Origin of the sequence: Candidatus Centipeda massiliensis (assembly GCF_900290285.1) — a bacterium.
Lineage (GTDB): Bacteria > Bacillota > Negativicutes > Selenomonadales > Selenomonadaceae > Centipeda > Centipeda massiliensis.
The window spans coordinates 1-56,909 of record NZ_LT985758.1 but is presented as its reverse complement, the minus strand read 5'-3'; the positions used below and the strand labels follow the sequence as shown (position 1 = coordinate 56,909).

The following is a 56,909-nucleotide window of genomic DNA, read 5'->3' as shown; positions in this document are numbered from 1 at the left end:
TGGACTGCGCAATCTGAACAAGGCGAAAGTTATCCACACGTCCCGCGCCAAGCGGCAGCGGAACAGAGCGTGCACCGAGAAGGTGCATCGTGATATAACCGACCTCCGCCTCGGGTACCGTGAGGGAAAACGTCCCTTCCAAACGATCTGCAATCGTCTGTGCCGCGTGGAACTCCTCCGTGCGACGCAGCTGCCCGAGTGCCTCTGCATTCATTGCAATCGCATCGCCCTGCTGCATGCGCTGCACGGCAAGTGCGAGATGAACGACAAGACCGACACGCGCGGCATCGGGGATATCCCGCCCCTGCGTCTCCCCGGCAACGATATCGTCAATCGTCCGTACCTGTGCCCCGTCAACGAGACCGAGCAGAGCCCGATCCGCCGCGGATGCCGCCCCCTCCGCACCGTCATCGGCAACGAGTGCGAGCAGCTCCACTTCATCCATGCAGTCATGGATGATGCGGACAAGTGCACTGCGGATGTCCCGCTCCGCCCCCTCGACATAAACCCCGAGACCGGGTCGGCGTACGAGCGTGATCCCCTGCGCCGCAAGCTGCGACTGCAGCCGGTCGAGATCATGACTGACGGTACTGTCCGTCACGTTTAGAAACCGCGCAAGCGTGAAGAGTTTGAGCGGCTCGTCCGCCATAAGGAGCCGGCTTGCAAGAACGGAGCGACGCTGTTCAGGGGAAAGTTCCCTCTGTGTGTCCGCATCCTCTGTCATTCGTTTGCGCAGGTCGGCAAGATCCTTCGCCGTACCCGCAAGCATAAAGCCCGCGCCCGTGCGTCTGAGAAGTGCAATGCCGTACGGCATCAGTTCCATCTCTAGCCCGTGCATCTCACGTGTGATGGTACGCGCGCTGACGCCGACTTCGGAGGCAATGCGCTCAGCGGGCACATAGCTGTCTGCCGCGAGAAGTGCAGACAGAATCGCCCGCATACGTGCCGTCAGTTCCATGCGTCCGCCCCCCTCGACCATTGACAATTTTATTATAGCGAACGACGTTCATACTTGCAACGAAAAGACCTTGCTCTTTGTCATGAGGACTTATGGACAAATAAAAAGAGCCGATGCGTCACACATCAGCCCAACATCATTTCACTGAAAGTCCAACCCCGGTACGGCGTTCAGGTAGAGATCGCAGCACTTCCCTGCCGCCGCCTGATATGCGCCGCGGCAGGCGATCATGGCGGCGTTGTCCGTACACAGGCGCGGCGGCGGGTAGAGATAACGCACGCCCTTCGCTGCTGCCGTCTCGCGCAGACGCTGCTCAAGTGCCTTGTTCGCCGCAACACCGCCCGCAAGGACGAGTGTATCACGCCCCGCTTCGCAAATCGCCTCGAACGCCTTGTGCACGAGTATCTCGACGACGGCGGACTGAAACGAGGCGGCGATATCCGCCTTGTTCAGTTCGCGCCCCTTCATCTTCTCGCTGTTGATATAATTCAGTACAGCGGATTTCAGTCCGCTGAAGCTGAACTCATAGTTCCCCTCCTGCGCGAGTGCACGCGGGAAGTCGATTGCAGCGGGATCGCCCTCGCGTGCGAGCTTATCGATCTCGGGGCCTCCCGGGTACGGAAGCCCCATCACGCGCGCGACCTTATCGAACGCCTCGCCCGCCGCATCATCGCGCGTCCTGCCCATCTGGCGGAACGTCTCGTAGTCCGCGACATCGACGAGTGCCGTATGCCCGCCCGAGACAACGAGTGCCATAAAGGGCGGCGTGAGCTCCTCCGTCGCGAGGAAGTTCGCAAAAATATGCCCCTCGAGGTGATTCACACCGATGAGCGGCACGCCGAGGGAAAACGCGAGTGCCTTCGCCGCCGACACACCGACGAGGAGCGCCCCAACAAGCCCGGGACCATACGTGACGGCGACCTGATCGATGTCCGCAAGCCGGACGTTCGCTTCCTCAAGCGCCTGCTCGACGACGGGCAGGATGCTCAGGATGTGGTTGCGCGAAGCGATCTCGGGCACAACGCCGCCATACTTCTGATGAATCGGAATCTGCGTCGCGATCACGCACGAGCGCAGGTCACGCGTTCCGCGCAGCACCGCCGCCGAGGTCTCGTCACAGCTCGTCTCAATCCCGAGCGTCAGTTTCTCCTGCACGTCTTTCATTTACAAAATCCTTTAGCTTCGTATGCCACATCAGGATCGCGTCTTCATCGTTGTCCTGATAGTATTTCTTGCGCACGCCGATCGCAGCAAAGCCCAGCCCTTCGTAAAGGCGGAGTGCAGGTGTGTTCGACGGGCGCACCTCGAGCGTCATGCGCTCCGCACCACGCTCTGCGGCCACACGCATGAGCTTTTCCATGAGGACTTTCCCCAGTCCCCTGCCCCGCTGCGACGCTGTCAGTGCGATATTCGTCACCTGTGCCTCCTCGAACGAGATCCAGCAGCCACCAAAGCCGATGATCTCCGCATCATCGAGCGCGACGATATAGCAGGCAAAATCGTTCGATGCCTCACGCCAGAAGTCCTCACGCGACCACGGTGTCGGGAAGCTCTCGCACTCGACGCGTGCCACGCCCTCCGCATCCTCGGGCAGGAGTGTGCGAAAGTGAATCACTGCGCCCCCTCCGTGCCGTGACGCTTCTCCCAGAGCACCTCCGCCTCGCTGCGGCGCAGGTAAAGCGGGACAGCTGTCACGGGATCGTCCGTCTCCCCGCGTGCAAGGCGGGTAAGCGCCGCAAGCCCCACACACGCCGCACGCGGCATACGCGCATGAATCGGTGCAAGACGTACGTTTACGGGCAGTTCGACATCCACTTTCCTCTGCATGGCATCCCCGAGCAGGAGCACAGGCTGCTCCGTTTTTGAGAGTCCCGCAATAACCTCTGCGAGCGGCAGAATCGCAAGGGAGCTCTCCTCATGAAGGGTCAGTGCATCTCCGTCTGCACGCCATGTGAATTCCTGCACATAGACATTCCCCTTCTGCGCGTCCATCACAGGAACGAGGCGCACACCCTCACATACACAGTGATGGGCAAGCGCCTCAAGTGTCGGTACTGCAATGAGAGGAATGTGCAGGGCGTATGCCATCATCTTTGCTGATGCCAGCCCGATGCGCAGCCCCGTAAAGGAACCGGGGCCAATGCTGACGGCAATTCCATCGAGTTCGTCCTTTTTCACGCGCGCCATAGCAAGCGCCGTTTCAATGTGCGGCATCAATGTCTCGGAATGCGTCAGCGCCCCCTGCATACTGATCTCCGCCGCAACACACTCTGCCGAGAGGACAGAGACGCTCGAAACCTGTGAGGAGGTATCAATGCTCAGGATCGACAATCTCGCTCAACTCCTCCAACAGTGCCGTGCTCAATTCCCCTTCGGCGGCAAAGGTAAACTGCCTCTGCTCTGCCCCGAGCGCCGTGATGTTCACCTGCAGACGGTCGGTGGGCATCGCATCGGGGAATTTCTCCGCCCACTCGATCAGTACGATCCCCTCCGTTGCCTCCACATACTCATAGAAGCCGATGTCCTCGAGTTCCTCCTCGGATTCAATTCGATAGAGATCGAAATGCACGATGGGACACGCCGCCTCGTAGATGTTCATGAGGTTGAACGTCGGACTCGTCACATCGCTCTCCACGCCGAGCGTCCGCGCCAGCGCACGCACGAAGAGGGTCTTGCCCACCCCAAGTTCTCCATCGAGGCAGATCACCGTCCCCTCGTGGATGATTTTACCAATCGTTCCCGCTAAATGCGCAGTCTCCTCAGGCGAATGCGTGATACAGGTGAGCATATTCCGTCCCCTTTTGAATGCAGGAAGCATGAACATACTCGGTCAACGCTTCCCCAAAAAACCGAAACAATTTGATTTATTATAACATGAGAAAAGATTTTCCGCAAAGAAAAAGCGGAACGGAGAAGCATCTTAATCTTCTCCGCATCCGCCTACTCCGGCAGACGTACCGTCATACGTCCGCTCGGCACGTCAATCGACTGCACAACCGCGCGCAGTGCAGGTATGAGAAGCTCGCGCCCATCCTCACTGCGCACAGCATAGACATCGTTGCTGCCTGTGCGGAGAACATTCTCGACCGAGCCGAGCTCATTGTCCTCCTCATCGTACACCGTCAGCCCCACAATATCAAAGACGTAGTACTCGCCTTCATCGAGAGGTGCTGCCTCCGCGCGTGCAACGGTAAGCAGCCGTCCCGTCAAGCGCTGCGCGTCCTCGCGGACGGTGTACTCACGAAAGCGCATGAGAAAGTTCTTCCCCTGCGGCTTTACATGCGCGACGTGTAGGAGTTCATCCCCCACCATGACTTCGCGCAGCGCAGAAAACCGCTCGGGAAAGTCTGTCAGTGGAATGATGCGCAGGTCGCCGTGAATCCCGTGTGCCGCACCAACGCGCCCGATAACGATACGTCCGTCAGGAACGGATGGCGATAATCTTGTCATCTTCCACCAAAATCTCGACGTTCATCAGCTCGCGCATATCGTCGCCGACCTTTGCCTCGACCTGTCGCTCAAGGGTGCCCTGCACGATCTCCGCGCCCTCGACAAACTTCTGCAGTTCCTCGCGATGTGCCGTCGTCTCCTCGATGTAGTCGATCCGCCGCTGACGCTCCTGCCGAATCGCATTGATGTGCTGGATCGCCTGCGGCGTCAGCTCGCCCTGCTCCGCTTCCTGCATGACGCGCTTCTCTTGAATGCCGAGCTGCTGCACCTCAAGCTCCGCGCGACTGAGACCTTCCTCCATCTCCTTGAGCATCTTTGCGCGCAGCTTCTCCGTCAGCTTTGCTTTAACGGTGACAGGCACCTTGATTGAAATAGAATCCACCCTGTATCTCTCCTTATGCAAAAACGGCGACCGTCTGAGACGCACGCCGTTGCCATGCTTCCTATAGGCTCAGCCGATCTCGACCATCGCCCTCTTATTCTCCTTCGTCGCGGCAGCCTTGACGACACTGCGCAGCGCTTTTGCGATACGCCCCTGCTTGCCAATGACCTTGCCCATGTCATCCTCTGCCACACGAAGTCTCAATATGATCTCCTGATCATCCTGCGTTTCGTCAACGACGACAGCTTCCGGATGATCGACCAAGGATTTTGCGATAACCTCGACTATCTCTTTCACGCTGGTCGTCTCTCCTCATCGCAATACGCACGCCGCGAGAGATCACCGAGATGGATCCCCCGCTCACGCGCTGTATTTGTCAGTCCTTCTGACGCTTTGCCTCGACGAATTTCGCCATCGTGCCGTTCTTGCTCAGGAGGTTCCTGACCGTATCGGTCGGCTGTGCGCCCTTCTTCATCCAATCGATTGCCTTCTCCTCGTCAATGCTGACGACGGCGGGCTGCTTCGACGGATCGTAGTTTCCAAGGATCTCGATGAATCGACCGTCACGCGGTGCACGCGAGTCGGCGACCACAATGCGATAAAAGGGATTCTTCTTCGCACCCATGCGGTTCAAACGAATCTTGACTGCCATAATCTCACCACCTTTCGTTGTGTGATATTTACTGTGTTATTTGAAGAATGGCATCTTCGGAAATCCCATCTCGCCGAGTGACGGCATGGAGGGCATTCCACCCTTGCCCTTCATCTTCTTCATTTTCTTCATCATCTTGCGCATCTCACCAAACTGCTTGAGCAGCTTGTTCACATCCTGCACGCGTGTTCCGCTGCCCGCAGCGATGCGCTTGCGGCGGCTGCCGTTAATGATCGTAATGTCCGCGCGCTCCTTCGGCGTCATCGCACGGATGATTGCCTCCAGCTGACGCATCTCCTTGCCGTCGAGATCAAACTCCTGATCGCCGAGCTTTTTCTTGAGATTGCCCATCCCCGGAATCATGCCGAGGATGCTGTTCAGCGAGCCGAGCTTCTTCACCTGCTGTAGCTGATCGAGGAAGTCGTCGAGCGTGAAGTCGTTCTTGCGAAGCTTCGCCTCCATTTTCTTCGCGTTCTCAAGATCGAAGTTCTCCTGTGCCTTCTCCACGAGAGAGAGCACGTCGCCCATGCCGAGGATGCGCGATGCCATGCGGTCGGGGTGGAACACCTCAAGCGGTTCGAGCTTCTCACCCATACCGACGAACTTTACGGGGCACCCCGTGACCGCCTTGATTGAGAGCGCAGCGCCGCCGCGTGCGTCGCCGTCCAGCTTCGTCATGATAACGCCGTCAAGTCCGAGTGATTCATCAAAGGACTGTGCGACGTTGACGGCTTCCTGACCGGTCATCGCATCGACAACGAGCAGGATCTCGTGTGGCTTTACCGCCGCCTTGATGTCGCGCAGCTCCTGCATGAGCGTTTCGTCGATCTGCAAACGTCCAGCCGTGTCGATGATGACAACATCATTTGCGTGCGATGCCGAATGACCGATTGCGGCGCGCGCAATGGCGACGGCATCCTCCTGTCCCTGCGAGAACACGGGCACTTCGACCTTTTCGCCGATCACTTCGAGCTGCTTGATAGCGGCGGGGCGATAGATGTCGTCCGCGACGAGCAGCGGACGCTTGCCCTGCTTCTTGAGCATGAGCGCGAGCTTGCCCGCCGATGTGGTCTTACCCGAGCCCTGAAGGCCGACGAGCATGATGACGGTCGGCGGGTTCGGACTGATGTTGAGCCGGCTTTCCGTCCCGCCCATCAGTGCGGTCAGTTCCTCGTCAACGATCTTGATGACCGCCTGTGCCGCCGTGAGCGTGTCGAGCACTTCCTGCCCGACGGCACGCTCCTTGACGCGCTTGACGAAGTCCTTGACGACCTTGAAGTTCACGTCCGCTTCGAGGAGTGCCATCCGCACTTCGCGCATGGCATCATTGACATCGTCCTCGGTCAGCTTTCCATGTCCGCGCAGCTTCTTGAAGATCCCCTGCAAACGATCGGACAGATTTTCAAAGATCATTCTCCCACCTCCTTCGTATCATCCTGTGATGTGTATTGTTCCAGTTCGTCCGCGATGCGCCGCACATCAGCACACGCAATCGGTTCTCTGAGTGCACGAAGCTCCGCACAGATGGCGGTAAGTACCTGCTCCTGTGCCTGTTGACGCGCTAGGAGTCCGAGTGTCTCCTCCATCTCCGTGAGCGCACGCTCTGCGCGGCGAATATTGTCATGCGCCGCCTGCCGCGTGATGCCCAGCTCCTCGCCAATCTCCGCGAGGGAAAAGTCCTCCGCGATGTGCAGACGCAGACACTCCCGCTGCTTTCCCGTGAGAAGCCCGCCGTAGAGATCATACAGCCGTGCGAGCTCGTAAAGTCGCTCCATGCACATCACCTGTTCTAAACACTGTTGGAATTATAACGGCAAACGAAAAGCCTGTCAAGTATTTTTCTTGACAGACTTCGATCAATGTTCTTCCGTGAGCCTTTTTGAATGCACTACACCAAACGCAGATGTGTTCTCTTGGTGGACGGATGATTTATTTGTTTGATAAAATCCCGGTGCTGCTGTCACGGCTTCAGATGTATCATTGGTGCATATTGTTCCAACATCCTGAAAGACATCTGCAAATGCGCGAAAATTTTTCTTTTCACCTCTATCAATAATTGCAAATGCTATTGTCTGAAAGTATTTGTGATACCCTTCATCCATAAGAATATCATAAAAATACTTTGCAACGCTATACGGGTCGTGCCCAAATGCACCGCATCCCCATGCGCCAAGAACGAGTGACGAATACCCATGCGCTGCGGCAACGGCAAACATTTTCCTTAGCCTTGATTGCATTACACGGGACAGCACAGCGGGAGAAACCTCCCGCGCCGCACCGTTGCGGTTCGGTGCAGGAATCGTAATGACAGAGGTCAGAAACGGCTCATCCAAAAAATCATCATGAAGATCCCGAAAGACGCATACATGGGGAGATAGTATCATGTAGTCGGAATCACAGGCATTTTTCCGACGATTGTTATAGTCATACATCTCGTATGCCGCATCGCCGCCTATTGAATGATAGAGCGTGCTCTCTCTGCACAAACATTCTTCCTGTGCATTTGCGCCATTTCGAAATCCGCCACCGGGTACATGTGCATTGGCGAAATTCATTACGAGGACGTTCTCCATTCCCTCGGCACAGGCAAAAGAATCTACATCCAAAACATAGATATCAGGAGTATCTGATATGGAGCAGCCACTTTTTACGGCTTCTCCACAGCGTTTTGCCTCTTTGTCATCTATGAGAATTGCTGCGCTATAGTCCTCTTTGGGAAGAAGTATTGTTTTGCCATGCTTTTGGTACCTGCCTTGATGCGTAATCTGTATGGTTTCTTCCGCGATTCGCCTGCGTTCCTGCCGAGACATCGCAGCCCCTCCTTTTTCATCTCATTGCATGGAGGTCTCCCCGACCCACTTCCAATCTTCAATTTGCTGCTCCAATGGTCGATTCCTTATCCCAAGACCGCCGCAATGTGCCAGCGGATATATCACCCCGCCCCCATACGCAGGATCCGCGTTGATCTGTGGATGTTCTTCGATATATTTCATATAGCCCTTATATGGTATTCTGGATCCTTTTACGAGTGCCTTATAAACACATTCAAAGCTCATACGTCCCAAGCACAAAATATTCTTTGGCTGCAATATGGCACATAACTCCCGAAAACGCTCCCTGTCCTTATTCATGAGTTCCTTCTTCATGCCCCTGCTGCTTTCTTTACGCCTATAGCCCAAGCAAAAATTCGTAAAGAAAAGCTCATCGTACCGCTGTTGTGCAATTTCATAACCCAAATGACGAAAGAGCTCAATCAAGTTTTTATCCGTTTGAAACCCACTGTCCATGCTCTTTTCGTCGCTGATATACGGTAAATCTTTTCCGCTGATAATCTCTCTGATCCTATCTTGAAAAGTCTTCGGCGCAGAATATGGGTTGCCCCAGTCCTGTCCAACCAACAAGTATTTGATTTCCGGCGTCGTTTCGGCATATCCTCTGCCCTGCCAATAGGTATAAAGGTTGATTTCTTCACAAACACCAAACGTCTCATCAAGCGGCATCAGAAAAGAAGATCCATCCTGTTCTTGATAGAACTTCCGCGCATCTTTTACAAGCTTTTCATAGGCTTCACGTTTGTTCATTTCTGCCCCTCCTTATACAATTACTAGTATCATAGTATGCACTTCAATAAATAATGTCAAGACTAAAGGAATCCAATCAAAAAAGGCATGAAGCGGCTTCGTGCCAGTTCATGCCTAAGAACTCATTGTATTGTCATATCCTTATGTCACGTCTCAGCGACGGAATTTTTCCAACGGCTCTGCGTGGTCGGTCACGAACTCGACCGTGCCAATGTACTCGCCCGACTTATCATACATCGCCTGATACTGCACGCGGATCGGACGCTCGCGGATGTAGCGGTGCACAATCATCTGCGTGCGCTTCTTCGCTTTGAAGTCGGCAATCAGATTCCGCACCACGGGGATGATTTCGGGCGGATGACAGTTGATCACATCGCGTCCGAGTGCGGACAGCGGACGCGTGAATACCTGCCCCTCGTTCGTGAAGAAGCGAACCACATCGTCCTTGTCGATAAAGGTGATGTCCACGGGCAGGAGCTGAAGGATTGTCGTCAGCTGCTCCATCGACAGTTCGCCCGTTGGGAACTGGAGCTTCCCTCCCACCTGGGACTGTGCGAGACGCGCTGCCTCCTGATCGAGCCACGGCTGCGCCGCCTCCCATGCGAGAATCGGAACGCCGAACGAGATGCCCATATCCGGCAGGTCATGATAGCAGCGATACCATTCCATCTGCGTGAAATAGCGTAGGCTGAGCGGGAAGAGAATCTTCTCCTCCTTGAAGATCATCTCACGGATGCGCTGCGTGAGTGCACGGATCCGTGCCTCATACATGGGCAGCGTCTCTTCATCCGCCTTAAGTGCCTTGATAACCATGGCGAGCTCGCGCTTCATCTCATCGTCGATGCCCCACATGACCTGCGAGGGTCCCGTGACACCGTAGTCGTAGAGAATCGGCATCAGCAGCTCTTCCTTCTTGATGTAGTGGGAGCGCACATCACCGAGTGCAAGCATGTGCTGGAGCATGACCTCCGTACGCTTTGCACCGTCCAGCTCGCCCTCAATCGTGTCAAGCAGGGTCTCAAGTGCTGCATTCTCCGCACGCAGGATCGTGAGCGGATGCCCCTCGGGCAGCGCGTCGATATCGTCGGGATTCACCGATGCCGCCTGTGCGTGAATCTCGTCATGTGAAAGCGCACCCGCCGGCGGCTCGCTTGCCACGCCGTGAAAGAGCGCCGAATGCACATCGCAGAGACGCTGCACCTCTGTGATCGGCATCCCCTCCTTGATGAGGGTCTGCTCCGCCGTCATGATCTCCTGTGCGTCAACGTGGCTGAACTCCTGCACGAAGTCCTTTCGGACAGACTCAAGATCCTCACCGTCGGAAAGACGCTCGATAAAGTTCCGTATGCGTCCCTGACGCGACTGTGCATCATCGCTGATCACCTGATATCCGCGCTCCTCGAACGCCGCGATGACCTTCGAGAGTTCAATCCCCTTCACCGCCGCACCGCGTGGGATTGTCATAATGCGCCCCATCACATTCAGTGCGACGGGATTTGTAATCTCCTTAAAGCCGATCCCCGCCATGATCTCCTTTACTTCGGGATTCTCCTCCACCAGCTCGGCGACCGTCTTTTTCAAATCGAGTACCTTTTCCATGGGTTCTCTCCTTTATCTATATTATCGTACATCATCATCTCTGTGTGATGATTATAACGCACAGCGATGAAAAAGTACTGTAACCTTTGATACGAAAAGAGGGCTGCTCCGAAAAAAGAGCAGCCCCCTATTCTTACAATCTCTTAAACGTAAACTCCGTCCCGTCAAAGCCAAGCTCCACGGTATCGCCGCCGCGCACATCACCCGCGATGATCTTCTTCGAGAGTGCCGTCTCCACGGTATGCGTGAGCAGGCGACGCAGCGGACGCGCACCGAAGTCGGGGTCGAACCCCTCGTCTGCAAGTGCCGTAATCGCCGCATCGTCCCACGTCAGCTGAATATCCGCCTGACGCTCAAGACGCTTGCTGAGTGCCGCGAGCATGATCGCCGCGATGCGCTTCACGTTGTCCTTTGTGAGTGCCTTAAACACAATCGTATCATCCACGCGGTTCAGGAACTCGGGGCGGAAATACTCCTTGAGCAGTGCGCGCACCGCCTGCTCCGCCTCGGCGTAGTCCTTGCTCAGAATCTCATGCGAGCCAAGGTTGCTTGTCATGATGATGACCGTGTTCTTGAAGTTCACGACACGCCCCTTGCCGTCCGTCAGACGCCCGTCGTCGAGAATCTGCAGCAGCACGTTGAACACGTCGCGATGCGCCTTCTCGATCTCGTCGAGCAAAATGACGCTGTACGGGCGGCGGCGCACCGCCTCCGTCAGCTGTCCGCCCTCATCGTAGCCGACGTAGCCCGGAGGCGCACCGATGAGACGCGAGACACTGTGCTTCTCCATGTACTCGCTCATATCGATGCGGATCATGCTCCGCTCATCGTCAAAGAGCGATTCGGCGAGGGTCTTTGCAAGCTCCGTCTTACCGACGCCCGTGGGGCCGAGGAAGATAAACGAACCGATCGGACGGTTCGGATCCTTGATGCCCGCACGCGCACGCAGGATTGCCTCACTGACTGCCGTCACCGCCTCGTCCTGTCCGACGACGCGCTCGTGCAGCACCTCCTCAAGGCGGAGCAGCTTCTCGCGCTCGCCCGTCATCATCTTCGTCACGGGAATACCCGTCCAACGGCTGACGACACGCGCGATGTCCTCCTCGCCGACCTCTTCCTTGAGCATCTGCTCACCGTCCGCCTTGGCGGCAATCGCCGCTTCCTCTTCCGCAAGCTTCTTCTCGAGTTCCGGCATCTTTCCGTATTTCAGCTCCGACGCACGCGCAAGGTTCTGGGCGCGCTCCGCCGCCTCCATCTCGCCGCGCAGTTCGTCCATCTCCTTCTTGATGGCACGCACGCGCAGAATGGACTGTGTTTCCTCCTCCCACTTCGCTTGGAGTTTCGCCTCTTCAGCGTGCAGCTCCTCCTTCTCTGCAACAAGAGAGGCAAGCTTTTCCTTCGACGCCTCGTCCGTCTCTTTTTTCAATGCCTCCTCCTCGATGTCGAGTTGGAGAATCTTGCGCCGAATCTCGTCAAGCGGTGCGGGCATGGATTCAATCTCCGTGCGCAGCTTCGCCGCCGCCTCATCGACGAGATCGATTGCCTTGTCCGGCAGGAAGCGGTCAGAGATATAGCGGTCGGAGAGCGTCGCCGCCGCAACGAGTGCCGCGTCACGAATGCGCACGCCGTGATGCACTTCGTAGCGCTCCTTGAGCCCGCGCAGAATCGAGATCGTGTCCTCCACGCTCGGCTCACCGACCATGACGGGCTGGAAGCGGCGTTCGAGCGCCGTATCCTTCTCGATGTACTTGCGGTACTCGTTCAGCGTCGTCGCACCAATGCAGCGCAACTCACCGCGCGCAAGAAGCGGCTTCAATAGGTTGCCCGCATCCATCGCACCCTCTGCTGCACCCGCACCGACAACCGTATGCACCTCGTCGATGAAGAGCAAAATCTGCCCCTCGGACTTTGCGATTTCGTTCAGCACACCCTTGAGGCGTTCCTCAAACTCGCCGCGAAATTTTGCACCTGCAACGAGTGCGCCCATATCAAGCGAGTAGAGCGTCTTGTTCTTCAGCGACTCGGGCACATCCCCTGCCACAATGCGGCGAGCAAGCCCCTCGACGATCGCCGTCTTGCCAACGCCCGGCTCACCGATCAGCACGGGGTTGTTTTTTGTCCGGCGCGAGAGAATTTCAATCGAGCGACGGATCTCCTCGTCGCGTCCGATCACGGGGTCGAGCTTGTTTGCACGCGCAGCCGCTGTCAGATCGCGTCCGTATTTTTCGAGCGACTGATAGCCCTCCTCTGGGTTGTCGCTCGTGACATTCTGCTTGCGATGCTTCTGAATCGCCTCCTGCACCGCGCTCTTCGTCAGACGGAACTCACGCGCGATGCTCTGTACCTCGTCGCTCCCGTCCGTGATGAGTGCGAGCAGGAGGTGCTCCGTCGAGACGTATTCGTCCTTCATCGACTTCGCCAGTTCCTCGGCTCGCCCGAGCACGCGCACCATATCCATCCCCATGCCGAGACGATTCGTCCCGCGCACGCTCGGGATGGCGGCAAGTTCCTTTTCGAGCCGCGCCTTGAGCATCGGCAGATCAACGCCGCAGACATCAAAGATGGTTGCAAGCAAGCCCTCCGGCTCCTTCGCGAGTGCGAGCAGTACGTGCACCGACGTGATTTCCTGATGGTAGCGCATCGCCGCGATCTGCTGTGCCGATTGCAGCGCGGCAAGTGTCCGCGCCGTGTATTTATCCTGTTCCATAATCTGTCCCTCCACAGTTCATTTCATCATTCTTGCCCCCATTATAACAGATAAAGTCAAAAAGTCAAATGTTTTTCTTTGATTTTTTGACTTTTATTTTTTAAAAGAGGCTCTGCCTTCGTGGAACAGAGCCTCATACATTCAGATCATATTCTTTTTATATGCGTCGTAGAGCTCCTTGAGCTCCTCCATCTTCGCATACATCTCAAGCTGCAGCGCGGATGCAGTCGGATAGTCCCCCTCATTGAGCGCCTTGATGAGCAGTGTAAAGAGAGCCTTGTCGTCAATCGTGTCCTTTGCGAGGTAGATGCGCAGATCGTGGATCTTGTTCCACATATAGGCATCCTGATCCGTCACGAAATCACTCTTGATCTCCTTCATGCGGCGGACGATGTTGCGGTTCTCGGGAATAATGCGGCTGATGAGCTCGATCTTCCAGCGCAGGAGTGCTCCCGTACGGAACGAGTCGATGATCTGCGGACGGAGTGTATTCGCCTGTGTGAGCACCGCCACCTTTTCGGAGTAGAGATCAAAGCCGAGCATATTCTCCCAAACCGTCGCGGGCGGCTTGCCGAAGCGTGCGTCACGCTCGTCCGCCGTATAGTGCTCGAATACGTCCTCCTCGCTCCGATAGGCACGGTCTTTCTCAAGATAGCCTGCCGACTCTCCCGGCTGTTTCGAGAGTTCCGCAAGCAGCTGTTCCGCCGTACGCCCCGCCGAATACCGAATGCCGTCCAGAATTGCAAGATAGGAAGCAGCGATGACAAGGTAGGTGTTTGAGTACGGATTTGTCGCACGCAGCTCAAAGCGCGTCGCAAGCGGATTCTTGAGGTCGCGTATCAGACTTACAAGCACCGTGCGGTTGCGCGACGGGATCGCAGGCGATGCGCCAAACGACGTGACGACGCAGACAGGAGCCTCAAAGCCGGGCTTCAGACGGTTGAACGCGTCGTTCGTCGCGGAGACGAACGGGTTGATCACCTCATAGTTTTTGAGCAGCCCCATGAGTGCGCCGTAGCCGACCGCATTCATATAGTGCGCGTTCTGATCGTCCGCAGCGAAGAGGCTGTGACGCTTGCCATCCTTTGTGATTGCCGCGAGACTGAGATGCGTGTGCTCACCATTGCCCGCAAGCCCGATCAGCGGCTTCGCCTTGAAGTTGACCTCAAGCCCGTAGAGGCGGAAGATCTCGCGGACGAACGTGCGAACGAAAAGCTCGTTGTCCGCCGCCTGCACGGCACTATCGTACTGCCAGTCGATCTCGATCTGCTCGCAGACGTGCGTCATGCGCCCGTTCTCATTGATCTGCGCCTTGAGCCCTCCGACCTCCTTGTGCCCCATCTCCATGTGGAAACCGTATTTGTCAAGCTGGATAATGCAGTCCTCAAGCGCCGTGCGTACCGCTCCGTGCGTACGCTCCCAATACTGCTCGTTCATCACCTGCGAGGCGGACATCTCCTCGATGGATGCGTTGTCGTCGAGCGGAGTCTTGACCCAGAACTCAAGCTCTGTTGCCGACGTGAACGCAATGTCCACAATATCTGCACCGTTCAGGCTCGGACTGCCCGAGATCTTTGGATTGGCATGGAAAAAGTCCAGCAGCTCCTTCTTCACGTATGCGAGCGTATCCACAAGTACCGCACGCGAGTCGACACGCTTCTCCTCGTGAATGATAAAGGACGGAATACGCAGTGTCCCAATCGGAAGCCCCGTCTCCTCATCCGTGCCCTCGGGATCGTAGTCCACGAACCAGTTGACCGCAGGATCAATCGGAAGATCCACCTTCGCATTGTTGATCGTTGCAATCTTCGGAAGAACCACAGAGGATCCATCCGTCTGCACGGCGGTTCCGTTGTAGAATTTCTCAATGTCCTCCATGAAGATCCGCACGGGAATCTTCTCGTCCGTATCATTGCCCGCCATGTCGATGCCGACAAGCGAGACGAAGCGCACCTCCGGATGCGCCTGAAGCTGACGAATGATCTCTTCGCGCGGCGTATTGGCAGGAATTTTATAGAGAAGTTCATTCATCTTTGCGTACCACCCTTTTCCAAAAGAATGCCCATGCGGCATAAACTCACGCGCCCATCTTACCATTTTTCAGTATGGATTGTAAAGCTACTGATAAGAAGTATTCACGCAGAACACCGCCCTGCTTTTCATACGGTATGGTTCCATGCGCACATCCTCCGCTCTGCCCAGTCGAGCAGGATGAAGAGAAGCAGCCCCATCGTGCTGAGGACGACGATGCCGGCGTACATATCGAGGTAGTTTACGCGCAGCCACGCATCCATGATATAGTAGCCAATGCCATACTGCGTGCCAAACGTCTCTGTGAAGAACAGCACGGAGATCGCCGTCGCCATCGCCACGCGCACCGCCGTGATAAACTTCGGCAGGGAGGCGGGCACGATGATATGTCGTACGATCTGAGGGAATGACGCGCCGAGGACGCGCAGCGGCGCATACGTCTCGGGCGGGATTGCGGCGACGGCATCGCGCACGGCGACGACAACCTGAAAGACAATGATGAGGAATACGAGCAGCAGCTTGCTCGCCTCCCCTACGCCGAAAAGCAGCATGGCGACAGGCAGGAGCGCGATCTTCGGCACAGGATAGGTCAGATAGAGGATGGGTGCAAGGAGGCGGTTCGCGCGCGGGAAATAGCCCATCACAACACCGAGAGGATACCCCACAGCAACGGCAGCAAGCAGCCCAAGCATGATGCGCATGAGACTGTATCCCGCATGAATGGCAATCGTATCGGGGAATTTCGCCGCGAGGCGCAGGAGCACCTGCACGGGCGACGGGATCACGGGCATTTGAAGAAGCTGTGCCATGCTCCACCAAAGGGCAAGGCAGAGCAGGATACCGAGCGCAAACATCCGCAGTGAAATCTTGCCCATCAGACACCTCCCCCTGCAATTTTTGCACGCAAGCGCTGTCCCATCGCAAAGAACTTCGGTGAGGAACGGTGCGAAAGATCGCCTCCAAAGGGATTGTCAATGAGTTCGGTCACGCGCCCCGGTGTCCCACGCATAACGGCAATCCTACCTGCAAGCGTCAGTGCCTCCTCCACATAGTGCGTCACGAGCAAGGTCGTAACGGCATACTTTTGCCAAAGCGAGAGAAAGACCTCCTGCATCGACTCGCGCGTGATCGCATCGAGCGCGGAGAACGGCTCATCCATCAAGAGGAGATCGGGCGCGAGCAAAAAGACACGCGCGAGTCCCACACGCTGCTGCTGGCCTCCCGAGAGTTCACGCGGATAGCGCGTGAGCAGTTCGGTCAGCCCGAGATCCGAGACAATCTCATCGAATGTTTGCATCCGCTGTGCGTTCCATTCTCCCTTGATCCGCACGCCGAGCAGGATGTTCTCACGCACGGTTTTCCACGCAAGCAATCCATAGTTCTGCGGCAGGAAGCCGATGCGCAGCCGACGCGGGTCGAGGGGCGCACCGCCCTCCGTCACCGTGCCCGCAGTGGGGCGCAGAAGTCCTGCCGCAACGCGCAGCAGCGTCGACTTGCCACAGCCCGACGCACCGATGAGCGCAAGTACCGTTCCGCGCTCCACACAGAGCGACGTATTGGCAAGCGCGTGTACGGCATCCTCCCCCGTTCCATAGTCCACGGACACCCCCGAAAAGCACAGCAAACAATCACCTCTCTCCAAAAACTGCTATGACATAGTCTAACACAAATTTCTCATTTCGACAAAAATACCCTTGCCGCATATCATCCGTTTCTATCCCAATCTCATATTTTATGGTATACTTTTTATATTCTATTCGAGAAACGCAGGAGGGACTCATCGTGCGGATTGTAATTGCGGGTGCGGGACGGTTGGGCTACAGCATTGCGGCGCTGCTCTCGGAGGAGGGCATGGATGTCGTCGTCGTGGACGGCGAGGAGAGTCAGCTTGAGGCGGCGAAGACGACGCTCGATGTGCTGACAATCGAGGCAAATATCGCCAGTCCGCTCACGATGAATGATCCCGACATCAAGAGCGCGGACATCCTCATCGCCGTGACGGAGAGCGACGAGGTGAACATCGTCGCCTGCGTGCTTGCGAAAAAACACGGCATCACGCACACAATCGCGCGCATCCGCGACATGAGTGTTACGGTACAGGCAGGACAGTATCTCAAAGAGAATTTTGACATTGATCTCGTGCTCAATCCAGAGCTCATCACGGCAAATGAAATCTCCCGCATCCTCATGACCCCCGCCGCACTCAACGTAGAGGACTTTGCACAGGGCAAGGTGCGCCTTTTCGAGACGCGCATCCGCCGCCGCTCCGCCATCGCCCGTAAGGAACTCAAATCACTGACACTGCCACACGGCGTGCTCGCAGGGCTGATCTTCCGCGATCATCGCATGATTATTCCACATGGCGACGATATGTTCCTCCCGGGGGATAATGCCTACTTCATCGGGCTGCCCGAACGCATTGAGGAGTTCAGCCAAAGCCTCGTACCGAGCGACACGCATAAGCTAAAACGCGCCGCCATCATCGGGGCTGGGCGGACAGGGCGCGCGCTCGCACTTCTGCTGGAACGACAGGACGTGCAGGTGAAGGTGATCGACCGAAATCGTGAACGCTGCGAACTGCTCGCGGAGAAGCTGACCACGGGTCTTGCAATCTGCGGTGACGGTACAGATATCGACCTTCTCACAGAGGAGGGCGTCGCTGAGGCGGATGTCATTGTCTGCCTGACAGAGGACGATAAGCTGAACCTGATGCTGGCTCTCCTTGCACGCCATCTCTCGGATAACAAGATCAAGACGGTCGTGCGCGTCGACCGCAATGAATACATCGACCTCATGGAGAAGGTCGGCGTCAATATCGCCCTCTCCGCACGACTTCTCTCCGCAAGCGAGGTGCTTGCCTACGCGCGCGGCGGCGATGTGACGCGTGTGACCCTTCTTGAGGGCGCACGCGCGGAGGCACTGGAGGTGATCGTCAGTCCCGGTGCTCCCATCGTCGGAAAGAAGTTGATGAACGCAAATCTCCCGCGCGAATGCCTCGTATGCGCTTATGTACGCAATGAGGAGGCGGCAATTCCGAACGGCATGACGGAGCTGCAGCCGGGCGACCGCGTGATCCTCTTCGTCCTCAAAAGCTTCGCAAAAAAGGCACTTGCCTATTTTGGAGACGACTGATGCGCTTTGATTTATTCTGGGTACTGATGGGGCGTACCGCTTATGTCTTTGCGCCGCTCTACCTCATCCCATTTGGCTACGGTTTTTTACACGGCGATCCGCTCGCAGGTTCTTTTCTCGCGCTTGGCGTTTTGACCGCCATTCTCGGCATGGTATTCGGCAATATGGGACGCAGTCACATGCGCCAGCTGTCCATCGAGGAGGGCACACTTTTCCTCCTCTCTGTCTGGTTCCTACTCGCCGTACTCAGTATGCTGCCGTTTCATCTGGCGGGGCTGCATCTCTCGCCTGCAGATACGTTCTTCGAGTGCATCTCCGCACTCACGACAACGGGAATGACAACACTCGGGAATACGCTCCCCCCCACCCTCATCCTCTGGCGTGGGATCATGAGTTGGTTCGGCGGACTGCTCTTCATCGTCATTCTCGTGTCGGTGCTGCCCGTCGTCGGCGGCTGCTTCGGTGTGGATTTCAACGTGCGGCAGGAGCGCCTTTTCAGTCCGCTCTGGAATCGCATGACGCATCCCATGCGCGAGATGACTCTACTCTACATTGCCATCACAGGAGTCGCCGTTATCATCTATCTCGCGGTGGGTGATGAAATCTTTCCCGCACTCATTCTCGCCCTCTTTACGATCTCCTCAGGCGCAGGGCCGATGACGGGAGGGCTGCCCCCTTCACCGCCTCTTATGCTCAGTGCCGGACTTGTTAGTCTGCTCTCGGCGCTGCCCCTTCTCACCGTTTGGCAAATGCTGCGGCGCCGATCTGGAACACTGCTCACACAGCATACGGAACTGCGCGCATTCTTTATCCTCTTTGGCACTGCGGGAACACTCCTTGTGATCCCGCCGCTGCTCCACGGCACGCAGCCAATCACAGAAGCATTCTCCTACAGCTATTTTTATGCAATCTCTTTTCTTTCGACCAACGGATTGCTGCTGCAGGAGGAGGTTCCCTTTCATAACGGCTCCACGCTTCTGCTCATCCTGCTTTCCATGATTGGCGGCTGCATGGGTTCGGCGGCGGGTGGTTTTCGTATCTCGCGCGTGCTCGTACTCATCTCTCTCGCATGGACAGAGCTGCTCCGTACGCTGCATCCACGCATGGTACTTTCCGTACGGCAGGGCGGTGGAATCGTCCCTCTGCATTCTGCGGGACGGATTCTCGTGCTTGCATTCTTCTTCGCCGCCGTCTTTTCGATCAGCAGCCTTCTCGTCGCACTCGCGGGACTCACGCCCATCGAGACGATCACACTGACCGTCTCCTGCCTCACGACGACGGGCGGCGTCGCCTCGCTCACGGATCTGAATACGGTCGCCGGACTGCCCGTATGGACAAAGATCGTATGCGCCCTCCTCATGATCCTTGGGCGCATTGAAATCTTCGCCGCCTTTCTCTTTGTCGGCATCCTCTTTGAGGATACGGGGCATAAATGGTAGTATGCTATGAATATTTACACCGTCAACTACATTCTCTCACGCCTCTCGTTCGCAATGGCGGCATCCCTCGTGATCCCACTCGTACTCGCAATCGCCGCCAATGAACCGAGTCGCCAGGCATTTATGTTGTCCGTTCTCGTCAGTGCATTCCTCGGCGTCGGCTTCCGCCGCTACGGGAAGCCCGCCGAGGCGCTGACGGCGCGTGAGGGCATTGCCATCACGGCGTTTGGCTGGTTTACGGGGACGTTTCTCGGCATGCTCCCCTACCTCCTCGGCAACTACCTTGGCTTTCTCGATGCACTCTTTGAAAGCATCTCTGGATTCACGGGCACGGGCGCGACGGTCTTCTCGTCGCTTGGCACGCTCCCCTACAGCATTCTCTTTTGGCGCATGATGACGGCTTGGATCGGGGGACTTGGCATCATTGTCATCTTCATCGCACTCCTCCCCCAGTCCGGCGCGAGTACCATCTATATGTATAACGCCGAGGGCGGGGGACCAACGATGGATCGCGTCATGCCGCGGCTGCGCGACATGACCATAGCGCTCTTCAAGATCTACCTGATATTTACGGCGTTTACAACGGGCATATTCATGCTCTGTGGGGTAGATTTCAGCATTGCTGTTACACATGCAATGTCCACCATCGGGACGTGCGGCTTCTCGACATACGACGATAGCACAATGCACTTCCACCATCTCCCGTTCGAGCTGTGGACTGCGCTCTTCATGTTCCTTGCGGGCGGCAGCTTCTCCCTCTACTACCGCGCGTGGGTCAAGGGACCATCCGTCATTCTTCGCAACACAGAATTTCGCACCTATCTCTGCATAATCCTCGTTTCCATACTGCTCATCTTCCTGAACCTCATCGTCGAAATGGGCTTGGATTTCGCGTCAGCCGTGCGCTTCGCCGTGTTTCAGGTGACATCGCTGTCAACGACGGGCTTTGTTTCGGCGGATTTTGAAACATGGCCGACGTTTTCAAAGTTACTGCTGCTCATCCTCATGATGATCGGCGGCTGTGCAGGATCAACCGCAAGCGGCATCAAAGTCGCACGCCTCATCCTTCTCGTGCGCAATGCGCGCGCCGTCATTCTCCAAAAGCTGAATCCACACCGTGTCGTCGACATCTCGCTGGGTGGTGCCCATGTGGACAGTGCGATGCTGCTGCGCGTTGGGACGTTCTTCTTCCTCTACCTTGCGATCATCTTTGTAACGGCATTCCTCCTCACGATGGACGGACTGCTCCCATTCGATGCGATCGCCGTCGCCGTCACAACCATCGGCAACATCGGTCCTGCCTTCGGCATCGTAAGCGCCACCTCCACCTACGCGCCGCTCTCGGACTTTGTAAAGGCTGTTCTCTGCCTCTCCATGCTCCTCGGCCGCCTTGAAATATTTACACTGCTCATCCTTCTGCGCCCCTCATTCTGGCGCAAGACAAAGCGATGGTAATGGGCTACGAAAAAACTCTTTGAGCCGTTCTTGGTTCAAAGAGTTTTTCATTTGATAACTTCCCTTATGGATACCGCTTTCGCAAAAAATATGGCACAGCCAGTCCGTAAAACCGGCTATGCCTGTTCGTTTTCCGCATCCAAAGTCCGAGTGTTGAACTCTCCGATGCAGTTCCACACGATGACGATTTTCTGGGTGCGTTTGCCGTCCGCCACTTCCGGATGGAAGATGTACACCTTCTCAATGAACTCGCGGACAATTTCTGAGGTAAGCTCCGGGATGTCCGTATACTCTTCGTCCAAGACGTATGCGTTGGACGGCATTGTAGGCAGTCATGTCCTTGACCTCGAAGATATTTTTCTTCTCAAGCCCCTCCTCTCGATGCTTTCTTCGCCGATTCTCCCGTTGTCGTTTCCTGTCCTTCACGGCGCATCTCCTCTCGAAACAGAAAGACTCCTCACTTGATGCGGGAAACCGCCGTTTCCGGCTGACATCCGCTGACGATTGGGACAGCTTGTCTACCACAGCTTCCGCTTTGCCGATTATGAGATTGATTATTTGAAGGACGGCACTTAGGCTGCCATCCTCGTATGCGACGCTCATCATCCCCCGGATGTAACGCAAAAGGATTACATTTCGGAAGGATACATACTTTCCAGCTTGTGCAATCTGGCAAAAAAATAAATGACCTCCCAAAAGAGAAGCCATTCACGGATTTGATGATTGACGGGCGTTATGATGACCTGCCGCCACTGCGGGGACTTCTTCATTCGCAGGAACAATCGGCAGGAATACTGCGACAAGGATAAATGCCAGAAAGCACAGAATGCCAAGAATCAGCGAGGGTTTAGAAAACGCAAGCAAATAGCGAAGGTCGGTAAAACCTAATGCGTATGATTGGCAACCGCGCTATCCTCGTATTTATCATATTGTTTTAGAAGCCTTTCTTAGATTAAAGTTGACGAATAAACAGGAAGAGTTATTTTTCGAACCTATTTAATAAGTATCGCTTGTACATTTCCGTATCTCTTGTCGGAACATTTCCATTATGCAATTCTCCCCACTTTTTTTCATCGGATGAATACTGATAGCGCCTGAGATACCAAACCTTAAGGCGATGGTGTCCATTCGGACTCTTTGCGCATTTAGACTTTTCCAGATCTGATATCGACTCACCTGAAATTAAAATATGTTGTCCTTTACCTTCTTTGTTGATTTCTCTGTAAGTTTCGGATTCTGCGCCACAATACTCGCAAATTTGTCCATAAACACCAAACTTACTGACTTTACGCGCGTCTATTTTCATGTTCTCAGGGGTAGTCTCATCCAGCTTCTTCACCATCGCGGCAATATCCTTATCAACACTCTGCTCTCTGTTTTCACCGGGAAGCGCCGAAACCAATAAAAGAGAAACGATACAAACAGCACCCACAATTCGTTTTATTTTACTGAAATGCAAATATTGAGCATCTGATCTGTAATCTTCTCCCGCCCCTAAACGTGCGCGACGCTTCTTCCACCACAAGTAACAAAAGCCAAAAAAGCTAATCACAAAAAAAACAGGGAAAACAATTCTTTCAGAACTTGCATTTTCACTCACTCCCTCACGGATGAACAAACTGTTGCAAAAAACCATACTCTCTCTTAGCCACCTGACAAATAGACATGAGAGCGTAGTAATTGATGCGGTTAGGATACTGCGAAGCTGGGTGATAATAGTCAATCACCAGTTTCCCGTTCCATTGACCGAACAGCGTCATCTTAGTTTCATTATTCTTCCATCTGTCGCCAAGTATTGCTCTTAGGCAATCGCTGGTATTGCCGCACAGGATGATGTCAGGATTGATAATATCAAGCTCTCTGCGCAGAAAATCTTGATCCGCCTCAGCGTATGCAACAATCTCTTGATTGTCAGATTGCGATTGCCCATTGCTCTTTTTGATATTGATTACGGCGATACAATCTGTATTTTTCCAGCTATTATTTTGAATACGATCTTTGTCATATGCACTGCACTCTCCAAACGACTGGAAGATGGCTTCCGTCCAAACAGCCACCTTCTTCCACATCTTCCACGGATCTTCATCGTGAAGCGCTTGGACTAAGTCAAAGCCGTCACTATCTGAGTAAGCCTCTTTCAGCAAATAGCAAATTTTTGGGGTTGTCTGCTCATACCAGTCTTTCAGTGATACAATGCCGTCACGAATAAACCGTTCATAACCTTTTTTCTTGTGAACCTCTTCCCAATCTTGAAAGAGAGTGTTCATATCCGCTGTTGTCTTGGAGCTCAACGTATCTATATCCATACTATCCATCGAGACCCCTCATTTCTCAAAAATATCATATCATTGTTTTGTGGTGCTGTTTACGACGCAACTCTCATCAATGGGCGTAAATAATACCATGGTCTGGCTGACATCTAAAAATTTTATTTTTTAGCAGGAGTTAAGGAACTTATGCAGAAAAATGTAGGTAGGTTAAGCTCAAATTGGGCGCAAATCAAGGATTCGGTGGGCGTAAAATAACGATGGCATTTTTTACAGTTACTCATCGGCTGACTCCCTAACCCATTTAAGAAAAGTTGGTGTGGACACGCCCAGAGCCACAGCAGCCTTACGGGCAGAGATTTCACTGTTCTCCCACTGCTCACGGAGGGCTTCGTACCCATCAGGCTTCTCTATCGGCTTTCTGCCGAACTTCACACCTCTCGCCCGTGCTGCCGCCAGTCCCTCCATCCTCCGCTGATGGTTCATATTGCGCTCCGTTTCGGCAACGTAGGAGAACACTTGGATAACAAGATTCGAAATGAGTTTTGCAGTTAGATCGTCACCGTACTTGTTCCGTGTATCCAAAAGCGGCAGATCAATAACCACGATGGCGGCATCCTTCTGCTTGGTGATGATGTCAAGCTGTTTCATCATCTCGTCGTAGTTGCGCCCAAGACGGTCGAGGCTCTTAACCACGACCGTATCGCCGGGCTTGATTGCAGCCATCATCTCAGTGTAAGCAGGACGATCGAAGCCCTTCCCGCTCTGTTTGTCCACGAAAATACATTCCTTTGGAATGCCAAAACTCTCCATTGCCAACCACTGGCGATCATCCCTCTGCGTAATGGTAGATACACGAATATAACCATAGATATTGCTCATGTGGATTCCTCCTCCAAATTGCGAAAACTCATACACTCTGATTTTAGAGGAATCCTTGATTGTGTTTTGGTACGGCTGCCGATATTACCATCCCTTTTGACGATAGTGGGGCGTCATTCAAAATAAGTTTCCCCAAGAAAATCCTTGACAGAGAAGATGCCATCATGTATCTTTAGATTAAGAGAATATATGGCTGTTACGAGCGGCTATGGCCATCCCTTCCGTTTGGGGACAATAAAGATACAGCGGAGTTGACCGTCGGCGAGGGTAGGGAAACTCGCCGCTGCTCGGAAGTAGAGAGAATTGTTTCGGCAGTTCTCTCTACTTTTCTTTGTGATGGAAATCGGTGCGGTATGACGGATTTACAGCAGATACAACAATATTATGAGCAAAACTTATGTGACAGGGTCTTTCAGTACAGCCTAACGAACGGCACGGTGCTGCAGGTTATCTTCTATCGAGAAGCACTCTGCCATCTGCTTGGCATCCAACACATTACGAATAATCGCCGCTATATCGGCAGGAGCGGCTACGAGCGCATACGCTCCGGGGAATTGACTATACAGAGACTCAAAGACATGAATCGTTCCGGATTCGCCAGAGCAAAGCACCGCATGGAGCATTTCACTCTGATCGGGCATCTGATGGAACACGGTGCTGTGTTTCGGTTCTACCCGGAACGGGCAGGAGGTACACGCATTCAGGCTACCTTTCTCATACATGAAAAAGAACGCAAACTGTACCTGCATTTGTTCTTGACGCGGGAATCCCCAAAGTCCGACATCTATGCTCCCATGTCCTATATTGTGATAACAGAGCGGGATGACAATCCGAATCTGTATGTTGTCGGACAAGAACACAAGAAGGTTCTTACCTTCGATATTCTGCCTATGAAGCAACAGATTGAAGCCAAGTAAGCCCATCAGCTTATTGCCGATGGGCTTTTGTGTGATTGAGAACACAGCTTTCTCTCCCACAGCTCTGATAGCGAGCATCTTCCCCGTTGATAGTGTCAGTTCTATGCGCGGCAGCCCGATTCCTCCATGATGTGTTCCCCGGTTGTCTGCGCCATCGCTTCAATCCCCGTAATCTGTGTCCCCTCCTCCTGCGGAATCTCCTCAGCATCTTTCTTACTGCCGTCAGTGAGAACGTCCCCTTCGGACTGCTCTACCATGAATCCTGCTGCTTCGACGGCTGCGAGGACACTTGCCGTCTGCTCATCCTTCTCGAAAATCAGCACGCCGTGCTTACCGATCTCGTAGCCGCCAATCTGAAAGGCAAAGCTCGGTGTCCCCATGTATTTGGGTCTGATTCCCAGAGCATCTCCGATAACTTTGGCAAGCCGCTTACGGTCTGCTCCGCTCACATTGTACTTGCGTTCAATGGTGTTGTCCTCCTTTGTAGTGGTGTGGTTTTCCATGTCTATCTATCACTCGCCGGAGCAGAAATTTCAAGTGATTTTTGAGATGCACTCTCATTATCTTTCTTCCAAATAAAGCAACGACCATGCAGGATTTTGCGTCCACATGGTCGTTTTTTTCTTGAAAATTGTTGATAAAACTGCGTTGATTGCGTATCCCTAAGAAGACTCATTTCTTTCGTTCTTCTATTTCCTACGCCGCAGCTCCTCAAGACGCGCAAGGGTGTCGCGGTCGATGCGCTCGTGCAGTTCGCTGCGTGCAAGCGGCTGAATGTGCGGATTCATAAACTCCGCCTTCATTTGTTTCTTCGCCTTCTTCACGGAGCGGCGCAGCTCGCGCGAGGTGATACGGTAGGCACCCGCGCCGAGAATAACGCTCTGCTCTGCACCGTCGGATGTGACGACGTGCACCTCACGCCCCTCACGCACCGCTGTGTATGCAAGGCGCTCGATGCAGCTGTCTGCCGTCTCGCCCGCCCCCGTGTAGATGACGCGCATGCGGTCACTGGTCTGCAGTTCGTGCTCCTCATCCTCGGTAAAGAACGCATCGAATACGACGGTCATCTCGTAGTTCTCAAACGCGCCGTACTCCGTGAGAATGTGTACGAGGACATCGCGTGCCTCGTCGAGATTGCCGCGCAGGCGCATGAGCTCCGGCCATGCGTTGATGACATTATAGCCGTCGACGAGATAGTATTCGCTCTCGCGCTGTCTAGCCATGCCGCACCGCAGCCTTTGCCGTGCGCTGGCGCAGCGCCTCATACATCAGAATCGCACCCGCAACCGAGGCGTTGAGCGAGTTGATCTTCCCGCGCATCGGCAGCCGCACGGTGAAGTCACAGAGATCGCGCGTGAGGCGGCTCATGCCACGCCCCTCACTGCCGATGACGAGGACGAGCGCACCCGTGAGGTTCGCACGGTCATACGTCTCCTCTCCTGCCATATCCGCGCCCGCAATCCAGAACCCCTGCTCCTTGAGTGCACGCATGGTCTGCGCGATATTGCCGATGCGCGCCACGGGAACATACTCAAGTGCCCCCGCCGAAATGCGTGCGACGGTCTCCGTCAGTGGAACGCTGTGGCGGCGCGGCAGAAGGATCCCATGCACGCCCGCCGCATCTGCCGTGCGGAGAAGCGCCCCCAAATTCTGCGGATCCTCGATGCCGTCGAGCAGCAGCAGCAGTGGATCCTCGCCGCGCTCTCGCGCCCCCGCAATGATCTCCTCGACGGCAACGTATGCGACGGGCGCGACATAAGCGAGCGCTCCCTGATGGCGTACCCCTTCGGGCACGGCGGCATCCAGCTTTGCGCGTCCAACGGTGTCCACCGCAATGCCATGCTCACGCGCAAGATCGCGCAGTTCGTGTACAGAGTTCCCATGCAGACCGTCCGCGAGCAGGATACGATTGATACCGCGCCCCGCCTTGATTGCCTCCACAATGGCGTGGCGTCCCGCCAAAACATGAGATGGCTGCTCCGATGTGCGCTCCTCTGCAATTTTCTCAGTACGTTTTTCCCTGTGTTTTTCGGTACGCTTTTCAGTGCGCTCCGCTTTCCCTTTCATTGTTCGCCCTCCCCTATCATCCGCGTGGGATAAAGCGCTCCAACCACGGCTCTGCCGCAACAATGAGGTCGCGCATACGGAGCATCATCTCCTTGATCTCCCACTGTGCACCGGGGGTCAGGACGCGCTTCTCATACACATCCATAAAGGAGCGCAGGTTGAGTGTCGTGACAAAATTCGTGCACACACCGCCCGGCAGCACGAAGCGTGCATCCTGCTTTGCAACGCCCATTGCAAGCAAATCGTCATACGCCTGTTGGATCTCACGCATGCACGCCATATAGCGCGTGTATGCGTTCTCGTTATCTGCAACCGTCTGCGGAACGACATGCCCAAAGAGTCCGTCCGCCTGCTTTGCGGACTGCTCGGAGACATAGCGTTGGCTCTGCACGCTCAGCGAGACACCGATGCGATGGCGGCTGTACTGCGCAAGCAGGGTACGCGAGACATCCTTGACGGCAAAGGTCATGGAGCAGTGCTCCACCACCGAGAGATGCTTGCTCGTCATAATGCGCTCTAAGAGACGCAGCATCTCTTCATCCGTCTTCTCCTCGGTGAGGAGTTCAATCGGAGAGTCCGCGCTGTAGCACGTCCGCGCCGCCGTCCAGCAGGTTTTGAGGTAGTTCGGTGTCTTTGAAATCAGTTTAATTTCCATGTTGTTGCTCCTGCTGATTCATCATCTCTTTCGCGATGATCTGAAACGCTGCCTCCGTGATCTCCTCAAGGCGCTCGTGCTCCGCGCGGATGTAAAGGCTCCCGAGCAGCGCCTCAAAGCCCGTGCTCGCGTGATAGTCCGCAACGGACGCACTGCGCGGCGCATGGCTCTTCGTATTGCGTGCGCGCCGATAGATCGTCTGCTCCTCCTCCGTGAGCATATCCGAAATACCGCGATAGGCACGCGCCTGCCAGAGCGCGGAGACGATCTGCGCACTGAACGCATGAAGTGCCTGCACCTGTGTCTGCTCGTAGGAGAGGAGGCGCATACGCACGTAAAGGTGAAAGTAGGCATCGCCTATGTATGCGAGAACGAGCGGATGTATATTCGCTGCATCCACGTTCTCATAGCGCGTGCGGATATTGCCCGCCTCATCCGGCAGGAACATCATACGCACGAGCTGCTGAAATCGTTCAAACTTCATGCGCGCTTCCAGCGCACGCCCGTCGGCGTGTCCTCAAGTACGACGCCCGCCTCCTTGAGTCCGTCGCGAATCTTATCCGCGACTGCCCAGTTCTTCGCTGCGCGCGCCTCCTGTCGGATGCCGATGATGAGTTCCATCAGCGCATCGGTAAGCCCGTCGTCCGTCGATGCTTCCTCCTGCTCAAAGATGCCGATGATCGCCGCCATTGCGCGATAGGCATCCGCTGCCTTTTTGAAGTTCACTGCGTCAAATGCTGCGCCGCGCTCCACCTCCTGATGGTAGCGGTTGATCTCCTTCGCAAGGCCAAACATCTGACTGATCGCAAGCGCCGTGTTGAAGTCATCGTCCATCGCCGCATCGAAGTCCCGCAAGAACGACTCCGCCTGCGCCGCCAGCTCCGCCGCCGTATCCGAAGCCCCCTCACGCTGCAAGAGCTCTGTAATCACTTCATTCGCATTGCGCAGACGATCAAGTGCCGTCTGTGCCTCGCGCAGCCGCTCGTCGCTAAAGTCGAGCGGACTGCGGTAATGCGTCTGGAGGATGAAGAAGCGAATGACCTCGCCCGGGAACTCCTTGAGGATGTCCTTCACCGTAAAGAAGTTGTTCTTCGACTTCGACATCTTCTCGTTGTCGATCGTGATGAATCCGTTGTGCAGCCAATAGCGTGCAAACTTCTCATCGCCGTCAATGCACGGCTCCGCCTGTGCAATCTCGTTCTCATGGTGCGGGAAGATGAGATCGTTGCCGCCGCCATGGAAGTCAAAAACCTCGCCGAGATATTTCACGGACATCGCCGAGCACTCGATGTGCCAGCCGGGACGCCCCTGCCCCCACGGACTCTCCCACGAGGGTTCGCCAGGCTTCGCCGCCTTCCAGAGGGCAAAGTCCATCGGGTTCTCCTTCGTCTCGTTGACCTCGACGCGCGCGCCTGCCTCCATATCGTCAAGACTGCGCCCGCTGAGGCAGCCGTAGCGTGCAAAGGCCTCCACACGGTAGTAGACATCCCCCGCTTCCGTCACGTATGCGTAGCCGCGCGTGACCAGCTTCTCGATCATACGCTGGATGTCCTCCATCGTCTCGGAGACGCGCGGAAACACATCGGCACGGCGTACGTTGAGGGCATCCATCGCCTTGAAATACGCGGTGATATAGCGGTCGGAGATCTCCTTCCACGTCACACCCTCGCGGTTTGCGGCATTGATGATCTTGTCGTCCACATCCGTAAAGTTCTGGATGTAGCGCACAGCGTACCCCTTGCGTGCAAGATAGCGGCGAATGACATCCCATGTGACAAAGGGGCGTGCATTCCCGATGTGCGGATCATTGTACGGCGTCACGCCGCAGCAGTAGATACTGACCTCCCCCGCGCGCAGCGGATGGAACTCTTCCTTTTTTCGCGTCATTGTATTGTATACGGTAAGCATAACAACTCCTACTTTCGTTCTTCCAGTTTGGAAAGGCGTTCCTTCAGCATCTCGATCTCATGGCGCATCGCCTCGATCATCTCCGCCTCGGGATCGGGCAGCATATCGTGATCAAGATCGACATCCAACTCGCTTGCAAGCTCCTCTGCACTCTCTCCATACTCGATGGAGAGCTCCCGCGCTCTGTGAAAGTCCGCCTCCGTGCGGACGCGCTGTCCATTCATCACGACAATGCGCCCCGGAATGCCGACCACCGTTGCATGAGCAGGGACAGGACGCAGTACGACGGAGCCCGCGCCGATCTTCGCGTGATCGCCCACGGTGAAGGAGCCGAGCACCTTCGCACCCGAGGCGACAACGACATTGTTGCCGAGCGTCGGATGGCGCTTGCCCTTTTCCTTACCCGTTCCGCCGAGTGTCACCCCCTGATAGAGGGTAACATTTCGCCCAAGCTCTGCCGTCTCCCCGATGACGATGCCCGTACCGTGGTCGATGAAAAGCCCCTCGCCAATCGTCGCACCGGGATGGATCTCAATGCCCGTCAGGAAACGCCCAAAATTGGAGATCAGGCGCGGGACGATCACCCAGCCGCGTATGTAGAGCGCGTGTGCAATACGATGCAGCCAGATGGCATGCAGTCCGCCGTAACAGAGCAGCACCTCAATCGTACTCCGCGCCGCAGGGTCACGTTCAAAGACAACGCGAATATCACGCCTCAACCTCGCGAACATAACAGCTATCTCTCCCCCATACCATCAGCAAAAGAAATGCGCCTGCGCCTCTTCAGAGACGCCGACGCGCAGATCGCCTTTGATTCCTTCCTTATTTTAGCAAAGAAGGCAACGATGTGCAAGAAGGCAAATGAGGTAGCACCGCTGAAATAAAAAAGGAGTGACATACATCACTCCTTCGTACTCTATGAAATAAACCCGCAGTACAAACTTACTTCAGCCAATCGAGATGTGCCTCGACTTGTCCCTCCGTGTTATCGCTCGCCTCAGCCTTTTCCGACTGATGCTCGTCCACGTACTTCTTGACCTCCGCCGCATCTGCATCGCGCTTCGCCTTCGTGATCGACAGCGAGATACGCTTGCGCTTCGTATCAATGCGGAGCACCTTGACCGTCACGACATCGCCCGTATGAACTGCCTCATCTGCACGCTCAATGCGCTTTTCAGCAAGCTCGCCCATCGGGATAAGACCGTCAAAGCCCGGCTCGATCTCCATAAACGCACCGAAGTCCGTCAGTTTGATGATCTTGCCCTCGATGAAGTCGCCCTCGGCGTACTGCTCCGCCTTCTCGACCCACGGATCCGGAAGCGTATCCTTCACCGAGAGGGAGATGCGCTTTGCATCGCGGTCGACACTCTTGACAAAGACATCGAGTTCCTGTCCGACCTCGAGCACCTCGGACGGATGCTTTACACGGTGCCATGCGAGATCCGAGATATGAGCAAGCCCGTCCACACCGCCGATGTCAATGAATGCACCGTAGTCGACAAGGCGCTTGACCGTACCGCGCACAACCTGCTCCGGCTCAATCGCCGAGAACACAGCCTCTTCCTTCTCCGCGCGATCACGCTCAAGAAGCTTGCGGCGCGAGAGGACGAGACGGCGCTTCTGAACATCGATCTCAATGATCTCCGCCTCAACCGTCTGATCCACATAGACTGCAAGATCCTTGACGAAGTGGAGCTCCATCTGGGATGCGGGGATAAACCCGCGCAGCCCCATGACGTACGCAACGAGACCGCCCTTGACCTCTTTCGCGATCTTCGCCTCAACGGTCTCACCCTTGGCTTTGATCTCCTCGATATCCTTCCAAGCCGCCATCTTATCCGCTTCGACTTTGGACAGGCTGCCGCCGTTGTCGCCGCCGAGCGACTTGATGTAAACATCAATTTCATCGCCGACCTTCACGACATCGCGTGCATCGTCCGGCGCAGGAACGGCAAGATCCCTCTTAGAGACAGGAATTTCCTGCTTATAGCCGATATCGACATACGCCTCGTCGCGGGATACCTGAACAACGACCCCTTTGACAACCGTACGCTCCTGGATATCGGGCATATCTTCCTGTTCCAAAAGTTCCTTCATGCTCTGCTCTGACACTGTTTATAAACCTCCTTGATAATCCAGTCCGGTGTAGAAGCACCGGCTGTAATACCAATTTTATTAACATTCATCCACTCGTCCTGCAGTTCTGCCACAGTTTCGATATGGTATGTTTTACACTTTGTTGCACATAGCTGGGCAAGCCGCGTCGTATTGGCACTGTTCTTGCCGCCGATGACGAGCATTACGTCAACCTTTTCGGCAAGCTCCAGAGCCGCCGCCTGACGCAGATCTGTCGCCGTGCATATCGTGCGCAGGATCTTGATCTCACGAGACTTTTCCAAAAGACAGGAAACGATACTCCGAAAGCGATCTCCCGAAAACGTCGTCTGTGAAACAATTCCCAGCTTTCCGATGCGCGGAAGATCGTTCGCCTCCGCCTCGGTCTCGATAATATAGGCATCCCGCGCCGTCCACTCGAAGATACTCTTGACCTCCGGATGATCCTTTTCCCCGACAATCACCACTGTATAGCCTTCCTCGGATAACAGTTTTGCCGAGAGCTGTGCCTTTTTGACGTGCGGACACGTTGCGTCCACGAGTTCTAAACCGCGTGACTCCGCCTCCTCATACACCTTTGGTCCCACTCCATGCGAGCGGATGATGACAAGACCATCGTCCATCTCCTCAAGTGAGCCGACGGTGCCAACGCCCTCATTTTTTAGGCGCTCCACCATCTGTGGATTATGAATGATCGGACCAAGCGTACTGGACATTCCATCCGGAGAGGCATTCTGCCGGGCGATCTCTATGGCACGTTTGACACCATAACAGAACCCCAGATGCTCAGCTAAAATAACCTCCATAGACCTCACCACAATGTATATTGATTCTCAGCGAATCCGCATATACAAAATCCCATCCACACAATCTGAGTAACAGTATAACACGCCAATCTCTTACGCGCAAATAAAATTTATGGAATCACTAATAAAATGTCATCCGTTGGTCAGCCATTAACAATGTACTTCGCTGCAAAAAGGGCAAGAATGCCAAACACAACGCTCAAAACGATATAGAGAATGCCTGTTGTGAGCTGCCCCTTCTCCATCAGACTCCATGCTTCGAGCGAAAACGTAGAAAATGTTGTAAAGCCGCCGCAGACTCCCGTCTGCAGGAAGAGCACGAGGCGCGGATCCAAATTACCGTACCTCCCCGCAATGCCGACAATCAGTCCGATGGCAAAGCAGCCGATCAGATTGACTGCAAATGTGCCAAGCGGGAATCCGCTGCCCAGTTTGGGGATCACCTGCCCGAGCAGATAGCGGCAGACGGCGCCGATTGCGCCGCCAAGCCCCACGGCAAGAAGATTCATCGCACATCCCCTGCGCGCAGATGAGAGGTGTCGTTCATCAGCGTAACGATGGCGAATCCATCGTCCTCAAACCGAATTTTGTTGACTGCCGTATTGAGCTGTGATACATGCCATATCGAACGAATCGGCATAGCGAGAATGTCGGCAAGCAGGATGCGGATGGACGCACCATGCGAAACGATAACGATGCGCTTTCCCTGATGTGCGCGAACAATCTCACGGACACGTCCCGCGACACGCTTTTGAAAGACCGGAAACGGTTCACTTTCCGGAATATCGGCATGTTCGGGATCGTTGTAAAACTGCTTCATCGCGTCCGAATGTTCTGCGTTGACATCGTTGAAACTGCGCCCCTCCCACGCTCCAAAATTCAGTTCGCGCAGCAGCGGATCAGGCGTGACGGTCAGACCGAAACGTGCGGCAAGCGGTGCAGCGGTCTCCATCGCACGTATGAGATCACTCGCATAGATCGCATCCACATGATCGAGAGCGAGATGCCGCCCGAGCGCCTCCGCCTGTGCCCGCCCCTCGGCGGAGAGTGGCACATCCGAGTGCCCCTGAAAGCGTCCCGTCTTGTTCCACTCCGTTTCCCCATGCCGGATGATGATAATTTCTGTCATAGTCCTCCCCTTTTCCCATTCAAGACCGAATCTCGCACACAACGCCGCCGGAGATGAGCCGCTCCGTCCGCATATAGCGATAGCTGCCGGCAAACGCTGCGGCAAGTTCCCGCGTTCGCTGCTCCACATCCATGGACTTCAGATCCGATGCCCAGAGTGCAGCAACAACCGTCCCACTGTGTGCCACGAGCGTTCCGAGAGCCCCCTTCCTCTGTGCAGCGGTGATGAACGACTCCAAGTCCGGCTTTTCCAGATGCTTTTGATTCAGCCGAGCACTCGTCGTTGCCGCCTGTCCAAGCAGTATTTCCCGCTCTCGCCCCTGTGCGTGGAACGCTTCGCGGACAACGCTCATAATCTGCAGATAGTCGGCATCCTGATCGTCATGATTGCCCTTGCTCTTATAATATGCAACCGTATCAACAGCCCCGCCCACATCGAAGATGGAGACGGACATGAGCGGCACATCCGGATACTGGCAAAAGAGTTCTCCCGTAATGTGACTGACATGGGCAATTCCCGTGAAGGAAACGCCATCGCTTGGCTCAATCGCAATCGCGATTGCCATGATCTCTTCTCCCGAAAGCCTTCGCCCAAACGCCTGCGCAACGGCGTACGCGACAGCCGCAATATCAGCACTGGAGGACGCCATTCCCTTCCCCTGCGGAATCTCGGATGTGAGACGTATGCCAAACGGCAGGGAATCCTTTCCGATATAGGAGAGTGTACGCGCCATCGCCTCGCGTGCCTTTTCCCCGAGTCCATGCACGCCGCTGAACGCATCCGAAACCGTCGCCACGGCATACATGCTGATGGGTGCGGTCACAAGAAACGGCATTCCGCCGAGGACGCCTTCCACAAGTTCGCCGCAGGTCGCCGGCGCTTTTGCAATTATCTCCATAAAATCCCCCAAACATCCGGATTGACCGACGCAAGCGAAAAGACAGCCAGGACGAGCGTTTCCGTGAGTACGGTCACAGCACCGTAGACATCCCCCGTCACACCGCCGAGAACAGCCGTCAGCCAACGGCAAACGAGAAGTGCAAATACGGTGCCAAGGACGAGTGCCGCCGATGCGAGCACACCGCACGGCAGAACGAGCAGTGCCGTGGTCAGCGCAGCAATCACAACCGTCCTGCGATCCGCCATATCCGCAAACGTCTTGCCCATGCCGTCCGCGCGCGCGTATGGAAAGCACGCGACGGCAAGCACCATCGCAAATCTGCCGATGATCGGCATAACAAAGAGGGCGGGCACGAGCAGAAACGGGTGCATGTCGAGAAGCAGGGAAAATTGGAGGAACATCAGCAGGACAAAAGAGACGACGCCGAATGAGCCGACACGGCTGTCCTTCATAATCTCAAGCTTGCGCTCCCGCTCCCGCCCAGAGAACACGCCGTCCGCCGTGTCCATAAAGCCGTCCGCGTGCAGCCCGCCCGTCAGGACGAGCGGCAGGATGAGCAGCAGCGCCGCCGTCAGCGTCCGCAGCCCCAAAAATCCGACGGTGTAGACGAGCAGCCCCGCAGCCAGTGCATAGCATACACCGAGCACAAGTCCGACGAGGGGGAAAAAGCGCGTACTGCGCCCAAAATCCTCCGCCGTCCATGTCGTCTGCCGTACAATATGAATCCGTGTGAGAAATTGGAGTCCAACGAGAAAGGAATTCATGAAATGCCTCTGTAGTAGAGAAAAAACAGATAGTAAAAGAGCAGAAAGAGCACGGTCACCGTATACATGAGGCGGATTGCACCGAGGATGTGCTTCGTCGAGATATCTATATGCGCATCGCCCATGTATGCGCGAAAATGACGCTCACCGAAGTAGTAGTTCACCCCGCCGAGCCGGATGTGCAGCGCCCCCGCAACGGGTGCCTCCGCATAACCGCCGTTCGGACTCGGATGCCCTGCGGCATCGCGCACGAGCATATTCAGCGCATTTCGCCCGTCATAGCCCAACAGAAATGCCGCCATCACGAAGAGCACACCCGTCAGTCGGGCGGGCACGTAGTTCAGCACATCGTCCACACGCGCCGCCATGCGCCCGAAGTAAAGATAGCGCTCGTTCTTATAGCCAAGCATGGAGTCCATCGTATTCGCCGCACGGTAGAGCACGGCGAGCGGAGCACCGCCAAATGCAAAGAAAAAGAGCGGCGCGATCACGCCGTCCACGGTATTCTCCGCCACGGTTTCAATCGCTGCGCGTGCCGCATCTGCCTCATCCAGCCGATCTGTATCACGTCCGACGATATAGCCGACGCGCTCCCGCGCCGCTGCAAGATCCCCTTTGACGAGCAGCGCATAGATTTCCTGCCCCGCCTTAGCCAGCATACGCGGCGAAATACAGAAATAGAGCAGGACGACACTGACAAGATCCGCTCCCCACGCCACAGGCAGCGCACGCGCTGCCAGAAGGAGCACCTCCGCAGCCGCATAGGATATACAGAGCACGAGCAGCGTCAGGAGCGCGCCCATGGCAAATTTTCGCTGATTGCCTCCATCGGCAGGATAGAGCAGCCGCTCCAAAAAAGAAATGAAGCGACCAAGCACGGCAACCGGATGCCATCGCGACTGCGGGTCGCCGAGTACAGTATCGAGAAAGAACGCCGCCATGGCAGCGAGTGAGGCAGGAATCATCTGCACGCCTCCACAATCGCCCTCAGCTTCTCCATATCGAGGCTCGCGCGAACCGACTCCGCGAGCCGGTCGTAGGCACGCTCCTTCGCCTCGCGATAGCGGTACTGCACGGGTATCTCCGCCCAACCGCGCCGCATACGCAGGCGGTTGAGCATCCTCCTCCGAAAGTCATCATCGTCGAATATGCCGTGCATATAGGTTCCCACGACGAGACCATCCGCAGAAACGGCACCGTCTGGCACATCCACCGCCGTCCCACCTGCCGAAACAATGTGGAACGGACGATGAATCTCCTCCGTAAAGCACGTTTCCCCCATGTGGATCTCATAGCCAAGAAGTCCCGCTGCACAAATGCGTGCGCCCGAGAAGGAAATATCTGCCGTCGCTGTGACCTGCCGCAGCCGCTTCGCGGACGCAAATGTCGTCTCGATCGGCAGATAGCCGAAGCCCGCCGTCTCATCGTGCTCTGACTCCGTATGGAGAGGATCACGTACCACTCTGCCGAGCATCTGATAACCGCCGCATATACCAAAGAGCGGTGCACCCGCCTCCACACGCTCCCGTATCGCAGCCTCAAGCCCCGTTTCACGGATGTAGATCATATCCTCTGTCGTATTCTTCGAGCCGGGCAGGAGGATAAGATCAGGCGTCCCCAGTTCTGCGGGGGTACGCACATAGTAAAGCGCAACGTCCGGCTCGCCGGCGAGCGCATCAAAGTCCGTGAAGTTCGAGAGCTTCGGCGTGCGGATGACGGCGATCCGCAACTGGTCACTGCACGCAGCGCCATCCCCATAGTGCTTCTCATCGAGCGATACGGAATCCTCCTCGTCAATGCCAAGCTGTTCGATGTGCGGGACAACGCCGAGCACGGGCTTGCCCGTCCTTTCCTCAAGAAAGTCAAGCGCGGGGGTCAGCAGCGTCACATCGCCGCGAAATTTGTTGATGACAAGCCCCTTGACGAGAGCACGCTCCTCCTCATCCAGCAGTTCGAGCGTTCCGACGAGAGAGGCAAGCGCTCCGCCGCGGTCGATGTCCGCGATCAGCAGGACAGGCGCGCGGAGATGTTTTGCCACACGCATATTCACAATATCGTTCGCCTTGAGGTTGATCTCGGCGGGACTGCCCGCCCCCTCGATCACCAGCAGGTCATATTCCTCTTGGAGACGGTCAAGGGCTTCCTCGACCGCGCCCCATGCCTTGAGCGAATAGCCCTTGTGATACTCACGCGCACTCATATTGCCGACCGGCTCTCCCATGATGATGACCTGCGACTGGGAGTTTCCCGTCGGTTTCAGGAGCACGGGATTCATGTCGATCATCGGAGCAAGCCCCGCCGCTTCCGCCTGTGCGACCTGCGCACGCCCCATCTCGCGTCCGTCGAGCGTAACGTATGAGTTCAGCGCCATGTTCTGCGCCTTGAACGGCACGACACGCTGCCCCTCCTGCCGGAAGATTCGGCAAAGTGCCGTTGTGAGAATGCTCTTGCCAACATGGGAGCTCGTCCCCATCAGCATGATGCTCTTTGCCATCAGATCGCCTCCGCAATTTTCTTGATATTGACGGGAATCCCGCAGGTGACAAGGTAGACCTCGGCGGCACTGCGTGCGATCTGCTGATTCGCCACCCCCGCCATATCGCGGTAGAGCCGTCCAAGGCGATGCTCCGGCACGATCCCCGCCCCCACCTCGTTTGTGACGAAAATCGTGGTCGCAGACACATCCTGCGCCGCACGAATGAGCGCCCCGATCCGCTCCTTCACATGAAGGGCAAAGGAGTCACGCTCCTGCTCCTCCTCCGGATATTGGAGCATATCATTGCTCAAGAACATCGTAATGCAGTCAAAGAGGAGCACGCCGTGCGACGCACCTGCCGCGCGAATTGCATCCTCCGTATCAAACGGAGCCTCGTACGTCGTCCAATCCGCAGGACGCCGTGTCTGATGGAGATCAACGCGCTGGCGCATTTCCGCATCGTAAACCTGTGCCGTTGCAATATAAGCGACCCGTGTCCCACTTTGGGCGGCACAGTGTGCGGCATAGCGCTCGGCGAATGCGGATTTCCCAGAACGAACGCCGCCCGTCACGAGAATGATCTGCCCCATCTGCGACACGCCTCCACAAAATTCTCTGCAGCAGTCTGACAACCTGCGAAATGCAGATGCAGATAGCTCCCAAGTACGTTCTTATAGACACAGCCCGCCGCGTACCGTGCTCCGTTGCGCAGCTTGATGAAGGTGAACGGGCGCACCATATCAGCCGCACGCTCCGCTTCCTCCACCGAGAAGTGAAACTCATGCCCGTGCAGCAGGAGTCCCGCAGAGCCGAGGACGGTATCCACCGCCTGCTCCGCCTCTACATAGCCAACCATCTGCAATTTCTCCGTCATGCGTGCACGCGCGGGAAATATGCCCGCCATCGCATGCTCCACGCCATCGAAGTCAACAAGCGACTGCATCAGATACATATAGCCGCCGCATTCGGCATAGATGGGCATCCCCTCTTCCGCCGCATGGCAGAGGGAGGCACGCATGGAGGCATTTTCGGCGAGCTGCGCCGCAAACATCTCAGGAAAGCCTCCACCGATGAGGACACCGTCCACATCGGGCAATGCCTCATCATGCAGGGGGCTGAACGCTATGATTTTCGCACCGTGCGCCTCAAGTTCCGCGAGGCTCGCGGCATAGTAAAAGGAAAACGCTTCGTCGCGCGCGACGCCGATGCGCACGGAGGAGCGTGCATTCTGCTGCGCAGACTGCGGCAGAACAAGCGGTGCAGCAGAACGGGCAAGCTTCAGAATACTGTCCAGATCAAGCCCCGCCTCCACGCGCTCCCCTATGGCACGAACGGTTTCCGCTGCGGCGTTTTCCTCCACAGGTGTCAGCCCAAGGTGACGCTCCGGCAGAGCGAGCGCAGCGTCACGGCGAAGCACACCGTACACAGGCATATCAATGCCCGCCATTGCCTCGCGAATCATCTCCTCATGCGTCTCGCTGCCGAGGCGGTTGAGGAGTACGCCCGCGAGGTTCAGCCGTGCATCATAGACACGGAAGCCGAGCGCCGTCGCCGCCGCAGATGCTCCGACGGACTTTGCGTCGATGACGAGGAGAACGGGAGCGTCCAGCGCCTTGGCTATCGCAGCTGTCGAACTGATGCCGCGCCGCCCGCCGTCATAGAGACCCATGACGCCCTCGATGACGGCGATGTCAGCGCCCGCACATTCGCGTGCAAAGATCTCCGCCAGCCGTGCCTCCGGCACGAGCCATGTATCCAGATTATGCCCGGTACGCCCGCTCGCCAAGCGATGATAACCGAGGTCGATATAGTCCGGTCCCACCTTGAACGACTGTACCGTAAGACCGCGCGCGCGGAGCGCGGCAAGAAGCCCCGTAACGAGCGTCGTCTTGCCGCCGCCCGACTGCGTTGCCGCTATGACAATGCGCGGGATATTCCACTGCATGAGATCTCTCCTTAGGGGCGTGTGTTGTCGATCAGATACATGAGTGCGTTGATCGCCGCAGCCGCAATGGGGCTGCCGCCCTTCGTGCCCTCGACGGTGATGTAGGGAACAATATCGTTTTCCGCAAGCGCAGCCTTGGACTCCGCCGCCCCAACAAAACCAACGGGAATGCCGACAATGCAGGCGGGACGGATCCCCTCTTCGCGCACGAGGCGCAGCACCTCAAAGAGCGCCGTGGGCGCGTTTCCAATGGCAACAATATTCCCGTCGAGATCCTTTCCAAACTGACGCATGGCGACCATCGAACGCGTAATGCCCTCTGCTTTTGCGCGCACGGCGACATCGGGATCCGCCACGAGGCAGTGCACCTCACCGCCGAATGAGGCGAGCTTTTTCTTGTTAATGCCCGTACGCACCATCTCGACATCCGTATAGATATGAGCCCCTGCCTTCAGTGCCTCGATGGCACGGTCAATCGCCGCCGGATGCACACGCGTGATCGGCGCATAGCCAACATCGCCGGAGGCGTGGATCAGACGCGAATAGAGCTTCGTCGCCCGCTCATCCAGTCCAAGCCCCTCCAGATGGGGTACAATCAGCTCCATGCTGCGATTTTCAATCGCCATCGGTTCCTTGATGAAATCCATAAAAACTCCTATCTCTGCGATTCACTCACCGAATCGACAAAATGCTTCACATCTTCATACGTATGCGCCAGATGCGGATAATTCAGTATGGGACGATCAATCACAATGACGGGCAGATTCAGGTCTGCCGCCGCCTGAAATTTTGCGTCCGTACCGCCGATTGTTCCGCTGTTCTTCGTCACAATGACATCTGCCCCATACTTTTCATACATGGCTCGATTGAGTTCACGCGAAAACGGTCCCTGCATGGCAATGATCTGCGCAGGTGTCAGTCCCAGTCCCTCGCAGAGCGCAATCACCTCCGCAGTCGGGAGGACACGCGCGATCAGCGTGCAGCTTACAAGCGGCTTTGCCTTGACGAAACGTTCCAAATTGCGGCTTCCCGTCGTCAAAAACACATTTTTTCCAAAATGCGCCGCAGCCTCCGCCGCCTCCTCATAAGAGTGCACAAGATGCACATTCTCATAGGAAATATCCGTCAGGTCACGCTCGAAGCGAATATAGGGAATCCCCGCCGCCGCACACGCCGCCATGGCATTGCGTGAGACATTGACCGCGTAGGGGTGCGTTGCATCCACAAAGACGTGAATCCCGTGCGCGCTGAAAAAGTCATGCAGCCCAGCCTCATCGAGCGGCGTATCGTTGATGAGGAGATGTCCGCGGCTCCCCTCCTCCTGCTCGGCAAGGAGCTGCTGTCCGTAAGTACTGACAACCGATGCTGCCACATCATGCCCCGCAGCGCAGAGACGACGCACGATTTCACGCCCATCCTGCGTTCCCGCCGCCGTGAAAATCAAAGCCCTGGCTCCCGCTTCTGATAGCCGCGCGGCGTAATCATCCAGTCCCCCACCTGCCGGGTCTTGGAGTTGCCGATGATGACGATCGAGAACATATTGATGTCCTCCTTCGTAAAGTCGCCGAGCCTCGAAATCAGCACCGCCTCATTGGCACGACTCGCCCCCGTCACAATGCCAACGGGCGTCTCAGACGTACGGTGGCGCAGGAAGATCTCCTGCACGGCTTTGATCTGCCCCACGCGCTTATGACTGCGCGGATTGTAGAGCGCCGTAACAAAGTCACCCTTTGCCGCGAGTTCGGCACGCTCCTGAATGATCTCCCACGGCGTCAAGAGATCCGAGAGGCTGATGACAACAAAGTCGTGCATAATGGGCGCACCAAGAAGCCCTGCCGCCGCGCTCATCGCCGAGACACCGGGAATCACACCGCCGAACTCCGGCTTCTCCGCGTCATCCATCTTCACGAGCAATTCGAGGACAAGCCCTGCCATCCCATAGATGCCGGCATCACCGCTCGATATGACAACGACATTTTCCCCTGCCGACGCCTCCTGAAGCGCCGCACGACAGCGGTCAATCTCCTGCGTCATGCCTGTATCGAGCACCTTTTTTCCTTCGACAAGCTCCGCGATCAGATCCACATAGCGCTTGTACCCGACCACCGTCGTCGCCTCTTCAATCGTGCGCCGTGCACGGTAGGTCATATCGTCCAGACTGCCGGGGCCGATGCCCACAACACTTATTTTTCCCATAGGAGTGCCACCGTCACTTTCTCAAATGCTGTTTTTCCGAGCGCCATGCGCCCCCCTGCTTCTCCTGCCGCACAGAGCGCTGCGGCCTCGGATACATTTCCGACGCCAATCGTCTGCCGGACAAAATCGGACTCTGTGAGTCCGTATCGTTCAATCATCGCTGTAAGATCCTCGTTCGGATAGAATCGGATCCCCCGCCCGAGGGTCGCCGCCGCCGCAAGCAGCCCCGCCTCACTGCGCTTGACCGTCGTGCTTGCAAAAAGATCAATGGCAGACGGCTCGCGCCCGATCATGCCGCACGCCTCTGTGAGTGCGCGCAGGATCTTTGCCTCCGGAACCCCTGCACGGCAGCCAATGCCCGCAATCAAGCGGCGCGGGACGAGATAGAGCGTACGCGGCTCCATTTCGTTCGGAACATCTTCCGTACGTATGATAACGACGCGGTATTCATCTGCACCAACCGACGGTACGCTGCCGTGAAAGAGCCGCGCCTGTATCTCCTCTGTGCGCAGCTGCGCCTCATAGAACGGTGCGTGCGGCAGATCATGCGCAATATAGTATGCGATCTCTTTCCCCGCAAGCAGAGCCGTATTGAGCACCTGTATCGCAGATTTCGGCACGGGACGGAGCGCCAGTCGTGCCGCCAGCACATCCGGCGCAAGAGCGCCTGTCACGTCCGTCGCCGTCGTAATGACAGGGTCGGCGCCCACCGCCGCGCACAGCTCTCGTGTGAGTTCATTAGCGCCGCCAATGTGCCCCGAGAGAAGGCTGATGCCATGCCGCCCCGCCTCATCGAAGACGAGTACGGCGGGATCGTACAGCTTGCTCTCGACACAAGGTGCAAGCATGCGTACAACAATGCCCGTCGCCATCACGCAGATCATGGCGTCATAGCGCGTAAACGCCGTCTTGATCACATCTGCAAGACGCGCAAAATATACGATGTCATGCGCTGTGGAAACGCTGCCACGCATACGCTCGGGCAGATAGATCGTACCGCCGCCCTCCACAGCCTCCGCGAGACGGCGGACAAGCTGTGCACCGCCCTCCGTCAAGGCAAAGAGCGCTGTTCTCACGACTTCGCATCCCGAAACATGTGCGAGAACCCGGCATCATAGAGCTGCGAGAGATTATATTTTGTATCGAGGCAGTCCCCCACCACAATCATCGCCGTACGGTCGATCTCCTCCGCCTTCACCTGTGCGGCAATCGTCGCGAGCGTCCCGCGCAGAATCTTCTGCTCCGGCCACGTTGCGCGCTGCACAATGGCAATCGGCGTTTTTTCCTCATAGCCGCCCGCGATGAGTTCCGCCACAACCTCTTCAATCATCGCAATCGAGAGAAAGATGCACATGGTCGCATGATGTGCGGCAAGGCTGCGCAGCTTCTCACGCTCCGGAACAGGCGTACGTCCCTCGTTGCGCGTGATAATGACCGTCTGTGAAATGCCGGGCAGCGTATACTCCTGCCTAAGTGCTGCCGCTGTTCCGAGGAAGGAACTCACGCCGGGAACGACATCGTATTCAAAGCCACGCTTCTTCCACGCGTCCATCTGCTCCTGAATCGCACCGTAGATCGCGGGATCGCCCGTATGCAGGCGCACCGTCATCTTACCCGCGGCCTCTGCTCGAGCAATGGTCTCTACGACCTCGTCGAGCGTCATGGATGCCGAGTTGTGAATCTCCGCACCCTCCTTGCACATGGCGAGAAGTGCGGGATTGACGAGCGACCCGGCATAGATGACGACATCCGCCTCCGCAAGATAGCGCGCTCCCTTCACCGTGATAAGCTCGGGATCACCGGGTCCCGCACCGACAATATGGATCATATATATTCCTCACTTTCTCTGAGCCGTAATGATATAGATGGGGTTGAGCGCCTTTGCCATATCGTACGAGCCGACGCGCTCCAGTCGGTTGATCTGCACCTGTATCGCCTCGTATGTATAGCGATCTGCGTGTGCATGAAAATAGTCCAGACAGGCGGCTACCGTCTGCATGGTGATCGCGTTCGCCACAATACGACCCGCAGGACGCAGACGCTCCCCGATGATGTCCAGAATATCCGAAAGCTTACGTCCGCTGCCGCCGATCAGAGCCACATCAAGTGCGGGCAGCCCCGCCAAAGCATCGGGAGCAGTCCCCTCAATGGCAGTAATATTCTCTGCCCCGAAGCGCTTCGCATTCTCCGCGATCAGACCGATGGCCTCCGGATTTTTTTCAATCGCATAAACGTGCCCTGCCGGAGCAAGCCGCGCAGCCTCAATCGACAGCGATCCGGTGCCCGCGCCGACATCATAGATCACTGCATCCGGTGCGATCTGTGCCTTGACAAGCGTGAGGATACGGATTTCCTCCTTCGTCATCGGCACCTTGCCTCGGACAAACGCTTCGTCCTTTATTCCAAGATTCATACAGCCTCCTGTGCGCATACGATGATGACCCCGTGCCCGATCCCCTCGTCATCCGCCGCTGCACCCAATGTCGTTTCTAAAATTTTTTCATCCGGGTATGAAAGCCGCGTACAGACATACATGCGATCCGCTTCCTGCCAACCGCGCGCCAAAAGCCGCGCAGCAATCGTCTGTGAGTTGTTTCGCCCGTCCGTCAGCATACCGAGCACGGCACCCGGCGCACGAAAAAGCTCCTCCGCCTGAGGTTCCCGCCCGTGAAAGCTGAGAAGGCGTGCCGCGTGCCACGGAAGTGCCAGCCGCGCAAACGCGAGCTGCAGCGAGCTGATTCCCGGCACAACATCAATCTGTGCAATGGAAAATGTACGCCGCAGTGCGTCGAGGAGCGAATAGTAGCCGGGATCACCCGAGACCATGACCACCACGTTATCCTCGGCGAGCCCATCCTGAATAAACGCCAGAACAGCCGGAATGTCTGCACCGATGGCGCACGCGCGCACACCGTCGTGTGCGTAATCCGCAAGCGCACGCTTTCCTCCGACGATGATACGCGCATCCTCTATTATTTTCCGTGCTTTTGGCAACAAATAGGCAGGGTCTCCCGGGCCAATGCCAACGACGATTATCTTATGACTCAATGCACCAGTCTCCATCCATATCTCGCGGCAAAGGAATATGCCCGTGCATCTGCGCCCAGAATATCGCCCGCAAAGTTCACCATCAGCGCACCGACCTGAACCTTGCCAAAGAGATAGCGCTCCGCACGGACGTGCACACGCTCTGCGATCACTGCACAGACGCGCTCCATCAGACCGGCAGCGGCGATGATCTCCATCGCATCCTCCGTCGTATTCGCCGCAAGAACGGCACGCACACCATCCTGTGCCAGCCCCTCTGCCGCTGCGTATGCGGCAAGCGTCTCAAGGCGTGCATCCGCAATGCGGTTGTGCGTATGAAAGACGCCTGCCGCCACCTTCACGAGTTTGCCCGTATGTCCGAGGATGAGAATTTTCTCCGCCCCGCGCTCTGCCGCACGATCCAGCATAAATCCGATAAAATTGCTTGTCTCGATGAGCGCCGTCTGCGGTATGCCAAGCGAGAGCGCGATCCGCTCCCCAATCTTTCCCGGCACGAAGACGAGCACAGGCGCATCTGCTGCAAGCGCCACATCGATCTGCGGCACAAGGGAGTCCTTGAACGCCTCCTCCGACATGGGGCGGAGAACCCCCGTCGTCCCGATCACAGAGATCCCGCCCTCAATGCCGAGCACGGGATTCAGTGTTTTCTTTGCAAGTTCCACACCCGCAGGGATGGAGATGGTCACACGTGCACCAAAGTCAGCGTGCCCTGTCATCTCCTCAATCACATGGCGAATCAGCGTCCGCGGTCCCTCGTTGATGGACGGTTCTCCGACGGGGAGACTCATGCCGCGCTTCGTCACCGTGCCGACCCCCTCGCCCGCACGAAACTCGATGCCCGCCCCATCGTGAAGCGCGACCGTCGTGAACACGGAAACGCCGTTTGTGATATCGGGATCATCCCCCGAGAACTTCACTACCTCGGCGCGAATCCCCTCGTCAGTCTCCACAACATCCTTTACGGGAATCGTCAGGGGCGTCCCGTCAAGTGCCATTAGCTCAATCTCATGCCAGTCCGCCCCCGCCATAAAGAGAAACGCAGCCTTGACCCCTGCTGCTGCACAGGCACCCGTCGTATAGCCGCTGCGCAATTCCTTTGCCATAGTCACCTCTCAAATGACAGAAAAACAGAATTATTATATCATTCCTCGGGACAAATGAAAAGAGAGCACCATGCTTTTCGCACAGTGCTCTCCCGATATGCCTCAAATATGACGGTAGAGTCCAATGACCTTGCCTAGAATCTGCACGTCCGTCTCATAGAATGGCTCCATGCTGTCGTTTTCCGGCTGCAGACGAATGCAGTTTTTCTCGCGGAAGAAGCGCTTCACCGTCGCCGACTCGCCATCGACAAGCGCGACTACAATTTCGCCGTTATTCGCCGTCGGCTGCTGACGTACAAGGACAAAATCCCCGTCAAAGATGCCGACATTGATCATACTGTCCCCCTGAATGCGCAGCATGAAAACATCCTCCGCCGTACCGATGAGTCCGCGCGGAAAGGAGAAGACCTCCTCGACATTCTGTTCTGCGAGAATTGGCTCCCCCGCTGTTACCGTACCGACCAGCGGCACAGGGATCGTACGTCCCCACGGATTCTCCCCCATGATGTCGATGGCGCGGGGCTTTGTCGCGTCCCGTCGGATCGCGCCGTTCTCCTCAAGCATCGCAAGATAGCGATGCACGGTCGAGCTGGACTTCAGCCCGACCGCTGTGCCGATCTCGCGCACCGAGGGCGGATATCCCTTTTCCACCAAAAAATCTTTGATATACTGCAAGATCTCGGATTGACGCCGTGTGGATATTCTTGTTTTCTTCACGGTAATACCCCCTACAGGTTTTTCGTACACACATAGCCGCTTTTATCATAGCATATATACGTTCTAAAAAAAAGAGGGAGATCCCAAAAAACATCAATTTGTATCAAATTTTTGTTCCGCATCGTGCAGAATACCATCGCGACGTGCCTTTGAAGCGACAAAATAGTCATGCACAGCTTGACGATCCCCTGCCTCCACCGCCGCAGCAACCTCACCGAGAATATTTTGCAGCTCCCGCAGTGCGTCTATGATCGGCTTCCCATTCGTCATGCAGATATCCGCCCACATATCCGCATTTGACGAGGCAATGCGCGTCGTGTCCTTGAAACCGCCGCCGATGAGCTTGAGGCAGGAGTCCAGATCGTCGCCGCTGCGGTTGAGGAGCGTAACGAGTGCCGCCGCCGCCAGATGCGGCACATGGCTGATGACCGCCGCACAGCGGTCATGCTGCGCGAGATCAAGCGTGGTAAAATTCGCTTTGGTATGGCGCAGAAGCTCCATCAGGCGTGTTTTGACTTCCTGCGGCACCTGCGGATCATCGATGATGACATACGCCTTGTGTGCAAAGAGATCCTTCGAGGCCGCCTCCACACCGCTCTTCTCACGCCCCGTCATCGGATGTCCCGGCACATAGTAGACGGAAGGCGGCAGAATCTTATGCAGCCCCTCATATACATATCCCTTTGTGCTTCCCGCATCGGTGAGGATTGCACCCGGCTTCAAATACGGCAGCATGCGCTCCACCATCGGTACAATCTGCAAGACCGGTGGGCTGAGATACACAACATCCGCATCCCCGACCACAGCCGCAAGGTCAGACGAAGCCTCATCCACCGCGCCGCATTCCACTGCCGCGCACATAGACCGCTCGGTGCGGCAAAGCCCCGTGATATAGATGTCATCGCCAAGCGCAGCCTTGAGACAGAGTCCGAGCGAGCCGCCGATGAGTCCGACCCCGATGATGGCGAGCTTCGTCCTGCTCATGCGCGCCGTCCGACGGCGGGCGCGATCTGACGCACCTCATCCATCAGCTGCTCAAAGTTGCGCGGCACGAGGCTCTGATCGCCGTCCGAGAGCGCACATTCCGGATGACAGTGCACCTCGATGATGAGACCGTCTGCTCCGACGGCGACCGAGGCACGCGCCAGCGGACGCACCATCTGCCAGCGTCCCGTCCCGTGACTGGGGTCTGCGATGACAGGGAAATGCGTCAGCTCCTTGAGCGCAGCGACTGCGTTGAGATCCATCGTATTGCGTGTAAATGTTTCATAAGTACGGATGCCGCGCTCGCAGAAGATAATATTCTCATTTCCACCGGAGGCAATGTACTCGGCAGCATTCAGCCATTCGCTGATGGTCGCGGACAGACCACGCTTAAAGAGCACAGGCGTCTGTATTTTTCCGAGCGCCTTGAGCATTTGGAAATTCTGCATATTGCGTGCCCCGACCTGAAGCAGATCCGCATACTCCGATACGACCTCGATATCGTCCTTATCCACGATTTCGGTCACAACACGCAGCCCCGTCTTGTCCCCCACATCACGGAGGATCTTCAGCCCCTCAAGCCCAAGTCCCTGAAAATCGTATGGGCTTGTACGCGGCTTGAACGCGCCGCCGCGCAGAAACTGTGCACCGGCTTCCTTGACCTTGACAGCCACTTCGTAAACCTGATCGTAACTTTCGACCGAGCAGGGTCCCGCCATAATGGCAAGCTGCTCACCACCGACGGGGAATCCTGCCACGTCCACAATCGTGTTTGCTGGATGGAAATCGCGGCTGACAAGTTTATATTTCTCTGTAATACGTACTGTCTTTTCAACTCCTTCCATCATATTCATCTCAAGTCCCGCAATGAGTTTCTTATCGCCGATCACACCAATGATGAAGCGATCCTCTCCCTTCGAGAGATGCGTGCGCAGCCCTGCCTGCTCGATCTTCGCCGTGACTTGATCGATATTTTCCTGTGTGGCTCTTGGGTTCATAACAACAATCATAATACGCCTCCATCATACCTTGATCATAGCAATCTCATCGCAGTTTGGATACTTCGGGCAGTCAATGCACTCTTTCCAAACCTTCTGCGGCAGTTCTTCCCGACTGATGCGGATAAAGCCAAGTTTGCGAAAAAACTCCGGTTTATACGTGAGGGTAAACACCTTCTCGATCCCGAGCGCATCGCCCTCATCGAGCAGATATCCGACAATCTCCGAGCCGATCCCTTTCCGCATGCGCTCAGGCGCAATCGCCATCATACGCACCTCAGCGAGTCGATCCCACATGATATGCAGGGCACCGACTCCGACGACCGCCCCTTCATCCTCTGCGACAATCATATCACGCAGATTTTCGTAAAGTGTATTACGCGAGCGCGGGAGCATTTCTCCCTGTGCCGCATAGATATGCACGAGGTTATAGATAGACTCGATGTCATCAAATCGTGCCTTGCGGTAGATCATGCCCTCACACTCCTTTCGTCGGAATACTATGCCATACTGCTTGGACAAAGAGGGCTCAGAGGGCAATCCCCGCAGAGGGGCTTGCGCGCCTTGCACAGCTGCCGCCCGTGCAGGATCAGCCAGTGATGTGCATCGCTCCAGTCCTCACGCGGAATCGCCTTTTGCAGCCCCTTCTCCACCTCAAGCGGTGTCTTTCCGACCGCAAGGTGCAGGCGGTTCGCCACGCGAAATACATGCGTGTCGACGGCGATGGCGGGCGCGTGAAACGCGACGCTCATCACAACATTCGCCGTCTTTCTCCCAACCCCTGGAAGTTTTTGCAGTGCCTCAAAGTCTGCGGGTACCTCCCCACCGTACTGCTGCAGAAGGATGTCACACGTCTCCAGAATGTGCTTTGCCTTCATACGGAAAAAGCCACAGTCATGGATCGCCGTCTCAAGTTTTTCCTGTCCGAGTGCGGCAATCGCCTCGGGTGTATTCGCATATTGGAAAAGGCGCCCCGTCACGATGTTTACGCGCACATCTGTGCACTGCGCCGAAAGAATCACCGCGATGAGAAGCTCGAACGGAGTCCGAAATTCCAGCGCAGGTTTTGCATTGGGATAGAGTTCACGAAGGATGCGCAGCTGCTCTGCCTTGATGGCTTTCGTCACTCTCATATCAATTCGTCAGCGAACGCGTCGGCGCGGGAATCCGCCCACCGCGCGCGATGAACGCCGCCGAACTAAATCCGCTGCGCACGGGCACAATCGGCGAATAGCCGAGAAGTCCGCCGAACGATACCCCCTCACCGACCTTCTTGCCGGGCACGGGGATCACGCGCACCGCCGTCGTCTTGTTATTCACCATGCCAATTGCCGCCTCATCTGCGATGATTGCAGAAATCGTTGCGGCGGGCGTATCCCCCTCAATCGCAATCATATCCAATCCGACCGAACAAACACAGGTCATCGCCTCAAGCTTTTCAATCGAGAGGCTGCCGCACTCAACAGCGTCGATCATGCCCTCATCCTCGCTGACTGGGATAAACGCACCCGAAAGACCACCGACATGGGAGCTCGCCATGAGCCCGCCCTTCTTGACCGCGTCGTTGAGGAGCGCAAGCGCCGCCGTCGTGCCGGGAGCACCGCACGCCTCAAGCCCCATCTCCTCAAGAATGCGTGCCACACTGTCCCCGACCTCTGAGGTCGGCGCAAGCGAAAGGTCAATGATGCCGAACGGCACACCCAGCCGGCGTGACGCCTCACGCGCAACGAGCTGTCCTACGCGTGTAATCTTAAACGCCGTACGCTTGATCGTCTCCGCGACCTCCGTAAAGTCCGCGCCCTTCAGATCCTCAAGTGCGTGCTTGACGACACCGGGCCCGCTGACGCCGACGTTGATGACGCGGTCACCCTCGGCAACGCCGTGAAACGCCCCCGCCATAAATGGATTATCTCCGGGTGCGTTGCAGAACACAACGATCTTCGCACAGCCGATTGCCTCCTGCTCGCGCGTCAACTCCGCCGTGCGCTTGATCACATCGCCCATCTCGCGCACTGCATCCATGTTGATGCCTGCCTTCGTCGAGCCGATGTTCACCGACGAGCAGACAATGTCCGTCGCCGCCATCGCCTGCGGGATCGAGTCGATGAGTACGCGATCGCCATGCGTCATGCCCTTTTCAACGAGTGCAGAAAACCCGCCGATAAAGTCGACCCCGACCGCCTTTGCCGCGCGGTCAAGCGCCTCCGCCACGGGCACAAACGAATCCGTCTGACACGCGTCCGCCGCAATCGCAATCGGCGTGACGGAGATGCGCTTGTTGATGATGGGAATGCCGTACTCCGTTTCGATATCCTCGCCCGTCCGCACGAGATACTCTGCCGAGCGCGTGATCTTCTCGTATACATTTTGACAGAACTTGTCAATGTTCGGGTGCGCACAGTCACGCAGGGAAATCCCCATCGTAATCGTGCGTACATCGAGACGGTTTTCCGTAATCATCCGATTGGTTTCGCGGATATCCTCAAATGTAATCACTCTGCCGCTCCTCGCTCAAACACTGTGCATCACTTGAAAAATCTCCTGATGTTGGAGCTTGATTTCAAGCCCGCGCTCCTCGCCCTTCTGCCGCAGGAGATCCTGCAAGTCCTTCAAGCGGATCTGTGCATCGTCCGGCATCTCCGCAATCATTACCATGTTGAAAAAACCGTCCATGATATTCTGATTCACATTCAGGATGTTCACGCGCTGCTCCGCGAGAATCCCGCTCACCATCGCCACAATACCGACCTGATCCCGCCCAACAATCGTCACAACCAGCTTCATCGCTGTCACTCCTCACAGAAAATATGCACATATCCAGGGAATCGCTGATAAAATGAAGTCCTGCAGATTGGCGTAGATTTTTCTGTCCGATTGAGGAGGCAAACCGGACGCATAGCCAAAGCTATGTGGAGGATTTGCCGACAAAAAGCGGGCAAAAAAGATACGCTAAGATGGCGCGGCTGAATTTATCAGTGCTTCCCCAACACAGATTGAGATAGAGATATACAATTAGTTATAGCAGATATGCGCCGTATATGCAAGGTTTTGGTATATCAAGTTTTACAACGCATCTATAAACCAAGCAACCGCAAGGCTTCACGGGAATAACACAGACATTTTTGCACAAAGGCGAAATAGCTACGCAGAAAGGTGATGTTGTATAAATGATGTTGTATAAATAAAGTTGACAACTTCTTCGCAAGGATTTTAGATGAAGTCAAAGAGGAGAAGGAGAGGTCAAAATGGCAGCAAACGTACAACATGATCACGAATTTAAGGAATCGCTGATAAAATGAAGTCTGTCAGATTGGCGTAGATTTTTCTGTCCGATTGAGGAGGAAAACCGGACGCATAGCAAGGGCTATATGGAGGATTCTAGGGCACAGGCAGGGCGAAAACAGATGCATCAAGAGGCATAAGCTGAATTTATCAGTGCTTCCCTAAGCAACAGGCATTCTATCTCCCATCCCTGTGTGACGGGAGATTTTATGTACCCACGCGATGACGGTTTACATACATCGCGAAATGAAGTACAATAAACATTCATTTATGGAAAGGATATGAGGCTATGCCGGGAATGGGTGTGCTCGCAAATGTGGTCGCGGTTCTGATCGGCGGCGCCTTGGGGCTCGGGAGCGGGCGCTTCCTTGCGGAGCGTTTTCAGGCGACGCTCATGCGCGCATGTGCGCTCTCCGTGATCTTCCTCGGACTCGGCGGCGCACTCAGCAAGATGCTCGTTGTTGGCACGGACGGGCATCTCGCCTTTGTCGACATCGACATGATGCTCGTCTCCCTCATCGGCGGCGCGATCATCGGCGAGATTCTGAACCTCGAGGATCGCATGACGGCGTTCGGCGCGTGGCTGAAACGCGTGTCAGGCAGCAGCGGGGACACGCATTTCATCGATGGGTTCGTCAGCGCGTCCCTCACCATCTGCGTCGGTGCAATGTCCGTCATCGGCGCGGTCAGCGACAGCCTCCTCGGTGATCCCTCCATCCTCTTTGCGAAAAGCGTGCTCGACGGCATCGTCATTATGCTGCTCACAGCAACACTCGGGAAGGGATGCATCTTCTCCGCGCTCTCCGTTGGTGTCTTTGAGGGCGCGATCTTTCTCGCAGCGGGCGCTATTGAGCCGCTTATGACGGACGCCGCACTCAGCAACCTCAGCTATGTGGGCAGCATTCTCATCTTCACCGTCGGCACGAACCTCATGACCCCTGCCCTACATCCGTGTCGCAAACTTCCTGCCTGCGCTCGTGATCGCGGTCGTGTGGGGCGTGATATAGCTTCCCCCCTTCCCCGAACCCTGCTATACTAATCTCCTACCATTCCAAGGGTGAAATCACCACGATTGATCCTGCCATTGCAACGACAGATGCAGCAGAAGCCGCAATCCCATCAATCTTGACGGCGACGTTTCCCTTGTACTCCATGAGCATATATTTGTGCGTAAGCATTCCCCCACAGGAGGAGATGTGCCATGAGCGTCTCACGAAAGACGAAACTCGTCATCTCGGGATTCGGCGTATCGTGGAGCAGAAAGTACAACGGGTGCTCCGGCACGTGCTCCTTGTCCTGCCCTTGGTAGACGTAGACGTGAAGCGACAGCCCTGCGATGGATTCCGTGAGGATGCGCACACATGCATAGACTGCCGTTGTCTGCATTGCCGTCCGTTCGTTGACCGCCTTGCCTGCCGCCGTCTGACCAAACAAAAAAGACAAGCCGCCGAGATGATTTCTGGGCTTGTCCCGTGAACGAAAGAGTTTGCTATATAGGTTCATATACACCATCCATTCTTTATAAAAAGGATTTTTTTCCTGTTTAACGAAATCTCTCCATAAAGGAGATGATCTTATGAATAAATTACTCCGATACCCATTCTTACTCGTTATCTTTTCGCTTATTTCCGTGTCCGTTCATGTCGAGGCTACCCCCCAATATCTGGATAACGATCCAAACTACCCGCTCTCTTATGCCCATGCCAACTATTGCGGATACGTAGATTTAATTTCCTGTACCTACAACGATGAGGATGAAACATACGAGACCTGCTCATCTAGATATATTGCGTATACGATGAATATAACCGGTGATACTAGCACATATCAAACACGAACATTTCGCTTCAGGAAAGATCGAACGCAACCTCCACAAGTTTATGAAAATGGAGAATGGATTCCCCTCCAATCGTATGGTGAGTCCGAAGGTCAGAGATATATTACACTACTATCTGTACGCTCGAAATATGTTTAACATTGTTTATGAGCAAATAACCGGAACACCATATCCTAGCGATCAATAAAGAAGTAATACAATAGCTACTCTTAGGAGGATAATCATGGCTGTCTTTTACGTGTTCCAAGGAGAAACATATAATGAAGAATGCTCTGGAGGATATGTATGGTCCCCGCAAAGAACCAAATCCGGTAGAAAAAATGCTGGCTATAAAACAATGACGCATGTGAAAAAAGGAGACTTCATTCTACATAACTCAAACACCAAGATTATGGCGATCAGCATTGCTCAGGTTGATTGTTATGAATCGATGCAACCAGCAGCACTAAAAGCAGCAAACACATCGGTAGATTGGGATAACGAAGGGTATCGGATCGATACAAGCTATTTCACTTTTGATACACCTCTAAAAATAACCGATTATATGGAATGGTTCAGCCAGCATTACCAAAAAGACAGTGCATTCATGGTCAACGGAAGAGGCAAGCAACAGTACATGTGTCACCTTGCACCTGAACATGCAGTATTTATTCTTGAGAAAGCTGCTACAATTCAAAAGGAGCCGGGCCTACTTAAAACGATTCAATCTGCATTAATAGAAATCCTAAGAGATAAAGATCCTGAATATGATACCATAGAACAAGAAGAGATTAACAACTTGCTGGACGACGAGACAGTGCCCCCTGAATGGACTGGGGAAATGGCTCCACAGATAACCGTAACATCATCCATGACAGGAAGAGAACTGCCAAAAAGAGATCCAAAACGAGCAGCCGACGCATTAAAGCGTGCTAGCTATATTTGTGAAGTAAATGCTGAGGATAGAATCTTCCTAAGAAAAAATGGAAAGGGCTATACTGAGCCGCACCATCTCATTCCTATTAGCAAATTCAAGGATTTTAACTATAGTCTGGATGTAATGGAAAACATTGTATCTCTTTGCAGCCATTGTCATAATTTGCTTCATTATGGTAGGTTCGAAGATAAAGAACCTATTTTGGAGAAGCTATATTATGAGCGCATTGAAGCCCTTAGAAAATGTGGCCTCGACTTAAGCTTGGATCAGCTAAAGGAGTATTATCGATAAGCATAGAACGTGCTCAAAGCCCTCGCTCCTACACATAAAAATAACGCCTACCAAAATCGGTAGACGTCAAAGTGCGATTTTGTGATGGGTCGCTCGGTCCCCTTATTTCAGGGCGGAGACAAGAGCACGCATACGCAGACATGCAAGGCTTCCACAATGAACGCCTCCCATCACGCGCAAGTGCGCATCAAAGAAAATGATCCGCCCGGTCAACTCAACAGAGACTCCACTATTGTGGCGGTCGCGGTCATTATGATATTGTCAAGAACAGTTGACAAATTTCTCACAAGGGAACAAACGTTTAAGTGTTTGCGGCAATAGAGTCATAGAACTGTCGACGTTTCACCATCGGAGGAAGCCCACCGTTTGTGGAACAAATTCGGCGGTTGTTCCAATAGCTCATGAAGTATCGCCAAACCAGAACCTTCAACTCTTCCGTTGTCATCTTCTTCGTGTCATAGCGTCCGTAGAGAAGCTCCGACTTCATACGCGCCCACATACTCTCACAACACGCATTATCATAACAGCGTCCACCGGCACTGTTCATACTTTGACGGATTCCATAGTTTTGGATTGCCTCCCGATACAGCTGACTCGTGTATTGGCTGCCGCGATCCGAGTGCAGGATTGCTCCCCTGAGCATTGGGTAGGAAATCATGGCGTTATCAAGCATCTGCACACACAGAGAAGCCCTCATATTCGTATCCATAGAAAGTCCGAGCACCCCAGCGTCATAGCAGTCAAAGAGTGCTGAAATATAGAGTTTTCTATCACACGCAGGAATCTCTGTCATGTCGGTGACACACTTGGAAAGAGGTGTGTCGGCATGAAAATCACGGTGCAGGAGATCCTCCGACATCTGTGCCTGCTGATCTGTTTTTGTGATACCGTTCGGCTTGCAGTCTGCAATAAAAACTGATATTCCCTTTGTGTGCGCCGTCTGCCGTCTTGAACGCAATAAACTTCATACGTTCGTTTTTGTTGCCTTCAGACGGCTCGCGGCGAAAAAAACGTTTGCTTCTTCCAGAAAGTCATTCTCTTTCTTCAGACGTCGAATTTCCTTATCCTGTGCCTTGAGCTGGGCGCGAAGCTGCACGAGTTCCCTGTGCAAGCTCAGGGCACTCTGCGGTGTTTGCGTGCCGCACCCAAGATCCAAATATCCAAGTCGGTGGGCACGTGTCCATGTATACATTGATATTGTCAAGAACAGTTGACAAATTTCTCACAAGGAAACGAATGCTTAAGCAGTCGCGGCAATGGAGTCATAGAACTGTCGACGCTTCACCATCGGAGGAAGCCCACCGTTTGTTGAACAAATT

Annotated in this window: 63 protein-coding genes and 2 pseudogenes (1 of these 65 running past the window's edge); 7 read left to right on the top strand and 58 right to left on the bottom strand. The window is 55.5% G+C overall.

Translation table 11 applies throughout. The features are described 5' to 3' along the window. The 18 genes from C8273_RS11690 to C8273_RS11605 form a co-directional block, all read right to left on the bottom strand. Positions 1-958, bottom strand: the 5' end (the start) of a protein-coding gene (locus tag C8273_RS11690) for a BglG family transcription antiterminator (protein ID WP_106627882.1). The gene continues 1,103 nt to the left of window position 1, outside the view; only the first 958 of its 2,061 coding nucleotides appear in the window; the start codon lies at positions 956-958; its stop codon lies off the left edge, out of view. Positions 959-1,099: 141 nt separating this feature from the next. Next, positions 1,100-2,122 (bottom strand): tRNA (adenosine(37)-N6)-threonylcarbamoyltransferase complex transferase subunit TsaD, encoded by a 1,023-nt coding sequence (gene tsaD, locus C8273_RS11685; RefSeq protein WP_106627881.1) that lies wholly within the window; start codon positions 2,120-2,122, stop codon positions 1,100-1,102. Further along, positions 2,085-2,573, bottom strand: coding sequence for a ribosomal protein S18-alanine N-acetyltransferase (gene rimI, locus C8273_RS11680; protein ID WP_106627880.1), 489 nt, complete (start codon positions 2,571-2,573; stop codon positions 2,085-2,087). Before rimI ends, tsaD begins: the two co-directional genes overlap by 38 nt. After that, the gene (tsaB, locus tag C8273_RS11675; RefSeq protein WP_106627879.1) at positions 2,570-3,289 is read right to left on the bottom strand and encodes a tRNA (adenosine(37)-N6)-threonylcarbamoyltransferase complex dimerization subunit type 1 TsaB; all 720 of its coding nucleotides are present in this window, start codon (positions 3,287-3,289) and stop codon (positions 2,570-2,572) included. Before tsaB ends, rimI begins: the two co-directional genes overlap by 4 nt. Beyond that, positions 3,270-3,746: a tRNA (adenosine(37)-N6)-threonylcarbamoyltransferase complex ATPase subunit type 1 TsaE gene (tsaE, locus tag C8273_RS11670; RefSeq protein WP_106627958.1), complete on the bottom strand. Its 477-nt coding sequence runs from the start codon at positions 3,744-3,746 to the stop codon at positions 3,270-3,272. The genes tsaB and tsaE overlap by 20 nt, the downstream gene beginning before the upstream one ends. 152 nt (positions 3,747-3,898) lie before the next feature. Continuing rightward, a complete protein-coding gene (gene rimM, locus C8273_RS11665; protein WP_106627878.1) occupies positions 3,899-4,408 on the bottom strand; it encodes a ribosome maturation factor RimM in 510 nt (169 codons plus the stop codon). Then, on the bottom strand, positions 4,380-4,790 hold the full coding sequence (locus C8273_RS11660; protein ID WP_106627877.1) for a YlqD family protein: 411 nt from the start codon (positions 4,788-4,790) through the stop codon (positions 4,380-4,382). Before C8273_RS11660 ends, rimM begins: the two co-directional genes overlap by 29 nt. A gap of 69 nt (positions 4,791-4,859) precedes the next feature. Beyond that, on the bottom strand, positions 4,860-5,087 hold the full coding sequence (locus tag C8273_RS11655; protein ID WP_106627876.1) for a KH domain-containing protein: 228 nt from the start codon (positions 5,085-5,087) through the stop codon (positions 4,860-4,862). Positions 5,088-5,166: 79 nt separating this feature from the next. Next, positions 5,167-5,442: a 30S ribosomal protein S16 gene (gene rpsP, locus C8273_RS11650; RefSeq protein ID WP_106627875.1), complete on the bottom strand. Its 276-nt coding sequence runs from the start codon at positions 5,440-5,442 to the stop codon at positions 5,167-5,169. 36 nt (positions 5,443-5,478) lie between these two features. Beyond that, entirely contained in the window at positions 5,479-6,855 is a 1,377-nt protein-coding gene (gene ffh, locus C8273_RS11645; RefSeq protein ID WP_106627874.1) for a signal recognition particle protein, read from the bottom strand. Further along, positions 6,852-7,217, bottom strand: a complete 366-nt coding sequence (gene ylxM / locus C8273_RS11640; protein ID WP_106627873.1) for a YlxM family DNA-binding protein — start codon at positions 7,215-7,217, stop codon at positions 6,852-6,854. The genes ffh and ylxM overlap by 4 nt, the downstream gene beginning before the upstream one ends. Before the next feature lie 81 nt (positions 7,218-7,298). Further along, positions 7,299-8,252, bottom strand: a complete 954-nt coding sequence (locus C8273_RS11635) for a TIGR02452 family protein (protein WP_234344089.1) — start codon at positions 8,250-8,252, stop codon at positions 7,299-7,301. Positions 8,253-8,273: 21 nt separating this feature from the next. Then, the gene (locus tag C8273_RS11630) at positions 8,274-9,023 is read right to left on the bottom strand and encodes a hypothetical protein (RefSeq protein WP_106627872.1); all 750 of its coding nucleotides are present in this window, start codon (positions 9,021-9,023) and stop codon (positions 8,274-8,276) included. A gap of 153 nt (positions 9,024-9,176) precedes the next feature. After that, complete coding sequence (locus C8273_RS11625; protein ID WP_106627871.1) at positions 9,177-10,622, bottom strand: DUF438 domain-containing protein; 1,446 nt, start codon at positions 10,620-10,622, stop codon at positions 9,177-9,179. A gap of 133 nt (positions 10,623-10,755) precedes the next feature. Further along, complete coding sequence (gene clpB, locus C8273_RS11620) at positions 10,756-13,329, bottom strand: ATP-dependent chaperone ClpB (RefSeq protein ID WP_106627870.1); 2,574 nt, start codon at positions 13,327-13,329, stop codon at positions 10,756-10,758. A gap of 141 nt (positions 13,330-13,470) precedes the next feature. After that, a complete protein-coding gene (locus C8273_RS11615; protein ID WP_106627869.1) occupies positions 13,471-15,360 on the bottom strand; it encodes a type I glutamate--ammonia ligase in 1,890 nt (629 codons plus the stop codon). 128 nt (positions 15,361-15,488) lie between these two features. Continuing rightward, complete coding sequence (locus tag C8273_RS11610) at positions 15,489-16,235, bottom strand: ABC transporter permease (protein WP_106627868.1); 747 nt, start codon at positions 16,233-16,235, stop codon at positions 15,489-15,491. Further along, positions 16,235-16,984 (bottom strand): ABC transporter ATP-binding protein, encoded by a 750-nt coding sequence (locus tag C8273_RS11605; RefSeq protein WP_106627867.1) that lies wholly within the window; start codon positions 16,982-16,984, stop codon positions 16,235-16,237. Before C8273_RS11605 ends, C8273_RS11610 begins: the two co-directional genes overlap by 1 nt. A gap of 158 nt (positions 16,985-17,142) precedes the next feature. Between C8273_RS11605 and trkA the strand changes: the two genes are divergently transcribed. The 3 genes from trkA to C8273_RS11590 are packed head-to-tail and all read left to right on the top strand — an operon-like array spanning position 17,143 to position 21,386. Further along, entirely contained in the window at positions 17,143-18,492 is a 1,350-nt protein-coding gene (gene trkA / locus C8273_RS11600) for a Trk system potassium transporter TrkA (RefSeq protein WP_106627866.1), read from the top strand. After that, positions 18,492-19,931: a potassium transporter TrkG gene (locus C8273_RS11595; RefSeq protein ID WP_106627865.1), complete on the top strand. Its 1,440-nt coding sequence runs from the start codon at positions 18,492-18,494 to the stop codon at positions 19,929-19,931. The genes trkA and C8273_RS11595 overlap by 1 nt, the downstream gene beginning before the upstream one ends. 6 nt (positions 19,932-19,937) lie before the next feature. Next, entirely contained in the window at positions 19,938-21,386 is a 1,449-nt protein-coding gene (locus tag C8273_RS11590; RefSeq protein WP_106627864.1) for a TrkH family potassium uptake protein, read from the top strand. 116 nt (positions 21,387-21,502) lie between these two features. Here C8273_RS11590 and C8273_RS11585 read toward each other — a convergent pair whose 3' ends face one another. The 4 genes from C8273_RS11585 to C8273_RS11570 all read right to left on the bottom strand — a co-directional run bounded on the left by C8273_RS11585 (position 21,503) and on the right by C8273_RS11570 (position 24,535). Further along, positions 21,503-21,709, bottom strand: a complete 207-nt coding sequence (locus C8273_RS11585; protein ID WP_234344086.1) for a DUF4368 domain-containing protein — start codon at positions 21,707-21,709, stop codon at positions 21,503-21,505. A 656-nt stretch (positions 21,710-22,365) separates the two neighbouring features. Further along, positions 22,366-23,004, bottom strand: a complete 639-nt coding sequence (locus tag C8273_RS11580) for a hypothetical protein (protein WP_106627863.1) — start codon at positions 23,002-23,004, stop codon at positions 22,366-22,368. After that, positions 22,991-23,701 (bottom strand): uracil-DNA glycosylase family protein, encoded by a 711-nt coding sequence (locus C8273_RS11575; protein ID WP_106627862.1) that lies wholly within the window; start codon positions 23,699-23,701, stop codon positions 22,991-22,993. The genes C8273_RS11580 and C8273_RS11575 overlap by 14 nt, the downstream gene beginning before the upstream one ends. 228 nt (positions 23,702-23,929) lie before the next feature. Next, on the bottom strand, positions 23,930-24,535 hold the full coding sequence (locus C8273_RS11570) for a recombinase family protein (RefSeq protein WP_106627861.1): 606 nt from the start codon (positions 24,533-24,535) through the stop codon (positions 23,930-23,932). Positions 24,536-24,888: 353 nt separating this feature from the next. Between C8273_RS11570 and C8273_RS13520 the strand changes: the two genes are divergently transcribed. After that, the gene (locus tag C8273_RS13520; RefSeq protein ID WP_106627860.1) at positions 24,889-25,452 is read left to right on the top strand and encodes a PBECR4 domain-containing protein; all 564 of its coding nucleotides are present in this window, start codon (positions 24,889-24,891) and stop codon (positions 25,450-25,452) included. A gap of 101 nt (positions 25,453-25,553) precedes the next feature. On the opposite strand, the gene C8273_RS11560 is transcribed toward C8273_RS13520, so the two are convergent. The 32 genes from C8273_RS11560 to C8273_RS11405 form a co-directional block, all read right to left on the bottom strand. Then, positions 25,554-25,955, bottom strand: a complete 402-nt coding sequence (locus C8273_RS11560; protein WP_234344079.1) for a hypothetical protein — start codon at positions 25,953-25,955, stop codon at positions 25,554-25,556. 186 nt (positions 25,956-26,141) lie between these two features. Beyond that, positions 26,142-26,675, bottom strand: coding sequence for an NYN domain-containing protein (locus C8273_RS11555; RefSeq protein WP_106627859.1), 534 nt, complete (start codon positions 26,673-26,675; stop codon positions 26,142-26,144). After that, positions 26,668-27,519, bottom strand: coding sequence for a 23S rRNA (guanosine(2251)-2'-O)-methyltransferase RlmB (gene rlmB, locus C8273_RS11550; RefSeq protein WP_106627858.1), 852 nt, complete (start codon positions 27,517-27,519; stop codon positions 26,668-26,670). The genes C8273_RS11555 and rlmB overlap by 8 nt, the downstream gene beginning before the upstream one ends. A 16-nt stretch (positions 27,520-27,535) precedes the next feature. Then, positions 27,536-28,174 carry an FAD-dependent thymidylate synthase gene (gene thyX, locus C8273_RS11545; protein WP_106627857.1) on the bottom strand — a complete coding sequence of 213 codons (639 nt, stop codon included), beginning with the start codon at positions 28,172-28,174 and terminating at the stop codon, positions 27,536-27,538. Beyond that, a complete protein-coding gene (locus tag C8273_RS11540) occupies positions 28,164-28,658 on the bottom strand; it encodes a Mini-ribonuclease 3 (protein ID WP_106627856.1) in 495 nt (164 codons plus the stop codon). The genes thyX and C8273_RS11540 overlap by 11 nt, the downstream gene beginning before the upstream one ends. Beyond that, the gene (cysS, locus tag C8273_RS11535; protein WP_106627855.1) at positions 28,655-30,082 is read right to left on the bottom strand and encodes a cysteine--tRNA ligase; all 1,428 of its coding nucleotides are present in this window, start codon (positions 30,080-30,082) and stop codon (positions 28,655-28,657) included. Before cysS ends, C8273_RS11540 begins: the two co-directional genes overlap by 4 nt. Positions 30,083-30,090: 8 nt before the next feature. Then, entirely contained in the window at positions 30,091-30,813 is a 723-nt protein-coding gene (gene cysE / locus C8273_RS11530; protein ID WP_106627854.1) for a serine O-acetyltransferase, read from the bottom strand. A 211-nt stretch (positions 30,814-31,024) separates the two neighbouring features. Continuing rightward, positions 31,025-32,179 carry a 30S ribosomal protein S1 gene (gene rpsA / locus C8273_RS11525; protein ID WP_106627853.1) on the bottom strand — a complete coding sequence of 385 codons (1,155 nt, stop codon included), beginning with the start codon at positions 32,177-32,179 and terminating at the stop codon, positions 31,025-31,027. Continuing rightward, positions 32,176-33,003, bottom strand: a complete 828-nt coding sequence (gene ispH, locus C8273_RS11520) for a 4-hydroxy-3-methylbut-2-enyl diphosphate reductase (protein WP_106627852.1) — start codon at positions 33,001-33,003, stop codon at positions 32,176-32,178. The genes rpsA and ispH overlap by 4 nt, the downstream gene beginning before the upstream one ends. Positions 33,004-33,146: 143 nt before the next feature. Further along, positions 33,147-33,512, bottom strand: a complete 366-nt coding sequence (gene crcB, locus C8273_RS11515) for a fluoride efflux transporter CrcB (RefSeq protein ID WP_106627851.1) — start codon at positions 33,510-33,512, stop codon at positions 33,147-33,149. Continuing rightward, positions 33,509-34,132, bottom strand: a complete 624-nt coding sequence (locus C8273_RS11510; protein WP_106627850.1) for a histidine phosphatase family protein — start codon at positions 34,130-34,132, stop codon at positions 33,509-33,511. The genes crcB and C8273_RS11510 overlap by 4 nt, the downstream gene beginning before the upstream one ends. 19 nt (positions 34,133-34,151) lie before the next feature. Continuing rightward, entirely contained in the window at positions 34,152-35,030 is an 879-nt protein-coding gene (locus C8273_RS11505) for a GHMP family kinase ATP-binding protein (RefSeq protein WP_106627849.1), read from the bottom strand. Further along, complete coding sequence (gene cobS, locus C8273_RS11500; RefSeq protein ID WP_106627848.1) at positions 35,021-35,797, bottom strand: adenosylcobinamide-GDP ribazoletransferase; 777 nt, start codon at positions 35,795-35,797, stop codon at positions 35,021-35,023. Before cobS ends, C8273_RS11505 begins: the two co-directional genes overlap by 10 nt. Continuing rightward, positions 35,794-36,762, bottom strand: a complete 969-nt coding sequence (gene cbiB, locus C8273_RS11495) for an adenosylcobinamide-phosphate synthase CbiB (RefSeq protein WP_106627847.1) — start codon at positions 36,760-36,762, stop codon at positions 35,794-35,796. The genes cobS and cbiB overlap by 4 nt, the downstream gene beginning before the upstream one ends. Then, on the bottom strand, positions 36,759-38,291 hold the full coding sequence (locus tag C8273_RS11490) for a cobyric acid synthase (RefSeq protein ID WP_106627846.1): 1,533 nt from the start codon (positions 38,289-38,291) through the stop codon (positions 36,759-36,761). The genes cbiB and C8273_RS11490 overlap by 4 nt, the downstream gene beginning before the upstream one ends. Then, positions 38,291-38,863 (bottom strand): bifunctional adenosylcobinamide kinase/adenosylcobinamide-phosphate guanylyltransferase, encoded by a 573-nt coding sequence (cobU, locus tag C8273_RS11485; protein ID WP_106627845.1) that lies wholly within the window; start codon positions 38,861-38,863, stop codon positions 38,291-38,293. The genes C8273_RS11490 and cobU overlap by 1 nt, the downstream gene beginning before the upstream one ends. Further along, complete coding sequence (locus C8273_RS11480) at positions 38,842-40,218, bottom strand: cobyrinate a,c-diamide synthase (protein ID WP_106627844.1); 1,377 nt, start codon at positions 40,216-40,218, stop codon at positions 38,842-38,844. Before C8273_RS11480 ends, cobU begins: the two co-directional genes overlap by 22 nt. Before the next feature lie 11 nt (positions 40,219-40,229). After that, a complete protein-coding gene (locus C8273_RS11475; RefSeq protein WP_106627843.1) occupies positions 40,230-40,865 on the bottom strand; it encodes a precorrin-8X methylmutase in 636 nt (211 codons plus the stop codon). 8 nt (positions 40,866-40,873) lie between these two features. Further along, the gene (gene cobK, locus C8273_RS11470; protein WP_106627842.1) at positions 40,874-41,662 is read right to left on the bottom strand and encodes a precorrin-6A reductase; all 789 of its coding nucleotides are present in this window, start codon (positions 41,660-41,662) and stop codon (positions 40,874-40,876) included. Continuing rightward, a complete protein-coding gene (gene cobJ / locus C8273_RS11465; RefSeq protein WP_106627841.1) occupies positions 41,659-42,414 on the bottom strand; it encodes a precorrin-3B C(17)-methyltransferase in 756 nt (251 codons plus the stop codon). Before cobJ ends, cobK begins: the two co-directional genes overlap by 4 nt. Next, on the bottom strand, positions 42,402-43,490 hold the full coding sequence (locus C8273_RS11460) for a cobalt-precorrin 5A hydrolase (protein ID WP_106627840.1): 1,089 nt from the start codon (positions 43,488-43,490) through the stop codon (positions 42,402-42,404). Before C8273_RS11460 ends, cobJ begins: the two co-directional genes overlap by 13 nt. Beyond that, positions 43,487-44,242, bottom strand: a complete 756-nt coding sequence (gene cobM / locus C8273_RS11455) for a precorrin-4 C(11)-methyltransferase (protein ID WP_106627839.1) — start codon at positions 44,240-44,242, stop codon at positions 43,487-43,489. Before cobM ends, C8273_RS11460 begins: the two co-directional genes overlap by 4 nt. Before the next feature lie 9 nt (positions 44,243-44,251). Next, the gene (gene cbiT / locus C8273_RS11450) at positions 44,252-44,827 is read right to left on the bottom strand and encodes a precorrin-6Y C5,15-methyltransferase (decarboxylating) subunit CbiT (protein WP_106627838.1); all 576 of its coding nucleotides are present in this window, start codon (positions 44,825-44,827) and stop codon (positions 44,252-44,254) included. After that, the gene (gene cbiE, locus C8273_RS11445) at positions 44,824-45,477 is read right to left on the bottom strand and encodes a precorrin-6y C5,15-methyltransferase (decarboxylating) subunit CbiE (protein ID WP_106627837.1); all 654 of its coding nucleotides are present in this window, start codon (positions 45,475-45,477) and stop codon (positions 44,824-44,826) included. Before cbiE ends, cbiT begins: the two co-directional genes overlap by 4 nt. Beyond that, on the bottom strand, positions 45,459-46,565 hold the full coding sequence (cbiD, locus tag C8273_RS11440; protein ID WP_106627836.1) for a cobalt-precorrin-5B (C(1))-methyltransferase CbiD: 1,107 nt from the start codon (positions 46,563-46,565) through the stop codon (positions 45,459-45,461). Before cbiD ends, cbiE begins: the two co-directional genes overlap by 19 nt. Before the next feature lie 102 nt (positions 46,566-46,667). After that, a complete protein-coding gene (gene lexA, locus C8273_RS11435; RefSeq protein ID WP_106627835.1) occupies positions 46,668-47,282 on the bottom strand; it encodes a transcriptional repressor LexA in 615 nt (204 codons plus the stop codon). A gap of 93 nt (positions 47,283-47,375) precedes the next feature. After that, the gene (locus C8273_RS11430) at positions 47,376-48,266 is read right to left on the bottom strand and encodes a prephenate dehydrogenase (RefSeq protein ID WP_106627834.1); all 891 of its coding nucleotides are present in this window, start codon (positions 48,264-48,266) and stop codon (positions 47,376-47,378) included. Beyond that, on the bottom strand, positions 48,263-49,276 hold the full coding sequence (gene aroF / locus C8273_RS11425) for a 3-deoxy-7-phosphoheptulonate synthase (RefSeq protein WP_106627833.1): 1,014 nt from the start codon (positions 49,274-49,276) through the stop codon (positions 48,263-48,265). The genes C8273_RS11430 and aroF overlap by 4 nt, the downstream gene beginning before the upstream one ends. Positions 49,277-49,288: 12 nt before the next feature. Beyond that, complete coding sequence (locus tag C8273_RS11420; protein ID WP_106627832.1) at positions 49,289-49,738, bottom strand: N-acetyltransferase; 450 nt, start codon at positions 49,736-49,738, stop codon at positions 49,289-49,291. Positions 49,739-49,764: 26 nt separating this feature from the next. Continuing rightward, entirely contained in the window at positions 49,765-50,397 is a 633-nt protein-coding gene (nth, locus tag C8273_RS11415; RefSeq protein WP_106627831.1) for an endonuclease III, read from the bottom strand. Position 50,398: 1 nt separating this feature from the next. Continuing rightward, entirely contained in the window at positions 50,399-51,760 is a 1,362-nt protein-coding gene (locus tag C8273_RS11410; RefSeq protein WP_106627830.1) for a PFL family protein, read from the bottom strand. A gap of 15 nt (positions 51,761-51,775) precedes the next feature. Next, positions 51,776-52,048 (bottom strand): ACT domain-containing protein, encoded by a 273-nt coding sequence (locus C8273_RS11405; RefSeq protein ID WP_106627829.1) that lies wholly within the window; start codon positions 52,046-52,048, stop codon positions 51,776-51,778. 89 nt (positions 52,049-52,137) lie between these two features. On the opposite strand from C8273_RS11405, the gene C8273_RS13315 reads away from it, so the two are divergent. Further along, positions 52,138-52,266, top strand: coding sequence for a secretion protein HlyD (locus tag C8273_RS13315; protein ID WP_106627828.1), 129 nt, complete (start codon positions 52,138-52,140; stop codon positions 52,264-52,266). Positions 52,267-52,835: 569 nt separating this feature from the next. Further along, complete coding sequence (locus C8273_RS11390) at positions 52,836-53,585, top strand: DUF554 domain-containing protein (protein ID WP_234344076.1); 750 nt, start codon at positions 52,836-52,838, stop codon at positions 53,583-53,585. 13 nt (positions 53,586-53,598) lie between these two features. Here C8273_RS11390 and C8273_RS13515 read toward each other — a convergent pair. Together C8273_RS13515 and C8273_RS13510 are read right to left on the bottom strand one after the other, a co-directional pair. After that, positions 53,599-53,706, bottom strand: a pseudogene (locus C8273_RS13515) (head maturation protease, ClpP-related); the annotation flags it as partial. Beyond that, positions 53,696-54,049, bottom strand: a pseudogene (locus tag C8273_RS13510) (phage portal protein); the annotation flags it as partial. The pseudogenes C8273_RS13510 and C8273_RS13515, both read right to left, overlap by 11 nt. Before the next feature lie 557 nt (positions 54,050-54,606). Between C8273_RS13510 and C8273_RS11380 the strand changes: the two are divergent. After that, complete coding sequence (locus C8273_RS11380; RefSeq protein ID WP_106627827.1) at positions 54,607-55,590, top strand: HNH endonuclease; 984 nt, start codon at positions 54,607-54,609, stop codon at positions 55,588-55,590. A 301-nt stretch (positions 55,591-55,891) separates the two neighbouring features. Here the strand turns inward: C8273_RS11380 and C8273_RS11375 are convergent, their stop codons facing one another. Both C8273_RS11375 and C8273_RS12675 read right to left on the bottom strand, forming a co-directional pair. After that, complete coding sequence (locus C8273_RS11375) at positions 55,892-56,449, bottom strand: DDE-type integrase/transposase/recombinase (protein ID WP_234344073.1); 558 nt, start codon at positions 56,447-56,449, stop codon at positions 55,892-55,894. A 105-nt stretch (positions 56,450-56,554) separates the two neighbouring features. Next, entirely contained in the window at positions 56,555-56,782 is a 228-nt protein-coding gene (locus C8273_RS12675) for a hypothetical protein (protein WP_159060772.1), read from the bottom strand. Between the last annotated feature and the right edge of the window lie 127 nt (positions 56,783-56,909).

Bases quoted from the DNA above. Each gene is read 5' to 3' on its own strand.
- crcB (WP_106627851.1), bottom strand. From the start codon at position 33,512: ATGAATCTTCTTGCCGTGGGGCTTGGCGGCGCAATCGGCGCCGTCTGC.
- C8273_RS11575 (WP_106627862.1), bottom strand. From the start codon at position 23,701: ATGGATAGTATGGATATAGATACGTTGAGCTCCAAGACAACAGCGGAT.
- C8273_RS11635 (WP_234344089.1), bottom strand. From the start codon at position 8,252: ATGTCTCGGCAGGAACGCAGGCGAATCGCGGAAGAAACCATACAGATT.
- C8273_RS11570 (WP_106627861.1), bottom strand. From the start codon at position 24,535: ATGAGCAATATCTATGGTTATATTCGTGTATCTACCATTACGCAGAGG.
- tsaD (WP_106627881.1), bottom strand. From the start codon at position 2,122: ATGAAAGACGTGCAGGAGAAACTGACGCTCGGGATTGAGACGAGCTGT.
- rlmB (WP_106627858.1), bottom strand. From the start codon at position 27,519: ATGAAAGGGAAAGCGGAGCGCACTGAAAAGCGTACCGAAAAACACAGG.
- nth (WP_106627831.1), bottom strand. From the start codon at position 50,397: ATGAGAGTGACGAAAGCCATCAAGGCAGAGCAGCTGCGCATCCTTCGT.
- C8273_RS11590 (WP_106627864.1), top strand. From the start codon at position 19,938: ATGAATATTTACACCGTCAACTACATTCTCTCACGCCTCTCGTTCGCA.
- cobS (WP_106627848.1), bottom strand. From the start codon at position 35,797: ATGAATTCCTTTCTCGTTGGACTCCAATTTCTCACACGGATTCATATT.
- cbiT (WP_106627838.1), bottom strand. From the start codon at position 44,827: ATGAATCTTGGAATAAAGGACGAAGCGTTTGTCCGAGGCAAGGTGCCG.
- C8273_RS12675 (WP_159060772.1), bottom strand. From the start codon at position 56,782: ATGTATACATGGACACGTGCCCACCGACTTGGATATTTGGATCTTGGG.
- cbiD (WP_106627836.1), bottom strand. From the start codon at position 46,565: ATGGCAAAGGAATTGCGCAGCGGCTATACGACGGGTGCCTGTGCAGCA.
- C8273_RS11390 (WP_234344076.1), top strand. From the start codon at position 52,836: ATGCCGGGAATGGGTGTGCTCGCAAATGTGGTCGCGGTTCTGATCGGC.
- C8273_RS11630 (WP_106627872.1), bottom strand. From the start codon at position 9,023: ATGAACAAACGTGAAGCCTATGAAAAGCTTGTAAAAGATGCGCGGAAG.
- C8273_RS11625 (WP_106627871.1), bottom strand. From the start codon at position 10,622: ATGGAAAAGGTACTCGATTTGAAAAAGACGGTCGCCGAGCTGGTGGAG.
- rimM (WP_106627878.1), bottom strand. From the start codon at position 4,408: ATGACAAGATTATCGCCATCCGTTCCTGACGGACGTATCGTTATCGGG.
- aroF (WP_106627833.1), bottom strand. From the start codon at position 49,276: ATGATTGTTGTTATGAACCCAAGAGCCACACAGGAAAATATCGATCAA.
- C8273_RS11405 (WP_106627829.1), bottom strand. From the start codon at position 52,048: ATGAAGCTGGTTGTGACGATTGTTGGGCGGGATCAGGTCGGTATTGTG.
- C8273_RS11595 (WP_106627865.1), top strand. From the start codon at position 18,492: ATGCGCTTTGATTTATTCTGGGTACTGATGGGGCGTACCGCTTATGTC.
- cysE (WP_106627854.1), bottom strand. From the start codon at position 30,813: ATGTTCGCGAGGTTGAGGCGTGATATTCGCGTTGTCTTTGAACGTGAC.
- ispH (WP_106627852.1), bottom strand. From the start codon at position 33,003: ATGGAGGTTATTTTAGCTGAGCATCTGGGGTTCTGTTATGGTGTCAAA.
- cbiE (WP_106627837.1), bottom strand. From the start codon at position 45,477: ATGGAGACTGGTGCATTGAGTCATAAGATAATCGTCGTTGGCATTGGC.
- rpsA (WP_106627853.1), bottom strand. From the start codon at position 32,179: ATGAAGGAACTTTTGGAACAGGAAGATATGCCCGATATCCAGGAGCGT.
- cysS (WP_106627855.1), bottom strand. From the start codon at position 30,082: ATGCTTACCGTATACAATACAATGACGCGAAAAAAGGAAGAGTTCCAT.
- cobU (WP_106627845.1), bottom strand. From the start codon at position 38,863: ATGGGGCAGATCATTCTCGTGACGGGCGGCGTTCGTTCTGGGAAATCC.
- cbiB (WP_106627847.1), bottom strand. From the start codon at position 36,762: ATGATTCCTGCCTCACTCGCTGCCATGGCGGCGTTCTTTCTCGATACT.
- C8273_RS11610 (WP_106627868.1), bottom strand. From the start codon at position 16,235: ATGGGCAAGATTTCACTGCGGATGTTTGCGCTCGGTATCCTGCTCTGC.
- C8273_RS11505 (WP_106627849.1), bottom strand. From the start codon at position 35,030: ATGGAGATAATTGCAAAAGCGCCGGCGACCTGCGGCGAACTTGTGGAA.
- thyX (WP_106627857.1), bottom strand. From the start codon at position 28,174: ATGGAAATTAAACTGATTTCAAAGACACCGAACTACCTCAAAACCTGC.
- clpB (WP_106627870.1), bottom strand. From the start codon at position 13,329: ATGGAACAGGATAAATACACGGCGCGGACACTTGCCGCGCTGCAATCG.
- rpsP (WP_106627875.1), bottom strand. From the start codon at position 5,442: ATGGCAGTCAAGATTCGTTTGAACCGCATGGGTGCGAAGAAGAATCCC.
- C8273_RS11615 (WP_106627869.1), bottom strand. From the start codon at position 15,360: ATGAATGAACTTCTCTATAAAATTCCTGCCAATACGCCGCGCGAAGAG.
- C8273_RS11555 (WP_106627859.1), bottom strand. From the start codon at position 26,675: ATGGCTAGACAGCGCGAGAGCGAATACTATCTCGTCGACGGCTATAAT.
- cobM (WP_106627839.1), bottom strand. From the start codon at position 44,242: ATGATCCATATTGTCGGTGCGGGACCCGGTGATCCCGAGCTTATCACG.
- C8273_RS11540 (WP_106627856.1), bottom strand. From the start codon at position 28,658: ATGAAGTTTGAACGATTTCAGCAGCTCGTGCGTATGATGTTCCTGCCG.
- ffh (WP_106627874.1), bottom strand. From the start codon at position 6,855: ATGATCTTTGAAAATCTGTCCGATCGTTTGCAGGGGATCTTCAAGAAG.
- cobJ (WP_106627841.1), bottom strand. From the start codon at position 42,414: ATGGGAAAAATAAGTGTTGTGGGCATCGGCCCCGGCAGTCTGGACGAT.
- C8273_RS11475 (WP_106627843.1), bottom strand. From the start codon at position 40,865: ATGGATTTCATCAAGGAACCGATGGCGATTGAAAATCGCAGCATGGAG.
- C8273_RS11375 (WP_234344073.1), bottom strand. From the start codon at position 56,449: ATGTCGGAGGATCTCCTGCACCGTGATTTTCATGCCGACACACCTCTT.
- C8273_RS11480 (WP_106627844.1), bottom strand. From the start codon at position 40,218: ATGCAGTGGAATATCCCGCGCATTGTCATAGCGGCAACGCAGTCGGGC.
- tsaE (WP_106627958.1), bottom strand. From the start codon at position 3,746: ATGCTCACCTGTATCACGCATTCGCCTGAGGAGACTGCGCATTTAGCG.
- C8273_RS11560 (WP_234344079.1), bottom strand. From the start codon at position 25,955: ATGGAAAACCACACCACTACAAAGGAGGACAACACCATTGAACGCAAG.
- C8273_RS11510 (WP_106627850.1), bottom strand. From the start codon at position 34,132: ATGACAGAAATTATCATCATCCGGCATGGGGAAACGGAGTGGAACAAG.
- C8273_RS11420 (WP_106627832.1), bottom strand. From the start codon at position 49,738: ATGATCTACCGCAAGGCACGATTTGATGACATCGAGTCTATCTATAAC.
- C8273_RS13520 (WP_106627860.1), top strand. From the start codon at position 24,889: ATGACGGATTTACAGCAGATACAACAATATTATGAGCAAAACTTATGT.
- C8273_RS11490 (WP_106627846.1), bottom strand. From the start codon at position 38,291: ATGGCAAAGAGCATCATGCTGATGGGGACGAGCTCCCATGTTGGCAAG.
- C8273_RS11430 (WP_106627834.1), bottom strand. From the start codon at position 48,266: ATGAGCAGGACGAAGCTCGCCATCATCGGGGTCGGACTCATCGGCGGC.
- C8273_RS11585 (WP_234344086.1), bottom strand. From the start codon at position 21,709: ATGCCGTCCAACGCATACGTCTTGGACGAAGAGTATACGGACATCCCG.
- ylxM (WP_106627873.1), bottom strand. From the start codon at position 7,217: ATGGAGCGACTTTACGAGCTCGCACGGCTGTATGATCTCTACGGCGGG.
- C8273_RS11380 (WP_106627827.1), top strand. From the start codon at position 54,607: ATGGCTGTCTTTTACGTGTTCCAAGGAGAAACATATAATGAAGAATGC.